This window comes from Siminovitchia fortis (assembly GCF_003605365.2).
Classification (GTDB): Bacteria; Bacillota; Bacilli; order Bacillales; family Bacillaceae_C; genus Siminovitchia; species Siminovitchia fortis.
The window spans coordinates 1-57,671 of the sequence record NZ_QYTU02000010.1 but is presented as its reverse complement, the minus strand read 5'-3'; the positions used below and the strand labels follow the sequence as shown (position 1 = coordinate 57,671).

Sequence of the window (57,671 nt, the reverse complement as noted above, 5' to 3'; positions counted from 1 at the left end):
TTCTCGATGAGAGCAACAGCCTCGCCAATCTTTAATTACAGAGAATCTTCATCAACAATAATCGCTTACACCTATTTCATCTCCTTCCATATGATTCGTTTTTTATGTAAAATGAGTGAGTTACTGTTATCGTAATGAAATGGACTATTTTTTTCCGTTTTACCGAAATTTTTATAGATGAGGAAGATATGCAATGGATTTTCATGCTCTGGCTAAAAGACGAACAATGGCACAGAAGATTTTTCTTGTCACCGGGATCGTTTTCATAGCCTTTAATTTGCGGCCTGCCATCACTTCCGTCGGGCCGCTCGTCAGCTTTATACGAAGTGACCTGGGCCTTTCAAACGGAATGGCGGGATTTTTGACGACTCTGCCGTTGATTGCTTTTGCGGTATTGTCACCTTTTGCCCCGAAAATCGGGCAAAAGATTGGGAATGAGTTGACGATACTGTTGGGAGTCGCGCTGATAGGCGCAGGTATCGTTATTCGATCGATGGGAAGCATCTCACTTTTATTTATCGGGACGGCCGTAGCTGGAATCGGAATAGCCGTGGGGAATGTGCTGCTTCCGGGAATCGTTAAGATGAAGTTTCCCAACAAAGCTACATTAATGACAGGGGTATATTCGGCATCTCTGGGCATTTCAGCAGCCATCGCATCAGGAATCAGCATCCCTTTGGTGGAGAAATTCGGTTGGGGGTGGGAAGCATCCCTTATGACATGGGCTTATTTGGCCCTTGCCGCATTTCTTATTTGGATCCCTCAAATTAGGAAGCAAAAAGTCTTTGAGGGAAGAGTAAAGATTATTAAATACGGGAATTCCATGCTAAAGTCCAAGCTTGCCTGGCAAGTCGCATTCTTCATGGGATTGCAGTCCCTGATCTTCTATTGTCTCATTACCTGGGTTCCGGAAATCCTGTACAGCCATGGTTTCTCACGGTCTTTATCCGGCTGGATGCTTTCGGTCATACAGTTTGCCGGCCTTCCAGCTTCCTTCATCATTCCGGTTGTGGCAGGAAAATTGAACAACCAAAGGGGACTTGTTCTAGGTTTGGGAACTGTCTATCTGATTTCTTTTACAGGGCTGATGTTTGGGGGAGGCCCCCTCATCTTTTTATGGGTAGTCATGATCGGAGTAGCGCAAGGCTCCGGCTTCAGCTTGGCTCTTACTTTCCTTGTATTACGTGCCAAGGGTGTCATGGATGCTTCCCGCTTGTCGGGGATGGCTCAATCGCTGGGGTATTTTCTTGCAGCTGCTGGCCCCACTTTGATCGGTTACGAATATGATCATACCCATTCTTGGTTTCTGCCTATCATGACACTTATTATTGTCTCAGTCTTAATGACCGCGGCAGGCTTAGGGGCCGGAAGGAACAAATTTGTACTGGAAGATTAATATCTTTTTAAAAGGAGCTTTTTAAATGAATAAATCGGAGATCGAATATAAAATTGCAGATTTAAAAGCGGACTATGTCAGGCTTCAGCACGATTTAGAGAAACTCGAATATGTGAAGGGCATATTGCATCCACTTGAAAAACAGCTGATGGAAATTGAAGAAGAATTAAAAACTTTAAACAAAATGCTTGATGAAATAAGCGAATAACCGCGTATTTAGTGAGGCTGCCCAGTTTTTTTACCGAAACTACGTACCTTCCATTCACTCAAAGCATAGGCTGAAGAAAAAGAACAAAGATAACAGTATTGAGGGTGACAATGTGAGCGGAAATGTCTTGCATTATTTTGGCGGCGGCAATACTGCCAAGGGATTCAGCAATTTGTACGATTCAAATCTGCGCGGGCTGGACCGTGTCTTTATTCTATCAGGTAAATCCAGCTTGGAGAAAAAGGGTTTAATTCACAGGCTGATGGATGAATGGACCGGAAAAAATGTAAATCTTGAGGCGCTTCATTCCCCGAATGATCCGGATTCGTTGGAGGGACTGATTATACGGGAGCTGGGGTTTGGAATTGTCGACGGTGATTTTCCGCGTGAAATCGGAAAGGAATTTGTTGGTGACAGATGGGAGACAGTCGATTTGGACGTAATGGATTTCTCCTCCCTGGAAGCCGCCGTAAAGAAGGACATCACACAATTGGAAGCAAAGAGGGAAGATGCACTGGATAAGGCATATCAATCATATACAGCGGGATTGCGGGTCCACGACAGATGGGAGAAGCTCTACGTTGACCGGATGGACTTTTTAAAGGCGGATCAAGTGACAGACCGCTTGATTAAAAAGCTGATTTTTAAAAATTCCAGCCGAAAAGAGCGAACAACAAGGCGCCGGTTTCTCGGTGCCGCAACTCCAAAGGGCCCGGTAGATTTCGTAGATAATATCACATCCGGCCTAAACAAGAGAATTTTTTTAAAAGGCCGGGCCGGAACAGGGAAGTCCACTGTATTGAAAAAGATCGTGATGGAAGCCGAAAAAAAGGATATGATTTGGAAATCTATCATTGCGGATTTGACCCTGCCAGCCTCGATATGGTTGTTGTCAGGGAGCTTGGCTGGGCTGTGTTCGACAGCACCCAGCCGCATGAGTATTTCCCTTCCCGAAAAGGTGATGAAGTGATTGATATGTATGAATTGACGGTAGCCCCTGGGACAGACGAATTATATGCAAATGAAATTGCGGAGATTGAAAAGGAATACCGGGAACAAATGAAGGCCGGAAAAGACTATCTTGCAGAAGCAAAACGGGTTAATGATCAATTGGAATCCATTTACCAGGACAATATGGACCATTCCCGGATTGACGAAATATTTTCCGACATTCAAAAAGAAATCAAGCTGCTTGCAAAAGATTAGCGCCTCTTCGAAAGACTGAAGAGGTTTTTTCTAATCTAAAGAAAGTATAAAATTTTACCGAATTTTCTCTTCAAACAAGATTAACGTAATGTCCAGCTCCAGCGCCCAGCGACTAGCTTCACACTCCTTTCCTCGAAAAAGCTTCGCTTTTTCTGCGTGGATGTTTATTCGAGGAAGTAGGCTCAGAGCACTACGATAAGTCAACATCGGCTCGTACCTCGCCGTGTTTCCTTTATCTCATTGCGGAGTGCTCCAGTTTGTACGTCGCTAAACGGGCGCCTTGCGCTTTTCTTAATATTTTCAAAATGAATAAATACTGTCCTCTCACAATAAACATAATATATGAAATATGTTATATTTAAATTGAATTCCGATAATTTTGGTTTGTGTGTGTATTTCTAGTGAGTACAAATGTATTCGCAAATTTCCATAATGGAGGGATCGATATGTCGAAAGTGCTGGAGCAATTTTTAACGGAAAATTTGTCTGAACTTCGCAGTCAGGGCCTCTACAATGAAATAGACACGGTTGAAACTCCAAATGGTCCCATCATCAGAATTAATGGGAAAGAACAGATCAATCTCTCGTCCAATAATTATCTCGGCTTGGCAACGGATGAGAGATTGAAAGACGCGGCTGTTGATGCAATCGGAAAATGGGGGGTTGGAGCAGGAGCAGTACGCACAATCAATGGAACGCTTGAAGTCCATGAAAAGCTGGAAGAAACGCTTGCCGCTTTTAAAGGGACGGAAGCCGCCATCTCCTATCAGTCAGGTTTTAACTGTAATATGGCCGCCATTTCGGCGGTCATGGACAAAGATGACGCTATTTTGTCAGATGAGCTGAATCATGCATCCATCATTGACGGCTGCCGCCTTTCGAAGGCAAAGATCATCCGATTCGGCCATTCGGACATGGATGATCTGCGAAAGCAGGCAAAGGCTGCAAAGGAATCCGGAAGCTACAATAAAATCATGGTGATAACCGACGGTGTTTTTTCGATGGATGGTGACATTGCCAAACTGCCGGAAATCGCCGAAATCGCTGAAGAATACGATTTAATCACTTATGTTGATGATGCACATGGTTCGGGAGTGCTCGGAAAAGGAGCTGGCACGGTAAAGAATTTCGGGCTTCAGGAAAAGATAGATTTTCAAATTGGCACTCTTTCAAAAGCGATTGGCGTTGTGGGCGGTTATGTAGCGGGGAAAAAAGAGCTGATTGACTGGCTTAAAGTCAGGTCGCGTCCATTTTTGTTCTCCACTGCAGTCACACCTGCAGATGCTGCGGCCGCAACGAAGGCAATTGAGCTCATGATGGAAAGTACGGAGCTTTATGAACGTTTATGGAAAAACGCGGATTACTTGAAAAAGGCTCTGTCAAAGCTGGGATTTGATATCGGTCACAGTGAAACCCCGATAACGCCTTGCATCATTGGGGAGGAAAAAACAACGCAGACGTTCAGCAAGCGTCTTTTTGAAGAGGGAGTTTACGCAAAGGCCATTGTTTTTCCTACTGTTCCAAAAGGGACGGGGCGAGTACGGAACATGCCGACAGCAGCACACACGAGGGAGATGCTGGACCGGGCAGTTGCGGCCTATGAGAAAGTGGGAAAGGAAATGGGTGTCATCTAGCAGTTCAATGAAGTTCATGACAGTACATCGCATATACCGGGAGGTCATTCGATGAAAAAAATTTTGGTGACCGGATCCTTGGGACAAATCGGTTCAGAGCTTGCCATGAAGCTTCGTCAAGAGTATGGGAGTATGAATGTCATTGCATCAGATATCCGCCGCTTGGACAACGAGACCGTTGAATCGGGGCCTTTTATAGAGCTGGATGTCATGGATGGCAGCAAGTTGGTGGAAGTCGCGAAAAAATATGGGGTGGATACTATCATCCATCTGGCGGCCCTGCTTTCGGCTTCGGCGGAAACAAAGCCGCTTCAGGCCTGGAACCTTAACATGGGAAGTCTTATCAATGTATTGGAGGCGGCCCGGGAGCTCCGCCTGAAAGTTTTTGTACCGAGCTCCATCGGCGCTTTCGGTTCTGATACACCGAAGCAGCAAACGCCACAGGTCACGATCCAGCGGCCTTCCACGATGTATGGGATCAATAAAGTGGCAGGCGAGCTTCTTTGTGATTACTATTTTCATAAATATGGCGTGGATACACGCGGCGTCCGTTTTCCCGGGCTTGTTTCATACGTTGCCCCTCCGGGAGGGGGGACTACAGATTACGCTGTGGAAATCTATTTTGAAGCGACTCGGAAAAAACGTTATACCTGTTTTGTCAGCGAAAATACCTGCTTGGACTTGATGTATATGCCGGATGCGTTAAAGGCTGTCGTACAGCTCATGGAGGCTGATCCGGGAAAGCTTAGATTCCGGAACTCCTATAATATTACGGCAATGAGTGCCACACCCGAAGATATCGCAAATGAAATTAAAAAGCATATTCCTTCGTTTGAAATCGATTATAAAATTGACCCGGTCCGGCAGGCGATTGCTGACAGCTGGCCAGACTCTTTGGATGACTCAGCCGCCCGGAAGGACTGGGGGTTTAAAGCGGAATTTGGGCTGGAGGAAATGACGGAAGATATGCTGGAAAAAGTAAAAAAGAAACGATCATGAGCCGCCTGTGTCTGTAGCAGGAAGGCTCTTTATTTTGATATACTTGGACTATCAAAACATCTGGAGGTCTGTAGCATTGTTGACGAAAGCAAAGGGCTTTCTGCAGTCTTACTTTGGATTTGACGAATTCCGCCGGGGACAGGATACGATTATCCGAAAAGTGCTGGAAGGTGAGGATACTCTGGGAGTCATGCCGACCGGAGGCGGCAAGTCCATCTGTTACCAGATTCCCGCCTTATCGCTCCGTGGAATAACAATCGTTGTCTCTCCACTGATATCACTGATGAAGGATCAGGTGGATGCATTGGAAAAGGCCGGTATCCCTTCTACTTTTATTAACAGTACCATTAAGGGTGCAGAAATGCGGGAGCGGATGTCCGGGCTATATAGCGGTAAATATAAACTCGTTTACATTGCACCGGAAAGATTGGAGACCGATTATTTTTTAAGGCTCCTCGAAGAGGTGCATGTTTCTCTCGTCGCAATAGATGAGGCGCATTGTATTTCCCAGTGGGGCCACGATTTTCGGCCGAGTTATTTATTGATCCGCAAATTGATTAATAAAATCAAACCAAAGCCGACAGTGTTGGCTTTGACTGCCACGGCGACTCCGCAGGTGCGTGAGGATATCCGCCAGCTTCTGGATATTAGTGCGGACAATACAATTGTGACCGGATTTGAAAGGGAAAATCTTCGCTTCCATGTTGTAAAGGGGCAGAACCGCGATCTGTTTCTGACCGACTATGTTCAGAAAAATTCCGGACAGGCGGGTATAGTTTATGCGGCGACAAGGAAAGAAGTGGAGCGGTTATATCAGCTGTTGAAAGCAAAGGGGATCGGGGTTGGAAAATACCACGCGGGAATGTCCGAGAAGCAGCGTGATCGTTATCAGGAGCAATTTTTATATGATGATATTGATGTGATGGTTGCTACTAATGCCTTTGGAATGGGTATCAACAAATCGAACGTAAGGTTTGTAATCCACTATCATATTCCGCGGAACATGGAGTCGTATTATCAAGAGGCAGGCAGGGCAGGAAGAGACGGGGAAGAAAGTGACTGCATCTTGCTTTTTGCCCCTCAGGACAGCCATATCCAATCATTTCTCATTGACCAGTCCGAAATGGACGAGCATCGTAAGGAAAACGAGTTTGGCAAGCTGAGGAAAATGATGGCCTATGGCCATACAGAGTCTTGTTTGCAGCAATATATCCTGCACTATTTTGGCGAGGAAGATCCTCCTGTTTGCGGAAAATGCGGCAACTGCACGGATGACCGGGAGCAGGTCGATGTGACGGTGGAGGCCCAAATGGTTCTGTCATGCATCAGGCGCATGAATGAGAGATTCGGTAAAACGATGATTGCCAAGGTGCTGACTGGTTCCGCAGATCACAAAATACGAAGTTTCGGATTTGATCGGCTGTCTACCTATGGAATCATGAAGGACAAGACACAAAAGGAGACAACGGAGTTCATCGATTTTTTAACGGCGGAAGGGTATTTGCGTCCAACTGACGGATCATATCCCATTTTGATGTTGACCGAAATGGCCGGGGATGTTTTGCGGGGAAAAGAAAAAGTGATGAGGAAAGAAAAGGTGCGCATCGCACAAATTGTGGAGGACAATATGCTGTTTGAGGTGCTGCGCCAACTTAGAAAAGAAATTGCCGATGAGGAGAATGTGCCGCCCTATATCATTTTTTCTGATGTGACATTAAAAGAAATGAGTGCATTGCTTCCGAGAAATGAAGCTGAGCTGATGCAAGTCAAGGGTGTAGGTGAGCGGAAGTTGGAGGCGTACGGACAGGCGTTCCTGAAAGAAATAAATAAGTATTGCGAAGAGCAGGGAATTGAAAGGCCGGAAGTGGGCCTGCCGATTGGGCATACGGCCAAACAGCGGACGGGGAGAGTCTCAAGCAAGGAACCAAGCCATCATATAACCTATCGAATGTTAAAGGACGGCCTTTCCATTGCAGAAATTGCTGCTGAGCGCGGCGTGGCGGAAAGGACAATAGAGGGGCACCTGTTGAAATGTCCTGCAGACGGATTGGAGGTGGATTGGTCGGAATTCGTCCCCAAGGAATATGAACCATTGATACAGGAAGCCGTTGAACAGGCAGGGGCGGAACGACTAACGCCAATTAAAGAGCTTCTTCCGGAGGAAATCAGCTTCTTTATGATTCGAGCCTATTTGGAAAAACAAAAAGCATGAAAGAACCTGCCAAAATCTGCATGGTGCGGAAATGGCGGGTTTTTCTTGTTGTTTAGCGTACTATAAAATGCTCAGGTTGTGAGTAACTTATTTGTCACTTAGTGTTGCGTCTGGCTCCAGCGCCTATCGACTAGCAGACTTCACGCTTCTTCCTACGATAAGTCAACATCGCTCCGCTGCGCTGCGCGTGTTGTCCGGCTGCGAGTGCCATCGGCTCGAGGTCATAAGCCAATCGCTGCTGAAGGCAAACTACGCCTTCTTCAGCGCTCGTCTTATGCTTGTCGCCGATAAGCAGGCACTCTCCGCCTTTCCTTATCCTTTATCTCGTCAGAAGCGCTCCAGTCTGTACGTCGATAAACAGGCGCTTGAGCCTTTGTTCTGGAACAAGGGAGGAAGTTCATAATCAAACGTTTGATTAACATATGTGGCAGGGGGCATTACTTTTATCAAACGTTTGAATAATAATTGGGACAGGGGTGCAGTTTTCTTAATCAACCGCTTGATTAGCATTTGTGACGGGAGTTGTGTATTCTTAATCAACCGTTTGATTAATCGTTGGTGTAAGGGGCGTGCATTCTTAATCAACCGTTTGAATAGTATTGGAGAAAGGGTCCTGTTTTCTTAATCAACCGTTTGATTAGTGGTCGGTTTGGGGTATCGGATTCCTAATCAACCGTTTGATTGGCTTTCCCCCGAGGACCTTTTTCGATAAAATTCGAGGAACCTCCCAAAGTGGGTTTCGTTGCATTTTTGCGGTTTTTTCGCTAGAATACATGCCAATAACAGAGGACGGAAAAGCCTAAAGCGAAGGGGATATGACATTGATAAAATGTATCGCCACCGATATGGATGGAACTCTGCTCAATGCCAGTCAGGAGGTAAGCGAGGAGAATAAGCTTGCAATTGAAGCGGCCCGGAAACAGGGAATTGACTTTCTTGTTGCGACAGGGCGCTCCTATCATGACCTGCGTTATGTTTTGGACAAAGTTGGCATTCGGTGTCCTGCAATCTGCCTAAACGGAGCGGAAATCCGGGATGCAGAAGGGAATGTTGAATTTGGCATCGGATTAGAAGCAGTGATCGCGGAGAAAGTAGCTTATGTACTCGACAATGCGGATATGTACTATGAGCTTTATACGAGCAATGGGACATATACTACCAATTACGAAAAGGGAATTCAGGCCGTCATGGATATTTACCGGACTGCAAACCCATCCATTGAAGTTTCAAAGTTGAGGCAAAGGGTTGAAAAGCGCTTTAAGAAACGTCTGATCAAAATCGTGGATGATTTTGATGATGTTTTTGGATCGGAAGACATTACCACCTATAAATTTTTCGGATTTTCAAAAGATCAATCACTGCTTGTTGAGGTAAGCAAGCGGCTTGAACAAATAAATGGGATCACAGTGACAACTTCCGGACGCCAGAACATTGAAATTACGCACAAGAATGCCAAAAAAGGGAATGCATTAAAGCGTTATACGGAAAAAAGGGGAATCTCCCTTGAAGAGACCATGGCGCTTGGCGATAATTACAATGATTTATCCATGCTGGAGATGGTCGGGCACTCAGTTGCAATGGGAAACGCCGAAAAAGAAATAAAGGATACCTGTCGCTATGTAACGGGATTGAATACGGAAGACGGGGTAGCCGAAGCGATTTATAAAGCACTCGAGGAAATGGCTATCTCTTGAATTGGAAATTCCTATAAGACTCTTACCATAACCGACTACGACAATATTGAGCTGCATCGCAATTGTTAGATGATGTCTACATCTACAGTTGGGAGCAGTTTTTTACTTTTCCCTTAAAAGTTATGACACCTGTCATATATAACATCTGATAGGTGTGAATTCTCCCTCGCTTTTTTTCCAGATACAATCGGATTAACCGATTTTTCAAAAAGCGAGGAGGTTGACTATGAAAAAAGAACGGATTCGTCTACTGGATATTTTACGGGGATTTGCAATTGCAGGAACATTGGGTACCAACATTTGGATTTTTGCCCATTTAGGGGATTTGTCATATATCACTACATATGAATATTCATCTTGGTGGTCGCTTGAAGACTTTTGGAGAATGTTCATCTTATTTTTAGTAAACGGGAAACTGCTGGGCTTGCTGACGATTATGTTTGGAGTAGGGCTGGAGTTAAAGTATAGACAGTCACTCAGAAAGAACCAGCCTTGGCCAGGCCTGTATATATGGACGTCATGTATATTGATCATGGAAGGGTTCATTCATTTTTTATTCGTCATGGAGTATGATATTTTGATGAGCTATGGGATTACAGCTATCATTGTGTCACTCATCATTAAAGGCGGCGACCGTACTATTTCCAGAACGATGAAGGTGATCGGTGGTATTCACGCCGCATTTGTACTTTTTCTGTTACTGGTCGGCATCCTGGGGGCGAATATGTCTTTGGGGAGTTTTTACGAAGTCACTTTACTGTACAAAGATGGTACATGGCTTGAACAGGTAAAGTATAGATTAGATCATTTTCTGCTCCTTAGAAGTGAAGCCATTCTTGTGATTCCAATGAATATCTTTCTTTTTTTGCTCGGTGTACGATTGATGCGTTCAGGAGTTTTTTCGCCAAATGAGAGCGGGAAGCGCAAACGAAAAAAACTGTTCAATATAGGGATTTATATCGGTGTCCCATTAAACCTCCTGGTTTTTATTCCAGGTGGAGCTTTTGACCTTCCTGTCCGCTATCTATTTGCCCCGATTTTATCACTGGGGTATTTGGCCTTGATTGCGAGAATGGTAGAAAGAAATGAAAGATTGTGGATTTGGCGGCGATTGGAACAAATGGGAAAAATGTCTTTAAGCTGCTATGTGATGCAAAACCTAATTGCTTCCTTTATTTTTTACGGATGGGGATTGGGACTTGGGGGAAAGGTGAACTCCCTGACCGTCATATTATTATGGATTCTTATTTGCTGCTGTCTCATGATCATTTCTTCATTTTGGCTGAAATATTTTACGTTGGGCCCAATGGAATCCATGCGCAAACATGCTACTGGTGTTATGCAAAGATGAATTTTTAGCCGGGGGCTGCCTATGATTCATAAAATATATCCGCGGGAACAAATATCGAACTACTTATTAATAGATACATTTGCTGTTGTTCTACTGACATTCATGGTTTTGACTTCGGAGTCGACGACGTTGATGATGAAGCTGTTGCTCCTTCTCTTTTTCTTCTTTTCATTTTATATAGCATTATGGTTTAGGGATTGGCGGCTTTTAACAGCAACGATCTTAGGTTGTGTCTCCCTTTCTTTGCTATGTATCTTCACTGAACAGCCCATTTTCCTTTTTGGCTTTATATTTGCCGATCTACTGGGGCGAGCAAATGAAAAGCTTCATATAGGAATCGGAATGCTGGCAATCGCAACAATGTTTGTAATTGTCCAATGGCATGAAACAGGATCATTGATTTCCATGAAGTCTTCTATATTCTTGCCAGTGGTGATTCTTCAGCTTCTGCTTCCAGTCATTATTTATATAAGGGAAAAAGCAAAAACATTGGAGGGAGAGCTGGATACAGCAAATCAGCAAATTGAAAGGTATATTCAGGAGGAGGAGAGACATCGAATCGCAAGAGATTTGCATGATACCCTGGGGCAAACATTAACAATGATCAAACTCAAAAGTGAGTTGGCAATTCTACTGGTTGATCAGGACGAGCAGCAAGCAAAGGCAGAACTGAATGATATTTTGGAATCATCAAGGGTTGCACTCAAACAAGTGCGAGAGCTTGTAACGGGTATGAAGTTTATCTCATTAGAAGAGGAAATTGCCCGCTCAAGAGAGCTTTTGAAAGAAGCAAATATTGAATCGAATGTAGAAGAAAAAGGGCAAAGGTTGTTAATGCCCAGTGTCGACGAAACGATGTTGGCCCTCTCTTTGCGTGAAGCAGTTACAAATATCATCAGACATAGTGGGGCTAGGAAATGTAATATCCGTTTAAAAACAGATGAAAGCCAATTTAAAATTATTATTAGAGATGATGGCGTTGGTTTAATGGGTCAATCGAGTGGAAATGGCATTCAATCGATGAAGGAACGGCTGCAAGCATTGAAAGGAACTGCCGAAATCGCCAATGCTTCAGATGGAGGTACGGTTGTTACGTTAGCTTTGCCTATCAATTCATACGGAAAGGAGAAATCAGTATTGTGATACGGGTTGTGGTTGCTGAAGACCAAAGAATGCTCAGGGGCGCACTTACCTCCTTAATAAAATTTGAGAAAGACATCGAGGTTGTGGCTGAAGTTTCCGATGGACAGCAAGCTTGGGAAGCAATACAACAATACAAGCCTGATGTTTGCCTTGCGGATATCGAAATGCCCAATATGACAGGGCTGGAGCTTGCTGAGAATCTTCGCAGTGAAGGAAATGGCTGTAAAATCATTATTGTGACAACTTACGGGCGGCCCGGTTACTTACAGAAGGCTGTGGATGCGAAGGTGGAAGGTTATTTACTTAAGGACGAACCGATTGACTATCTCATTACATCCATTCGTAAAGTGATGAATGGGGAGAGAGTGATTAGTACTGACTTGGCTGCCGCCCTTCTATTAAAAGAAGAGAGCCCCCTGACTGAACGTGAAACCGAAGTTCTTCGGTTGACAAAATCAGGACTGACAACAAGTGATATCACTAGAGAGTTATTCTTGACGAAAGGAACGGTACGCAATTATTTATCATCTGCTATTCAAAAGCTGGGAGCCGATTCAAGGCAGCAAGCGGTAAACATTGCCGTTGAAAAAGGGTGGATTTGAACATTTACAAATAAAAAAGCAGGTCCGGCAGTGGATTTGCACTGAGGGCCTGCTCTTTCATTCTATCTAGTTAACCCGGAATAGATCAGAGCACGTTATCATTCTCCCAATCATAGGTCCAAAACCGTTCCCTGAGAAAGCGTTCGGTCCAGGCGGGATCCTCCGCTGTTACATTTTCCAGCATTTCATCCATCATCCAGGCCGTCTGGGAAATGTGGGCTTTTAAAATTTCTACCTTTTTCTCCCATACATCACTTATGTCATGAACAATATCAGCTTTTCCGAGTTCGGCTTCATGATTGTTTGAAAATGCCACGAGATGAAGCTTCGGGCGTTTGTCTTTCGGCAGCCTGCGGACCGCTCTTATAACCGCCCTCGCTGTCGCTTCGTGATCAGGATGCACGGAATAATTTGGATAAAAGGAAATGATAAGCGAGGGGTTCAATTCCTCGATCAGCTTAAACACCATATTTGCCAGCTCTTCATCATTTTCAAACTCGAGGGTTTTATCACGGTAGCCCATCAGCCGTAAATCTGTAATCCCCATGATTTCAGCCGCTTTTTCAAGCTCGGCTTTCCTGATTTGGGGCAAGGTCTCCCTTGTTGCAAACGGCGGGTTTCCAAGATTCCGCGCCATTTCTCCCAGCGTCAGACACGCATAGGTAACAGGCGTTCCATTATTTATATGTTTCATGATTGTTCCCGAAACTCCAAAAGCCTCGTCATCCGGATGAGGGAAAATCACTAAAACCTGTCGTTCTTTTTCCATTGGCTTTTCGCTCCTTTTAAAAGTCTCGATCAACCTGTTATTTGAACGGTGTATCACTTATTTGCAAGGCAACTGCCAGCTTTCCTTCGAAATCGTGCCCCGCCAGCAAAAGCCTTCCCTGATCGTCAACTTCAAAGTGTGTCAGTCCTTCCGCATAAACCCAGCCGATGGGCAGCTTCAATCCGACTCTATACGGACCTTCACCTTTGATTTTTCCATGCTCGTAACAGATTTCCGCGTTGCGGATATAAGCACCAGAGGAAAAAAATGATTCGTCTTTATGTGAGGCATATGCGCCATTTGTAGTTTCCAGATGAATAAAGACATTTTTGCCCGCAAACTGATTGATCATATGCTGAACCTGCTGAACATTAATATCTTTCAAACCCATTGGCCTCCTTCGCCTTTTGAACATAGAATCATTTTACTAAAAAACATGCAGAATTACGAAAGATAGGATTTTATCGGGGATATTGCGGTTCTGCCATTATAATATGTTAAAATGGATGTACTGTATAGGAAAGGAGGTTGAAAAAATGGAGAAAAAGCTGGATCTTATTCTGGAGAAACTGGGTACGGTTGTGAATCGTTTGGATCGCCAAGATGAAACTCTGGACAGCCACACTAAAATCTTAAACAGCCATAGTAAAATTCTAAATAACCAGAGTGAAATACTGGACAGCCACAGTAAAATACTAAACAAACACAGTGAAATATTGAAAGGTCATGACGAACAGTTAAAAAGTCACGGGGATCTGTTGCATCAGTTGATTAAAAATCTTGGAGCAACCAACGCCAAATTAAGTGAGATTGAAGAGAAGGTTGAAAAAAACAGCAAAGATATTGAGGAAATAAAAAACTCCATGGTGACACAAGCCGATTTAAAGTACTATGATCAAAAGATTTCCGAACACGACAGAGAAATCATGAAGATCAAACTTGGCTAAAAACTCCTTAGATAGCTTCAAACAAATTCCCCATAGTTTTCCAGTCAAAAACCCGGCAGAACATTCCGCCGGGTTCCCTTATTATTTTTTAAGATTTGCTGCATATTTCGTATAGGCACCATGCATGACCGGGCCGACGTATTGGTTCAGCTTCCAGCCGTGTTCAATGGCAGCTGTAACGAATTCTTTTGCTGCGGCAACAGAATCTTTGACGGATTTTCCTTTTGCCAAGTTTGCTGTAACGGCAGCGGCAAATGTACAGCCTGCGCCGTGATTGTATGTTGTATCTAATTTTTCTTTTTCCAGAAGGGTGAACTCTTGCCCATCATAGAAAAGGTCCACTGCTTTGTCGGTGTTTAAGCCTGTTCCACCTTTGATGATGACATTCTTTGCACCCAGGTCGCGGATTTTTGCCGCTGTTTCTTTCATGTCCTCGATTGTTTTAATCGGGCCCGTTTTGGCAAGCTGCCATGCTTCGAACAAATTGGGCGTCACAACAGTAGCGCGCGGCAATAACAGTTCACGCATCGCATCTGTATTTTCCGGCTGAAGAACCTCATCTTCTCCTTTGCACACCATAATCGGGTCGATGACGACGTTTGTCAAACCGTGCTCGTCTATCTTCTTGGCGCCAAGCTCGATAATGTCCACCGATCCCAGCATCCCTGTTTTCATTGCGTCAATGCCCACGGATAGGATGGTATTCAACTGTTTTTCTACGATGTTGACGTCTATAGGAAATACTTCGTGATTCCAATGATTGTCGGGATTCATCGCAACAATGGAAGTCAGCGCAGTCATACCATACACATCATTTTCTTGGAATGTTTTTAAATCTGCCTGGATGCCGGCTCCGCCGCTTGAATCAGATCCGGCAAGTGTCAATGCTTTTTTCATGTACGTGTAACTCCCTTCTGGTTTATTAAGGCTATATCAATGAAATAATTATAAACCTTCTGGTATCACTTTTACTTTTCCCGAAGCAAAGCAGGACAAACAATGCCCGGACGCAACTCCCCAAGAGCAATCAAATTTCTGTTATAATAATTTTAATCTCACTTTTGTGAAAAAGCTGTTTTTAAAAGGGCCAAGCGCTCTCTTGTTGTTAATTTCAGCCTGACAACCATAGGTGTTTCCGCTTCAACTGCATCCGTATCAAGCCCAAGTCTCCCGGCAATTTTGCGGGCTCTTGCCAGGTGATAGCCGCTCGTAATGATTGTAATGCCTTTTGTTGAGGGCGGAAGCAGCTTTTTAGAGTAAAGAATATTCTCATATGTAGATGAAGAATTTTTTTCTAAAATGAATCTGTTTTCCGGTATACCATGAGCAACGAGATAACGTTTCATTGCTTCTGCTTCTGAGATGAACTCATCAGGGCCCTGCCCGCCGGATAAAACAAGTTTTACATGGGGATGCTGCTCCGCATACTGAAGTGCAGCTTCAAGGCGGTATTGCAAGGAAAGCGATGGAGTCTCTCCATTTACTTTTGCCCCCAAAACAAGGGCGTATTCATAAGTTCCGTCAGCTTTCGGTTTTTTGCCGTCAGCCATCCACTTTCCGGTAAGAATCCAGATAAACAGGCAGACACCAAAGAAAACAGCGAGAACGCAGGCAGCTATTTTTTTCAACCTCATAAAATCACTCGATTCTTTGTAAAGTATGTTTAGATTACAAGATTCAGTTCATTTCGTAAATAGAATTTCGGGAGGCACCTGTGTTGAACACGATTATTTTAGCCGGAGGAAAATCAAGCCGGATGGGACAGAACAAAGCGCTGATGAGAATAGGCGGAATCCGTGTCATCGACCGGATTGCGGCTGAGTTGGGGCCCGAATCCGATAGAATGATTGTTATTGCCGACGACCCTGCTCTATATGAACATATGGATGCTGTTCTCCTTGAAGATGCACCTGATTTTAAAGGGCAGGGACCGCTCGCGGGAATTTATACCGGCTTGAAGGAAGCGGGAGATGGGCCTTGCCTGATTGTAGCCTGCGATATGCCGTTTGTTTCCGCCAGGCTGGGGTGTGAGCTCGTTTCAATTTTAAAAAGGAATGACAGGGATGCAGTTGTTCCCATCCACGAAGATCGCCTGCATCCGCTGTTTGCTGCGTATGATGCCCGCGCCGCCGAAACGGCAAAGGAGACGTTAATGGATGGAAAAAGATCGGTGAAGGCCTTGCTTGACCGCATAGATGTGGAATATTTTACAATACAAGGAGAGTCTGATGCCGTTTGGAACATGAATACGATGGAGGAGTACATACAGGCGGCAAAGCTGGCAGGAAGGGGAGATGGGAATGACTTGTGAAATTACGAGGGAACCGATAAAAATCGAAGATATTTATCAAAAGGTCGTCAGAAGGGAAGCGGGAGCAGTCACCACATTTGTCGGCACTGTCCGTGAATTGACACATGGCAGGAAAACGCTTCATCTTGAATATGAAGCGTATGAATCGATGGCTCTGAAAAAAATGGAGCAGATTGTGGAGGAAATAAAGGAAAAGTGGCCAGTCCTTGAAGTGGCGATGGTGCATCGGATCGGGCGTCTTGAAATTACCGACATCGCCATTGCGATTGCAGTGTCTTCTCCGCATAGGCCGGAAGCGTATGAAGCGAATCGCTATGCGCTTGAAAGAGTGAAGGAAATGGTCCCAATTTGGAAGAAAGAGCATTGGGAAGACGGGGAAAAATGGGTAGGAAACCAGCAGGGAACAAAGGCATACACAACAGGAAAACCGGAGGAAGGTGACTTTCTTGAATAAGATCATGTTATTTGCCCAATTGAAAGAGGATGCGGGGAAAAGCGCGATCGAAACAAAAGCTGCTGGAAAAACAGTTGGTGAATTGCGCGATTTTCTTGAAAAAGAAACGCCATTGGGAAACTTGGACGGCATTATGATCGCTGTCAATGAAGAATTTGTAAAAGATGATTGGATCATTGAGGAGAAAGATGTTATTGCTTTGATTCCTCCGGTCAGTGGAGGTTGATGCAAAGATGGATTCACAAACCGAGCGTTATTCCAGGCAAATGCTCTTTAAGCCGATCGGACCTGAAGGACAGACAGAAATTGGTAAGAAACATGTGCTTATCGTTGGAGTAGGAGCTCTTGGAACTCACACATCCGAACTGCTTGCCAGAGCAGGAGTAAGAAAGCTGACGCTCATTGACAGGGACTATGTTGATAAGAGCAATTTGCAGCGTCAGCATCTTTTTACAGAAAAAGATGCCGAAGAACAATGGCCAAAAGCGGAAGCGGCAAAAGAGAGGCTGAAAAGCATCAACAGCCGAGTTGAAGTGGAGGCGATCGTCGGGCAGGCAGATGCTGCACTTTTGGATGGCCTGATGGAAGACGTTGATCTTTTAGTGGACGGGACAGATAATTTCGAAACGCGGTTTCTGATGAATGACCTGGCGCAGAAATACAAAGTCCCATATTTGTTCGGCTCCTGCGTGGGAAGCTTCGGAATGGCTTTTACGATCATACCAGGCGTGACCCCCTGCCTTCAATGCCTAATCAAGAGGCTGCCCATTCAGGGGCAGACGTGCGATACAGTTGGAATCATCGCTCCGGCTGTCCAAATGGTCACCGCCCATCAAGGTGCGGAAGCACTGAAAATTCTTTCGGGAAATATGAAAGCTGTCAGAAAAACCTATGTATCTTTTGATCTTTGGGAAAACGAATATTTATCTTTGAAAGCCGGTGCATTAAAAGATAGCGGCTGCCTGTCATGCGGAGATAGTCCGGAATATCCGTTCCTGCAATCCGGCCGGGAAATGAAGGTTGCTGTATTGTGCGGCCGGGACACAGTCCAGGTAAGGCCTGCTGAGAGCGGCATCCTCCCACTGGAACAATTGGTCAGCCAATGGCGTTCGGCAGGTCTTGAAGTCGGCGGGAATCCATTTTTGATTTCTGTCGTAAAGGATGGAACAAAGGCCGTGTTTTTTAAGGACGGCCGTGCACTGATCCACGGTACGAAAGATATGAATGAAGCCCGCAAAATCTATCATTCTCTTGTGGGATAATGAATGAAAGGAGGGGTATGTTGGTTCCTTCATTTACAATCGCATCTATCATTATCTCTCTGGCCGTTGTAGTCGGGGCACCGATCGTTTTACTTATTATCTTTAAAAAGAAATTTGATATATCCATCAAGGCAGTTTTATTTGGTGTGCTCACATTTTTCGCGTTTGCCTATATATTGGAAGGTCTTGTTCATGCCATTTTTCTGGAATGGAATAAAACCACCAAGGCACTTTTGGAAAATACATGGCTATTTATGCTGTACGGCGGATTAATGGCAGGAATTTTTGAAGAGACCGGCAGATTCATCATGATGAGATATGCATTGAAAAAGTACAGGGAATGGAAGGACGGATTGGCTTTCGGATTGGGTCACGGAGGCATCGAAGCCATTCTTATTGTGGGGATGAACAGTGTTGTCATGATCGTTCTTGCCTTTATGATCAATAACGGGACATACGATGCTTTTATCACAGGGAAAGGTGCTGAAGCATTGGCGCCCCTTCATGACCAATTGACCGGTTCGGCATCCTTCATCCAGCTCTTTGCCGGGGTTGAAAGGCTTGGCGCTTTAGCCATCCACATGGGGCTTTCCATCCTTGTCCTGTACGGAATAAAGGAAGGCAAGAAGGTTTATCTGTTGTATGCCATTCTCATCCATGCAGTCATTGATTTCCCGGCAGCGCTATATCAAAAGGGCATAATCAATATTTTTGTTGTGGAAGCTTATCTCATTCTTCTCGCTGTCGGTTTTATTGTTTGGATTGTTAAATCAAGATCATTGTTTTCTTCCGATAGAATATGAAAATCCCCCGCAGCTGCGGGGGATTCATTATGAATATTATTTTTTCGCAACCAGAACAAGCTCTCCGCCATCAAGTACCCTTTCATACTTTTCGGCTTCCTCCTTGCTCAATCCAACCGCTTCAAATTCTGAGCGGAGTTCGTCTCCTCTTTTATTGAAAATATTTTTTACAGAGTCGACCAATCCTTGTTCCGCGATGCCGACTTTGCCTGTATCCAGTGCGTCTGTCAAATCTTCCGAACGTTCCTCACCATGTGCAAACAAATAAATGTTATCCCGATCATAACCTTCGGCAGTCAATTGGTTGACGACTTCTTGGGCCTGAACGCCATTTTCGCATACTTTTACAGTGTTCATGAATACTTCCTCCTTTAAAAGTCGTTTCATTGCACCTTTTAAGGATGCGCTAGTTTATGTATATCCTGTCCATTTACAATTAAACATGAAATGGCGGCAGTTGTTTGTGAAAAATAAAGGGCAACTGGCATGATATAATGCAGAAGAAGGAGTGATGCACGTGGCCAAAAAAATATTGGAAAATGATTGGGCGCCTCTTTTGGAGGAAGAGTTTCAGAAACCATATTATTTAAGGTTAAGGGAGTTTTTAAAAAGAGAGTACACCGAAAAAGCAGTTTATCCCCCGATGCATGACATTTTCAATGCGTTAAAATTCACACCCTATCGCAATGTCAAGGTAGTTTTGCTTGGACAGGATCCATACCACGGTCCGGGGCAGGCGCACGGTCTCAGCTTTTCAGTAAAACCCGGAGTAAAAATCCCGCCGTCCCTTAAAAATATTTTCAAAGAATTGCACGATGATTTAGGTTGCCGCATTCCGAACAATGGCTGTCTCGTGAAATGGGCCAACGAAGGGGTCCTGCTTTTGAACACGGTTTTGACAGTGAGAGCCGGAGAAGCACATTCGCATAGAGGCAAAGGATGGGAGATCTTCACAGATAAAGTGATTTCCTTGATCAATGAACGGGAAACGCCTGTCATTTTTATTTTGTGGGGGAAACCTGCGCAGGAAAAAATTCGTTTAATAAATACTGCGAAACATACGATTATCAAATCTCCTCATCCAAGTCCATTTTCGGCGAACAGGGGATTTTTCGGAAGCCGTCCATTTTCCAAAACAAATGAGCAGCTTTTGGAATGGGGTGAAAAGCCGATCGATTGGCAGATTCCGGATCTTTGATTAAGTCGGTGTCTACTAAAATCATTTTTTTGCAACCGTTGAACCAATATAGTTAAGTAGAAATTGAGTTAGGTAAGGAATATTAAGATATTTGAAACCTCGACTAATTAAACCGCAAGAAAAACGATGAATCCCCCTCTGCATCGTTGATAAGGTTGTTATGAAAGAGGGGGGGAGTTATGGAAAAAAGAGCAATTGGATTATATGAATGGCGTTGCTTTGTATATTTCCGCCATTCTGGGTTCGGGTGTTCTATTTTTATCTGGCGTGACCGCTTCTATAGCGGGCCCCGCATCTTTACTATCTTGGTTGATCGTAATATTAATTAGTTTTCCGCTGGCATACTCATTTGCTTGTTTGGCGCGTGAGTACCCGGACGCCGGGGGTGCTGCAACATTTGTACGGCTTTCCTTTGGGTATCATTTTGGGAATATTATAGGGTGGTTCTACTTCGTGACTGCCGCTATTGGGCAAACCATTGTATCTTTGACGGGCGCTTTTTATGTAAGCCAGGCCTTTGGCTTTTCAGATTCGGAGAGAACCTTTATAGCAGTAATTATTTTAATCATTGCAGGGCTGGCAAATTATAATGGTGTTGAAGTAAGCGGTAAAGTAGCCCTCATTATTAGCGCATGCTTACTTCTTTTATTAATAATGGCAGTATTAGTGTCAATTCCCGCTATAAGATGGGGACATTTCACTCCATTTATGCCGGAAGGATGGTACTCAATCGGTAAAGCTGCAACAGTCATATTTTGGGCTTTTTTCGGATGGGAGGCTATTTGTAATTTGGCCAACCATTTCAAGGATCGGGAAAAAAATATTGTAAGAAGCACGATGATCAGTGCTTTTACTATAAGCATACTGTTTTTGTCATTAAGCTTTGTTACGATAGGAACCGCAATGTACGGCGGTATTGAGAGTAACCTTTCTCCTATTGGCGTCATCATGGGAAAATCAATAGGAGTGGGTGCGCAGATTGTTACAGCAATCCTGGCATTTATTGTTTGTATTGGAACATCCAATGCATTTGTAGCCAGTTTGACCCACCTTGGATATTCATTAAGTAGGGATGGTGCTTTTCCAAAAAAACTTTCGGTCTTGCAATCAACTAAACAAATTCCCAGGCGCATGGTGATTTTTGTCATTAGTTTTGCAACAGCGGGAGTTATAGTTACAGCATCCTTGTCCGTGAATTTTGATGATATTTTATTTATACCGACCTCACTAGGGATATTTGTATATATTTTTTCAATGGCAGCAGGGGTCAAACTTTTTACAAAAAGAACATTGCCCTGGTGGTGCTCATTAATATCACTGATCCTCTGCTTACTCGTTTTGCCGTTTTTCCAATTATATATTTTTGTTCCGGTAATAGTTGTCGCCTTGTATGCTATTTACATGATCTCTGATAAAAGATTTTTCCGGGGCAGGTGTTAAAAAATGAAAACGTCGAATGTTCTTTCCGAAGCAGCCATGTGGGAAGCGACAGTCACATGTAACCCCGAATATGATGGGAAGTTTTTTTATGCAATAAAGACAACAGGAATTTATTGCCGGCCATCTTGTAGGTCCAAAACCCCAAGGTATAAAAATGTATCATTTTTTAAAAATGCCGTCGAAGCCCAAAAAGCAGGATATCGTCCTTGTAAGAGGTGCCGGCCCGATCTGAAATTACAAAGTTATGATCCATTAGAATCGATAATAGAAGATACTAAAGAAATCATTGAAAATAAGTATTGGAAAAACATACATTTAAATACTTTGGCAGAAGAGGTGGGGGTTAGCCGCTTCCATTTAAATCGGATATTTAAAAACAGGACCGGATATACGCCCCGTATGTATTTAGAGAAAATAAGAATCCAAAAGGCCAAAGAATTGCTTAATACAACAAAATTGAGCAGTACGGATATTGGCTTTCAAATAGGATATCAAAGTATTTCAAGTTTTTATAACGCGTTTAAACGTTGTACTGGACTTTCACCTAGAGAATTTCAGGCTGCTTGCACAAAAACAAAAGGTGATGTTTGAAGTGAAACCAGAGAATATAGAAAGGCAGCTTTATACTATTTGCTCTCCTTTCAGTATGATGTATCTGATTTGAGTGTTTTTATTAAAATCGAAAAACATGTGATTTTTTGTCCATTAGCTTTTCATGATAGCGTAAAAAAATCTGAGGGTACGTCAATGGAATAGGTACCAAGACGAGCGTGTCAACCTTGAAAAAGGTTCACTCCAAAGAAAATGGAAAGGATGTCCGAATATGATTTATGAAGAATGCGATACTAAAATCGGTCGCCTGAGATTCATTTTTAAAGAAAACGATGGTGTGCTTCAACGAATCCTATTAACTGATGACCTTTGGCACTCCATCTATGCTGGTCGCATTATGAAAAGAAGTAATGGGTTGGGAAAGCCCGTGTGCCGGCAAATACAGGAATATTTGAATGGAGATCGACGTCAATTCAACTTGCCGTTCGAATTAGTGGGCACTCCTTTTCAAAAGCAGATATGGCAGGCGCTGCAAACAATTCCCTATGGACAAACAAAATCCTATTCCGAAATTGCGGATTCCATCGGAAGGCCAAAAGCTGCACGGGCGGTAGGGTATGCCAATGCGCTCAATCCCTTACCATTGCTTTTCCCTTGTCACCGCGTTATCGGCAAAAATAAAACCCTGACCGGATATGCGGGCGGGATCGAAATGAAAAAACAATTGCTGCAGATTGAAGGCGCTATTATCTAATTTTAATGGATATCGTAAAATTTGACTCTGAGAGATGACAATGTGTTGAATTGTTCCAATGTATGTCCATCTTTTAAACTGAAGCTATCGATACTGAGAGAATAATCTTACCTGCTGAAAGAGCAGGAATGTAATTTCAGCCTAACGATGGTATGATGTTTATTGAACTATGCTAATTTTGCGTTTAGAAGTAAACGAAAAAGAAAGGCTGGAGCTTGCGTCATGCATATTACATATGAAGATCTTATCGCAAAGATGGAATCCGAACTCAAAAAGGCAAAAGAATCCAAGGATCATGAACAGAGACGCGGCCATTTATTTGCAGTCAAAGCGCTTGCAGAATTAACATTGGACACAGGGAAAGAAATTCAGGAGGAGCAGCCGCAATTATTAAAGAAGCATGAGGAGGGACCGGAAAAATTGTCTCCCTCAATCGGGAAACATTATGAAAGCCACGATGGCGGCGATTCGATTTTTGATTTTTAACAGAAAAAAGAGGGTGTTGAGATGAAACTGTTTATCATCATTGGGGCAATGAACGCATTCCTTGCAGTCGGACTTGGAGCATTTGGCGCTCACGGGCTGGAAGGGAAGGTTGAACCGAAATACCTGGAAACATGGGAAACAGGGGTCAAATACCAGATGTACCACGCTCTCGGGTTGATTGCAATCGGAATTATTTCCGGAAATGTATCTCCCGGGCCCTTGCTGAGCTGGTCCGGATGGCTGATGCTTATTGGAATTATTTTGTTCTCCGGAAGTCTCTATGTGCTGACATTGTCGGGGATCAAAGTGCTTGGGGCAATCACGCCGTTTGGGGGCGTCGCATTCCTCGTATCTTGGGTGTTGTTGATTGTATTTGCAGCAAAACATTTATAAACGGGAAAAACCTCATCCGAACAGGAATGAGGTTTTTTGGGGGTGAATGTTCTGCCGCCGTCCTTACTTAACGAGGAGCATACCTCGCAACAGTACCCGGAAAATGATACTCATAATCTATTGGCTCGCTGAAAATTACATAATCCACATAAACCATCGGAATCAAATATCTGTTTCCTGTTTGTGGATCACTTAGAATCAAGTGGTCACGCCCTGCTGCTTCGATTACCCCTTTGAAGGTCTTCGCGTTCCATTCTCTGTTGTTTTCAAATGTTGTAAAGACTTCAACAAGCTTTCCTTTGTTTAACCGAAGAATATTTTCGATATATGATTCTTCGATTGGCAGCATGCCAGGTACGTTAATTCCGCCTTTTGCCCCAGCTACCCCAGCAGGAGGCTGCATTGGTGGAGCGGGATATGCGGGCTGCATTCCATAATAAGGATTTTGCTGCCCATATGGCATTTGGCCTTGCGGATAAAAGCCGGCTGGCTGCTGCGGATTATTTGTTTTAGCCAAAACATTTCCTCCTTCGCAGATAATGAACTTGACCAAAATAGGTTCACTCTACTTTTCATGTTTATGCGAAAGGAGAATGGGTCATGCTCATGCAGGCAAAATAAAAAATCCTCCTGATCTTGAGGAGGATTCGAAATTTTATCGGGATTAAGAAACGAGCACTTTCACTTTTCTTACACATGTAAAAACCGGTCAATACCGCTGTTTTCCAACAGATGGCCTACGAAAAATTCGCCGAATTCGCCGTAACGGGCGCTGACTTCATCAAAACGCATTTCGTAGACAAGCTTTTTGAATTGGAGTACGTCATCGGCAAAGAGGGTCACACCCCACTCGTAATCATCGAATCCGACGGAACCGGTGATGATCTGTTTGACTTTGCCCGCATATTGCCGCCCGATCATTCCGTGGCTGTACATGAGGTCTTTCCGTTCTTCCATTGAGAGCATGTACCAGTTATCGTTGCCTTCACGACGCTTATCCATCGGGTAAAAGCATACATACTCCGTTTTGGGAAGAATCGGATATAGACGGGAACGGACATATTGATTTTCATATGGGTCTTCATCGGAGTCGCCGGCAAGATAGCTGCTCAACTCCACCACGGATACATATGAATAGGCTGGAAGTGTATAATCTGCAATTGCCAGCTTGTTGAATTCATTTTCGAGTTCATTCAGTTCCCGCATTGTCGGACGAAGAATCATCAGCATAAAGTCAGCTTTTTGGCCGACAACCGTATAAAGGGCATGGCTTCCCTCTTTTCTGTCTTGGGTTTCGTCAAGCTTTGCCAGATACTGCTTGAATTCATGAATGGCTGCCTGCCGCTCATCAGCAGTCAACATTTTCCATGCCGTCCAATTGATTGTCCGGAAATCATGAAGTGCATACCAACCATCCAGTGTTTGTGCCGGTTCACTCACAACAATCACTCCTATACAATTTCATTCTTTTATTACTATAGCACAGTTTATCCATAACCTCCTTTTTCAACCCAATTGTTAAAAAATATGACACGAAAGGTAAACGTTGGGCTCGGACAATAAAATATGAGATAATTTCAATAAGAATATTTGTGTCTTGGAAAAACGGGGGTGGCTGTATGGATAACTTGTTTGATGAGCTGAAAAGGAAAGTATCGGGGTGGGACCGGAAAATTGTTTTTCCTGAATCGGCAGATTCCCGCGTTCTTTCTGCAGCAGGAAGGCTTGCGGATGAAGATGTGCTGACGCCTGTTTTAATCGGCAATATGGAAGTCGTTCAGGACCGGGCCCGTGACTTAAAGGTTTCTTTGGATAAAATGGAAATATATGATCCTGGTGTCTATATCGGAATGGATGAAATGATCCAGGCGTTTGTTGAACGCAGAAAAGGAAAGGTGACAGAGGGAGAAGCAGCTGAAATTCTATTGGATCCGAATTATTTTGGAACCATGCTTGTCTACCTCAACAAAGCACACGGTCTTGTAAGCGGAGCGGCACATTCAACTGCGGACACTGTCCGGCCCGCACTTCAAATTATTAAAATGAAAGAGGGAATCGGCAAAACATCCGGTGCATTCTTGATGGTAAAAGGAGAAGAGAAGTATGTTTTTGCCGACTGTGCCATTAATATTGCCCCGGACAGCCAGGATTTGGCGGAAATAGCCATTGAAAGTGCCAAAACTGCCCGAATGTTTGATATTGAACCGAGGGTGGCCATGCTCAGCTTCTCTACAAAAGGATCGGCAGTTTCAGAAGAAACCGAAAAGGTATCGGATGCTGTAAAAATGGCAAAGGAAATCGCCCCTGACCTTATACTTGACGGTGAATTTCAATTTGACGCAGCTTTCGTTCCATCTGTCGCCCGAAAGAAGGCGCCGGAATCGGACATACAGGGGGATGCGAATGTTTTTGTTTTTCCCAGCCTGGAGGCAGGGAATATCGGCTATAAAATTGCACAGCGATTAGGGGAGTATGAAGCGGTCGGGCCCATCCTGCAAGGATTGAATTCGCCTGTGAACGATCTTTCACGGGGATGCAGCGAAGAAGACGTGTATCATTTATCTCTCATAACTGCCATGCAATCCATATAGATGAAATAATTGTAGAAAAAGAGGAACAGCCAATGGACGAAAATCAATCACTTTTACACCAGGAGAAATGGCGGATCATTGATCAGTCAAATCCCAATCCGCAATTTCATGCGATTCAATCCTTTGCGATTGATGATACGCTCTGTCAATCGGTCGGAAGCGGCTGCTCCCCTGCTGTAGCGAGAACATGGGTTCATTTGCGGACAGTCGTCCTGGGCATCCAAGATACAAAATTGCCTGCCCTTCAGTCCGGACTGGACTTTTTGGGAAAAAATAAAGTGGACTGGATTGTCCGAAATTCGGGCGGCCTTGCGGTCCTGCTCGATGAAGGGGTGCTCAATATATCCTTGATTTTTCCTGATACGGAAAAGGGGATCGACATTAATCGGGGCTATGATACGATGTTTGAACTTGTCCGGCTCATGTTCGAGGATTTCAATTGCCATATAGAAGCACGCGAAATTGCCGGGTCCTATTGCCCCGGAAGCTACGATTTGAGCATCAACGGTAAAAAGTTTGCAGGGATTTCTCAGCGGAGGATACGAAAAGGCGTGGCAGTCCAGGTATATCTCTGTGTGAACGGAAGCGGGCAGGAGCGGGCTGAAATGGTCCGGGGGTTTTATGAGCGTGCCAGGTTCCATGATTCTCATAGAATCGTTTTCCCGGAAGTGCATCCCGAAGTGATGGCTTCGCTGTCCGAATTGCTTGGAGTACAATTAACCATCCAGGAAACCGTGCTTCGATTTTTAAAAGTGCTGAAGGGTGTCAGCGGTGAAATATATACAAGCCAGCTTCAGGGAAATGAGCTGGAACTATATCCGGTCCACTATGAGCGGATGATTGAACGAAATAAAAGGGTATTTGCATAGTGAGGCCCGGCATTCAAATGAAATGCCGGGCCTCTATATTTGAAGCGCTTTGAGGGCGCTTGTAACATCGGGCGAATTGCTTTTGGGAGAGCGCCACTGATCAGCCGCCCTTCGCTTTTCTTATGTCCAGCTACGGACGGCAGGGGCTCGAGGTCGCTTCGGCCAAACCAATGAAGTCAAACTGCGACTTCACTGGTTTGCCCTCCGACGGACAGGACGTCCTAGTGCCACCGACGCCACAGGATGTGGCGTTTGTCGGCGGCCAGCGCTTGTCCCCCCTAAGCAGCCGCCATCCGCATTTCTTATGTCCAGCTACAGGCGCCAGCGACTAGCAGACTTCCTCCTTCTTCCTACGATAAGTCAACATCGGCTCCTTCGTCGCCGTGTTTCCTTTATCTCGTCAGAAGTCGTCCAGTCTGTACGTCGCTAAACGGCGCCATCCGCATTTCTTATCACTCCGCCAATTTTTCCAAGTTACCATTCCGGTCCATTTTAAATGTCGAGGCCGGGCGCTCTTCTTCGTCAAACAATACAAGCTTTCTTGCACGGTTCAAGATTTTCATTAGTGTCTCGTAGTCTTCCTGCATCGTTTCAGAGCTGTCCTCAAGTTCTTCGATTTTTGCTTTCAGTTGTTTATTTTCTTCTAATAAATCATTTACTTCTTTTTTCAATCTCTCATTCTCACTTCTTAAGATGTCCGTATTAAATTGTGAATTGTGAAGCTGCTGCAAATAGGCGATGACTTGCCCCAGGTTTAGTTCAGTCGAATTCTGACTCTCTGCGAAAGAAGGTAATAGTGTACCAGCTTCAGATGCGAATTCGGCCATAAGGTTGTCATTGCTGTTTTCCGCAGGCATTTCCAGCTCTGCGTTGTCATTGCCGCTCTCTAGCATAGGAGCCTGTATATCCTGTATTGACGGAACAGGCGGTTGATAAAGCAGCTTTTTCTTTCCGCCTTGGTCCTTTCCAAGCAGACGCTGTCTTTGTTTACGTTGCTTCTTGGCTAAATCGAGTGCCTTCTCATATTGCTGGCGAACAACTGCATTCCATCTGAACCCGCACGCTGCAGAGGTCCGATTCAATCTGTCACCTACTTCTTCAAATGCATTCAGTTGTGTGCTGCCTTCGCGGACATGCCGCAGTACTGTTTCAGCTAACAGCAGATCATTTTCTTCCGTCCAGGCATCCTGGCGTGTTTTCATATGAATCAACTCCCTTTTTTTAAAAGTATTAATTAAAGGATGTACAAACCAATCATTTTTTATACCAATATGGCAAAAATTGATAGTTTTTCATGTGATCATGGATTCTTCAGGTGTAAAAAACGGCCGGACCTTTTCTTTCTTTCACTGTGGAAAGCCGGTATAATATAAAGATGATAGATAGGAAGAGGGAAGCTGATGATTGATTCCAGCATCAAATTAAGTGAGGAAAAAGTATTTAAAGACCCTGTCCATGGATATGTCCACGTCAGAGACAAGCTCATCTGGGATCTCATCGGTACGAGGGAATTTCAGCGGCTTCGTCGGATTAAACAGCTGGGAACAACATATTTGACTTTTCATGGAGCGGAGCACAGCCGATTCAGCCATTCGCTCGGGGTATATGAGATTGTCAGGCAGATCATCGACGAAGTGTTTGAAGGGCAGCCCGATTGGAATGATAATGAGAGGATGCTCTCCCTTTGTGCTGCGCTATTACATGATTTGGGACATGGTCCGTTTTCCCATTCCTTTGAAAAAGTATTTGATCTTGACCATGAGCAGTTTACAAAAAAAATTATCCTCCAAGATACGGAAGTGAATAGGGTTCTTCGATCGGTCAGCCCTGATTTTCCGCAAAGGGTGGCTGAAGTGATCAGCAAGACTTATCATGACAAGCTGGTGGTCAGCCTGATTTCCAGCCAGATTGATGCGGATCGGATGGATTATCTGCAGAGGGACGCCTATTTTACCGGTGTCAGCTACGGCCACTTCGATATGCAGCGGATCATGCGTGTCATGAGGCCAAAAGAGGATCATGTCGTTTTTAAATCGAGCGGCATGCATGCGGTGGAAGATTATATCATGAGCCGTTACCAAATGTACTGGCAAGTATATTTCCATCCCGTCACCCGCAGCGCGGAAGTGATTTTGACGAAAATCCTACAGCGTGTAAAAGCTTTATTTCGTGCTGATTATCCTTTTAAAAAAGAGCCTGACCATTTCAGGTCATTATTTGAAGGCAACGTGACTCTTCAAGATTATTTAAAGCTGGATGAACCGGTGATTTTATTTTATTTCCATATGTGGGAAGAGGAAGAGGACCTCATTCTGCGTGATTTGTGCAGGAGATTTATGGACCGCAACCTGTTTAAATATGTGGAATTTGATCCTGCCGGGCAATACAGGACATTGAGGGAGCTTGAGGAATTATTCCGGGATGCAGGGATCGATCCCGAGTATTATCTGGCTGTTGATTCTTCGTCTGATTTGCCTTATGATTTTTATCGACCGGGAGAGGAAGAAGAGAGGCTTCCGATCCATTTATTGATGCCAAACGGGGAGCTTTCCGAACTTTCAAGGGAATCGGCGATCGTTCAGGCCATTTCCGGAAAAAGAAGGACGGATCATAAACTGTATTATCCGGAAGATATTCTGCTGGATGATTCGGGCAACCGGGAACTGAAGCAACAAATTCTTTCCATTCTGAAAAAATTTTAACCTATCCATTGAAAAAATAGATAGCGGGGGTTGAGCAACAGTTATGCTGCATGATCATCAAAAACTAATGAGTGTCTTTGCTCTGGCAGGGGAAATCACTGGAAGAAAAAAGCTGCAAAAAATGGTCTTTATCGCAAAAAAAATGAAATTTCCCTTTCAAGAAAAGTTTGAATTTCATTTTTACGGCCCGTACTCGGAAGAGTTGACATTACGGGTTGAAGAATTATGCAATTTTGGATTTATTGAAGAGGTGAAAGAAGATAAGGGTGGATACAGCCAATACCGCTACACCATCACTTCTGCTGGGTGCGAATTCTTTGAATCGGAACCTATTGATATCCCCCAACTAAAAGAATGCCTGATCAATATGAATGAGCAGAGTTCCCGCTTTCTTGAACTTGTATCAACAGTCCTGTATTTTGAGGATCTTCCCAAAGAAGAAGTCATAGAAAAAGTGGCGGAACTGAAAAGAAAGCAAAATTATTCCGCAGAAGAAATCGACGAAGCGTATCAATACATTGAAACATTAAAAAAGACAGCTTTTTCGCATTAACTGCGGACAGGCTGTCTTTTCCGGATTTTTTATTGTCTAGCTCCAGCGCCCAGCGACTAGCAAACTTCGCCCTCCTCCAATCGATAAGTCAACATCGGCTCGTACCTCGCCGTGTTTCCTTTATCTTATTGCGGAGTGCTCCAGTTTGTACGTCGCTGAACGGGCGCTTCCGCTTTTCTTTATTCGTCGCAGGCCCTTTTGCCGGCAACGGCATAATGATTTTTCGTCATTTCTTCAATGACAATGGTTACAGCTTCTTTTGAGGCGCCTGTTGTTTCAACAACAGCATCCGTCACCTTTTCTACAAGCGCTTTCTTCTGGCCGTCCGTACGCCCTTCAAACATTTTTACTGTTACAATTGGCATGTATGGTTCCTCCTTCGTCTATTTCGTACATGAAAATTGTATTCCTTTTTTAAAAGAGGGGCAAGATGCAGATTCATAAAATGAGGAGCGGGCAATAATTTTGTATAATGGATCAAAAGACAAGAATATAAAGGGGCTGGATATGTGGAGAGGTTTCTCGCGTTCCCTTTGGAACAAATTCCGCTTGTAGCGGCAGTACTGCTAATTGCATTCACGGTGCATGAATTTGCGCATGCTTTTACGGCATATAAATTCGGTGATCCGACGGCAAAGGATCAGGGCAGGCTTACTTTGAATCCGATGCATCATTTGGATCCGATCGGAACGCTGTTGATTTTTATCGCAGGATTCGGCTGGGCAAGGCCGGTCCCTGTGAACCGTTATCATTTCAAAAATCCCCGGCTTGCGGGGATCTTCGTTTCGTTGATGGGGCCAATCAGCAATTTCGCTTTGGCAGTTTTAGGCACGGCCATTTTGTTTATATTGATGGTTACAGGTGTTGCGGGGCAGCTGCCGATCTTTGTCACCCAGTTTTTCAGTTTATTCGTGTGGATTAATGTCATGCTTTTTGTACTCAACCTACTGCCTGTACCGCCTCTTGACGGCTACCGGATCATAGAGGATTTGGTTTCACCATCACTTAGGGCAAAAATGACGCAGTATGAGCAGTACGGGTCGCTCATATTTTTAATACTGGTGATCACGCCGTTATCGCATTATACAATCAGGCCGATATTGAATACAGTCGTCCCATTTTTTGTAGATAGCATACAAAGTGTATTTGTCATGTTTTTAGGTTGATAAAAAGGGAGGAAAATTGTATGGAACAAAAAAAGAGAAAGCTGGAATTTAACATTATAAAAGATGATCCGACCATGGGGCATAAGGGATACGGAGTCGGGTCCCTTAGTTTGGAAAATATCACGCCCATCATGCTTGATGTGGAAGAAAGAGAGGCATGGATCGAAGAACAGGCGATGCATGCAAGGAGCAAAACTGAACGTGGGGTCAAATATGTAAAAGACCGCAGCGAATTCCCGGAAGAAGGGGCAAAAAAATATTGGGTCATATGGGTTGCGGTGGATATCAAGGAAGACGGGCCCTATTATGCAGGCGTAACTGCATGTGAATTATTGATTAACCGTCCTGCCCGCCGCGGCTATAAATCAATGCCGGAGCATGTCAACCATATGGACAAGGCGATGAAAGGAAAAGTGATCGTTCATAATATGGACGCCGAGTCCCGAAAAGTACTTGCGGAATTCCTGAAAAGCCATGATGAAGGCATGTGGGACCGCTCCAGTATTGAATTGAAAGAGGAATTTGAGAAGTGACTCTATGGGGAAAAATGTCAAATCCTGATGAAATTTTGAACAATCTATGACAGTTGCCAAATTGGAAGGTTGTCATCTTGCCCATTAATGGGAAAGTAAGTAAACTTAATATAGTTTGCACGGCAAACTGGGACAAAGAAAAGCGTAGGGCGGCGTTTAGGGGCGACAAGCGCTGGCAGGCTCAGAACGCGACATCCTGTCGCTTCGCTTGCACTAGCACATCCTGTGCGTCGGAGGAAAAAACAGTGAAGGTGTTCTTTACCTTCATTGATTTTTCCGAAGCGACCTCGGGCCCCTGCCGCCCGGAGCTGGACACAAAGAGAAGCGAAAGCGCCTGTTTAGCACTTTCGCCAACCATCAAAAAACTTGAGGCCGCACACCTCAAGTTTTTTGCTTTTTGACGAAGAAATGCCTTTGAAAAAAGTAGTTTTTCGGTGTGATAAAAGTTATCATTAAGTACAAACAAATACGGGAAGTGACCGTTGAATGATTAAGCATATAAAACCTTATTCTTTACATATTGCTGCAGTTGTATTGTTGACCCTAGGCGGGATCATGCTTGAGCTGCTCCTCCCGACGCTAATGGCCAATGTTGTTGATATCGGAATTGTCAACGGTGATATGCCTTACATATTGAAAACCGGCGGTCTGATGTTGGTTTTCGCCTTGGCAGCCATCATTCTTATGACCGGGGTTTCCTTTTTTGCATCAAAAACCGCCCTCGGTTTCGGAAGGGATATTAGGCGCAGTCTGTTTATCAACGTAGAGAACTTCTCGCTGCAGGCTTTTGATAAAATTGGCACCGCATCTTTGATCACAAGGTCAACAAATGATGTAAAGCAGGTGCAGGATGTTTTGAATATGATTTTGCGGATGATGACTAGGGCGCCATTGATGCTGGTCGGCGGCATCATTATGGCTGTTACAAGAGAGCCTGGTTTGTCAGTGGTCTTTCTAGGTGCCCTCCCGCTTTTGGCACTGCTGATTTTCATCATTACGAGGAAGGCGATTCCGCTTTTTGTTTCATTACAGAAAAAGACAGACAAATTAAATCTGATTGTCCGTGAAAATTTGACAGGAGTGCGGGTCATCCGCGCTTTTAACAACGAAAATCATGAGAAAGAGCGCTTTGAAGCTGCAAACCTTGATTTCCGCAATACCGGAATCAAAGTGAATAAAATGATGGCTGTGCTTTTTCCTGTCATGATGATTGTCATGAACTTTACAAGCATAGCGATTGTGTGGTTCGGGGCTGTCCGCATTGATCAGGGAGTCATGCAAGTCGGAAATCTGATGGCCTTTCTGCAGTACTCCATGATGATACTAATGTCGCTCATCATGCTGTCGTTCGGATTCATTATGATCCCGCGTGCGAAAGCTTCCATGGACCGGATCAATGAGGTGCTGAAAATGGAAAATGATATAGCGGACCCGGAGTATCCGAAGAATGAGCAAGGCGAACAAGGAACTGTGGAATTCAGGGACGTCACATTCAGATATGCCGGTGCGGAAAAACCGGTCCTTCAGCAGATCTCTTTTACAGCGAAAAAGGGAAAAACAACAGCGATCATTGGAAGTACGGGATCAGGAAAATCAACCCTTATTAAATTGATTCCGAGATTCTATGACGTGGAAAGAGGCTCTGTTCTGGTAGACGGCATTGATGTAAGAGATATTCCGCAGGAGGAATTGAGGGCGAAGATCGGCTATGTACCGCAAAAAGCCTCTTTATTCAGCGGAACAGTTGCGGAAAACCTGCGGTACGGAAATGAAGAAGCCAGTGAGGAAGAGATGTGGGAAGCCCTCGGCATCTCGCAGGCGTCCGAATTTGTAAGAGAGAAAGAAGAGGGAATCAACTTAATGATCGAGCAGGCAGGGGCGAATCTGTCAGGCGGCCAAAAACAGCGGCTGTCGATTGCTCGCGCATTGATCAGAAAACCGGAAATCTACCTCTTTGATGACAGTTTCTCTGCTCTGGACTATAAAACAGATGCAAAATTGAGAGCGGAGCTGGCAAAGGTAACTAAGGATGCAACTATCCTTTTAGTTGCTCAGAGAGTGAGCACTGTTACAGATGCCGATCAAATTATCGTTTTGGAAGAAGGGGAAATAGCCGGCATCGGTACACATCAAGAACTGCTGGCGGAAAACCGCATTTACCAGGAAATTGTATCCTCACAGCGGGCAGAGGAGGAAGGGGCATGAGCAAACAACGTGTTCATCCAAGACCCGGCGGGGGCCCCAGACACGGGGTCGCTCCCGGTGAAAAACCAAAGGAGTTCAAAAAGACGCTTAAAAGATTGTCGGGCTATTTGAAACCACGCAAATACCAGCTGCTGTTTGTTGCCATTGCAGCCATTTTTTCCACATTGTTCAATGTCATCACGCCAAAGCTGCTGGGGGATGCAACTTCTTCCATTTTTTCAAGTATCACTAAAGGGACAGGAATCGATTTCACTTTTTTGCAAAAATTGCTGCTTACATTGCTTGTCCTTTACGTCATATCAGCCGCATTCACTTATTTGCAGCAATATTTGATGGCGGGGGTTTCCCAGAAAACAACGGCCGAATTGAGAAAAGAGGTTTATGAAAAATTGGCCCGGATGCCTTTAAGTTATTACGACCGGCATCCGCACGGTGATATTTTAAGCAGGGCCATCAATGATATAGACAATATTAACAACTCGATTCAGCAGGCACTGTCACAAATCATCACTTCCTTGATTGCGATTATCGGAACGATCATCATGATGATTGTAATCAGCCCGGTGCTGACGCTTGTCGTTGTAATCACTTTTCCATTGAGTGCGCTGGTCATCCGTTTTGTCGCATCCTTTTCCCAGAAGCATTTTGTCAATCAGCAAAAGGAACTGGGGAATGTAAACGGGCATATTGAAGAAATGTTTTCGGGGCATCAGGTCGTCAAAGCTTTCGGCCATGAAAAAGCTGCCATCAAGGAGTTTGACGAAATCAATGAGCGGCTCTACCAATCCGGCTGGCGGGCGCAATTTATAAGCGGGATCATGATGCCGCTCATGACCTTTGTCGGAAATCTCGGCTATGTATTCGTCAGCATCGGAGGCGGGCTGCTCGTATTAAACGGAAGTATCCGGATCGGCGATGTTCAGGCATTCATCCAGTATTCACAACAGTTGACACATCCGATGACGCAGGCTGCAGGAATTGCAAACATGATCCAGACGGCGCTTGCCTCAGCCGAACGTGTATTTCGTCTGCTTGATGAAGAAGAAGAGCGGAAAGAATCTCCTGCTGATGTCAATACGGATGAATTGAAAGGAAACATTACGTTTGACCATGTCCGCTTCGGCTATGAAAAAGACAAACCGGTCATCAAAGATTTAAATCTGGACGTTGATCCGGGCCAGACCATTGCCATCGTCGGTCCGACAGGAGCAGGGAAGACAACCATTATCAATCTATTGATGAGGTTCTATGAATTGGACAGCGGAAGGATTATGATAGACGGGATCGATATCGGCAGTCTTTCCCGGGATCAGGCGCGTTCCATGTTTGCAATGGTTCTTCAGGATACGTGGCTTTTCAACGGCACAATCAGGGACAATATTGCATACGGGCGTGAAGGGGCGAGCGATAAGGAAATTATTCAAGCTGCCAAAAGCGCCTATGCCGATGATTTTATCCGGACGCTTCCAGATGGTTATGAGACCGTTTTGGGAGAGGACGCTTCAAACATTTCGCAGGGGCAGCGCCAGCTGATTACGATTGCGAGGGCAATTTTATCCGACCCGAAAATATTGATTCTTGATGAAGCGACGAGCAGCGTCGATACAAGGACGGAAATGAATATCCAGCGGGCTATGAACAAACTGATGGCAGGCCGCACAAGCTTCGTCATAGCCCACAGGCTTTCCACAATCCGGGATGCGGATATCATCTTAGTGATGAAAGACGGCGATATTATAGAAAAAGGGTCACACGAAGAATTGATGAAGATCAATGGGTTCTATGCCGATTTGTATAAAAGTCAGTTTAGCGGAAAAGTAAGCTGAATGGATCCCCCTCATAAATGAGGGGGATCCAACTGTTCAATAGGAGAAGTATAAATTTTTTCATGGTTATTCATATAAAAGTATTGTTGCTTTGTCCAGCTCCAGTGCCCAGCGACTAGCAAACTTCGCACTTCTCCACTACGATAAGTCAACATCGGCTCCTTCGTCGCCGTGTTTCCTTTATCTCATTGCGAAGTGCTCCAGTTTGTACGTCGCTAAACGGGCGCCTGCGCTTTTCTCATCAAAATATCCGTTGCCACCAGTGTTTTTTCTTTTCTTTTTTATGCGGTACCCGCTCCTTATTAAGCTCATGCAGATGGTCGGTGCAAAACTCCGTTGGCTCTGTCCCCTTTACAAAATAGGTGAGCCTGAAGACCGGGCAGGAATTCGTCGCTTTTTTGCCATTGACAGGATCGACAGGGACCGCAGTTACCTTTGCTGGAGGCAAAAAGGCATGTTCCTTTTCATCCTGGCCTTCCAATGAACGCTCCATGAAGCGGATCCAAATATTTTTTGCGTATAATTTGTCTTCCGTCAAAGTGATTTCTTTTCCTTTGTCATATCCAGTCCATACGACGGAAGCCAATTTCGGGGTAAAACCCGCCATCCAGCTGTCGGAGTTGGTAGAACCGGACTTTCCTGCATACTCCCGGCTCATCTGGTTCATGACGGACTCCCCGGTGACCGTCGCATATCCGTTTAATTTTTTATCAAACATGCCTGTCATCATATGGCTTAAAACAAAGGCAAACTCCGGCTCCAGTACCTGCTCTTTGATTTTCGGCTCCTCATAGATCACTTTTCCGCGAAAATCCTCCACACGGACGATGAAAACAGGCTCCACTTTCTTCCCCCCGTTTGCTATGATGCTGTAGGCATTGAGAAGTTCAATCGGCTTTACTCCGGAAGTTCCCAAGGCGAGGGAAGGCACGTTCTTCATCTTTGTGGAAATGCCAAGCCTGCGGATTGTATTGACCAGTGCATCCTGTCCAAGGAACAAGTGGGTTTTAACGGCATACACATTATCGGACAAAGCGAGCGCTTGGGCCATCGTGATTTCTCCATTTGCATATTGGTTGTTAAAGTTATGCGGCGTATAATCGGACTGCCCGTTGCTGAATCTGAATGTAGTCGGTTCACTCCTTAATACGGTCGATGGAGTGAAACCATGTTCCAATGCAGCGTAGTACAGGAGAGGCTTTATCGTTGAGCCGGGCTGCCTTACAGCCTGGGTCGCCCTGTTGAAAGAACTGTCCTTATAGTTCCTTCCGCCAACCAAAGCTGTGACATGGCCGGTTTCCGGATCCATCGCCGCAAAACCGGCCTGGATATCAGATGTTTCCGATATCGTTTCACTTATCACTTTTTCAGCAATATCTTGTTGCTTCACATCAAGTGCAGTATAGACTTTCAATCCTCCAAGAGCTATGCTTCTATCATCCAGGCCTGCTTTTTCCTTCAATTCTTTTTTTACAGTATCATAGAAATATGGTGCTTTTTCCGCCTGGTGATGGGGGTGTTTCCCAATGAAGAAAAGCTTTTCCTGTGAGGCGGCTTTCGCTTCTTCCGGTGAAATCGCCCCTGTTTTTACCATAGCGCCTAATACGAGTGCCTGCCTGGATTTTGCCTTTTCTTCCGAGATGATCGGAGAGTAGATTCCGGGACCTTTGGGGATGCCGGCAAGAATGGATGCTTCCGCAATTGTAAGTTCCTTTGCGCTTTTTCCGTAATAAAATTGGCTGGCAGCCTCAATTCCGTAAGCCCCATGTCCGAAGGAGATCGTGTTGATGTAGCCTTCAAGAATTTCATCCTTGTCGTAATTCACCTCTAGGCGGATTGTATAAAAAGCCTCCAGCAATTTGCGCGACCAGGTTTTATCAAGTGTCAAAAACAAGTTTCTGGCATATTGCTGTGTAATTGTGCTCGCTCCCTGGACTTTCCCCATTGCTTTGACATTAGCCGCGATGGCGCCCGCAATTCTTTTCAAATCAAAGCCGTGGTGACTGTAAAAAGTACGGTCCTCAATCGCTATGACGGCATCCGAAACATGGGAAGGCACTTCATCCAGCGAAATCCAATATCTTTTTTCCCCGCTGTTGCTTTCTCCAATGATCGAGCCGTCGGATGCATAATATAATGTGGATTGTGGAATGGACAGTGGCGGCGGGCCGAGAATTTTGATCCACAGCCAAAAAGATAATAGTATGATGGTTACGGCTGTCGCAGCCAAAAGCGACAACACCGCAAACACCCGAAATGTCCTCCATTTTTTCTTTGCCCCCGTGGCCGTTTCCAATTCCTCACCCCCTGAATTCTAGCAATCTCATTCAACAGTATGAAAGAAAATGCATGAATTTATTCATGCGGCAAGGATATATTTCTCACCAAGGAAGCAATCTATGATGACAGGAGGTTATTTTGATCGCCGATTTTGAGTGCTGAGACATGGACTTTGTTTTGAAATTTTCCTATAATGAATAGGTTACATTACATAAAAAGGGTGTGGCGGCGTTGACAGCGGATGTCCAAACTCCGGTTAAAATTCATCTTACGACAAATATTTGTCTCGACGGAGAAGAAGAAACATTTGAAATGATCCTGTTTGGCCAATATTATCGGAAAAACAATGCGGTTTTTCTGAAATATGATGAAGTTCAAGAGGAAGGGACTGTCCATACGCTTGTGAAAGTGGATGACGAGGAAGCGACCATTTTCAGAAAAGGGATCATCAATATGCGTATGAAATTCCGGCTGAACGAACAAAAAGACGGATCTCATGCAAGTGAATACGGCAGCCTTTTACTGTCCACGGATACAAACAAACTAGCTCACCATGAATATGATGATAAATGTGAAGGCAAAATCAATCTTGGATATGATTTATACATGCAAGGCACACATGCCGGAAAATATGATATGGAAATACAATACAGGGAGGAAACAGGGAATTTATGAACGTAGTGGAGCAGAAGCAGGAAACATTGAAGCTGGAGATAAAGAATGCCATATTAAAGGCTGGACTGGCCGGCGAAGATGAAATGCCGGCGGTCGTTCTGGAAACGCCCAAAGAAAAGTCTCATGGCGACTATTCAACCAATATGGCCATGCAGTTGGCCCGTATAGCGAAAAAATCTCCGAGGACAATTGCTGAAGAGATCAAAGCACACCTTGATGTATCGGAAGCATCCATTGAAAAAGTTGATATTGCAGGGCCTGGATTTATTAATTTTTATATGGACAACAGCTATTTGACCGGACTTGTTCCGGCGATTTTGGAAGCAGGCGATGAATACGGCCGCTCCGATGCGGGGAAAGGTGAAAAGATTCAAGTGGAATTCGTCTCCGCCAATCCGACAGGGGACCTTCATCTTGGACATGCGCGCGGGGCCGCGGTAGGCGATTCACTTTGCAATATTCTCGATAAAGCGGGCTATGCGGTTTCCAGGGAATATTATATCAATGATGCCGGAAACCAAATCAACAATCTTGCCCTGTCTGTTGAAGCTCGGTACTTCCAAGCGCTCGGCATCGACAAGCCGATGCCCGAAGACGGATATCACGGCGAGGATATCATTGGGATCGGAAAAAAACTTGCCGAGGAACAAGGCGATAAATTTGTCCATGAAAATGAGAAAGACCGTATCGCTTTCTTCCGCCGCTACGGGCTGGATTTTGAATTGGATAAGTTGAAAAATGTCCTTAAGCAGTTCCGTGTAGCTTTTGATGTTTGGTATTCGGAAACATCCCTTTATGAAAGCGGAAAGATTGATGAAACACTTGAATTGCTTCAGGAAAAAGGCCACCTTTACGAAAAGGAAGGGGCAACATGGTTCCGTTCGACCGATTTTGGCGACGACAAAGATCGTGTGTTGATTAAGAATGATGGCAGCTACACATATATTACACCGGACATTGCTTACCACCTCGACAAAATCAACCGGGGTTTTGATAAACTCATCAATATTTGGGGCGCTGACCACCATGGTTATATCCCAAGAATGAAGGCGGCAATCGAGGCGCTCGGCTTTGATCCTGACATGCTTGAAGTGGAGATCATTCAGCTGGTTAACCTGTATAAAGACGGGGAAAGGGTCAAGATGAGCAAAAGGTCGGGAAAAGCGGTGACAATGACAGACTTGATTGAAATGGTCGGACTTGATGCGGTGCGCTACTTCTTTGCCATGAGAAGCGGTGATACACATATGGATTTTGACCTTGATCTGGCTGTTGCCGAATCAAATGACAATCCCGTCTACTACGCCCAGTATGCCCATGCGCGGATTTGCAGTATTTTGCGTTCCGCAGAGGAAAAGGGAATTTCCTTTGATGCAGGCACCGACTTTTCATCCCTGTCCAGCGAAAAAGCGATTGATCTCTTGAAGAAACTCGGTGAATTCCCTCAAGTTATTGCGGAGGCGGCTGATAAACGGATTCCCCATCGGATCACCAATTACATTTTTGAGTTGGCGTCCGTTTTCCACAGCTATTATAATGCTGAAAAAGTGTTGAATGAAGAACAGCTTGACGAAACGAAAGCCCGCCTCGCCCTCGTAAATGCGGCCCAAATCACATTGAAGAACGCATTGACATTGGTGGGCGTGTCTGCACCGGAAAAAATGTAATATTTCACATGAAAGGAGCGCCGAATGGCGCTCCTGTTCATTTTATAAAAAGTATTTAAAGAGCATGCCTGTCCATTCTTTAGAGCGTACGGATAAGGGGGGATCAGCCAGGTCTTCAGGGGATAACCGGCTGGAACGGCTTATATCTTCCTGAACGATTCTTTCAGTTTCATCAATAAATTTTTGGTCGTAGATAAAACAATTGATTTCGTAGTTAAGCCTGAAGCTTCTGCAATCGAAGTTGGCTGTTCCGATGTCACAGAACGTTCCATCTATCAAGATGACTTTTGCATGGAAAAAGCCGGCTTCATATTGATAGACATCCCCTCCGGCTGCCAGGATCTTCCGCAAATAGTGGAGAGAAGCCTCCTTTACAATCGGATGGTCCGATTTATCAGGGACTAGAACTGTAACGGCAACGCCTCTTTGGATCGCCTGCACAAGCCCGTAAATCAATTTTTCGGGAGGGACGAAGTAAGGTGTACCGACAAAAATATTTTCCTCCGCTTGATCAATCAACTGCAGGATTTCCTCTTCTGCATCCACTCCCTGTGTCGGAAAAAAACGGTAGGGCATTGGCCCTTTCTCCAAATGAGGATAAAGGGAACTGTCTTTCAAATGGCTGGTACCTGCTGCCCTCTCCCAGTCCAGCAGGAACTCTGTCTGCAGATCGGCAATGCCCTCGCCTTCGATCCGGAGATGATAATCCCGCCAAGGTGAAAGGACGGGATCCAGATCAATATATTCCTTTCCCACATTAAACCCGCCGACGTAACCGATTTTTCCATCAATGATCGTGACTTTTCGGTGATTTCTTTGTTGAAGGGAAAAAAAGGCAAAGGGAAAACGGGGACGGTGGCAAAAAACGACTTCAACTCCGGCAGAGCGAGCCTTTTTAAGAAGGCTTTTTGAAACCGTTCTGCTTCCGAACCAGTCAAGCAGCAGGCGCACCTTGATCCCTTTGCGGGCCTGGTCGATCAATATTTCAAAAAACAGTTTGCCGAATCGGTCGTTTTTAACAATATAAAAGAGCACATGGATACTTGTTTCAGCCTTATAGAGATCATCAAAGTAATTGGAAAAAAGTTCCGGACCGCTCGTTATCAATTGAATCCGGCCATTTCTGACAGGGTAGCTGCAAGGCCTCATTTTTTTTCCGTGAACATATCTACCGAGAAAAAAATCCGCGGAAGCGGCAAAAAGTAATGCGGTGATTAAAATGATGGACCCAGTCAGCCACTTCAATTGGAATTCCCTCCTCGAAACAGAAATGAATCCTGATTAGTATTCCCAAATTCTTTTTGAAAAAGCTGTGAAAACCGAATAAATCGTGTATAATTACAATTGATGTAAAAAAATAGTATATTTTTGGATTCGGTTGCTTTTCATGCCCGCTTTTAAAAAACGGCATGAAAGCTGAAAAGGGAAGTTGGTGAAATTCCAACGCGGTCCCGCCACTGTAAATGGGAGCGTCCTGCCATAAACCACTGTGCGCAATGCATGGGAAGGGGCAGAATGCGATGAACATGAGCCAGGAGACCTGCCGGATTCAAACACCAAAAACCTGCGCGGATGGGAGAGGTGACAAACAGGCGGCGATGCCTGTTTGCATATTCATGCCTTTATACATACTCATCTCCTGCGCACTGGGGATGTTTTTTTATTTTTATATAGGAGGATTTACAGGATGAAAAAGATTTATTCATGGTTAATGGCATTAATGCTGGCAGGGTTTCTGGCAGCCTGCGGCAATCAGGGAGATGCAGGAGAAGGGAAGCAAAATACGGAACCTAAAACTGAACAGGCTTCAGAAGACAGCTTTCCGGTAACGCTGAAGGATGCGGCGGATAAAGAAGTAACGATTGAAGAGAAGCCGGAAAAAATTGTTTCGCTCATTCCGAGCAATACAGAAATTCTTTATGCCGTCGGTGCAGGGAACGAAGTAGTGGCTGTCAACGAAAATGATAATTATCCTGAGGAAGTAAAGGATAAGGAGCAAGTGGCAGGCATGGAATTAAACATAGAAAAGATCATTGCTTTGGAACCTGATCTTGTACTTTCCCACGGATCGGCGGGCGACAGGTGGGACTCAGGGTTAAAACAGCTGGAAGACAGCGGTATACCGGTTCTTGTCGTCAAAGATGCCCAAAGCTTCGATGAGGTGTACGAAACCATTGAATTTATCGGAAAAGCGACAGGACATACGGACGAAGCGTCTGATGTGAACGAAGACCTGAAAGCAAAGCTTGACGAAATCGAAAAGAAAGCGGCCGATATCAAGGAAGAAGACCAGAAATCTGTATTCGTAGAAATATCGCCGGCCCCCGAAATTTATGCTGTGGGGAAAAACACATTTATGGATCAAATGCTTGGGACAATCAACGCAAAAAATGCGGTTCAAGAGGAAGGCTGGCCTATGATGAACGAGGAAGCCATCATTGAAATGAATCCTGAGGTCATCATTGTCAACTATAACTATGTGGAAAATCCGGTGGATCAAGTGCTTGACCGTAAAGGCTGGCAGGACATCGCAGCTGTCAAAGACAAGCAGGTTCACTTGATAGACGAGGCTCTTACAAGCCGTCCAGGCCCGCGGATCGCTGAAGGAGTAGAGGCGCTTGCAAAAGCTGTTTACCCGGAAGTTTTCGGGGAGTAATCCACTCGTAGCATACTCAGCGGCAATCATTTTTATGGTTGTCGCCATTCTTGCGGCAATATCAATAGGTTCTGTAAGAGTTCCGGTAGAAGATATCGTCAGCATCATCGCCGGCAAGGCCCTGCCTTTTTTAAACGAAAAGCAGGTAGATCCGATGTTTGCCAATATAGTCATGAAAGTCCGCCTGCCCCGCGTTGTGCTTGCAGGTCTTGTCGGTGCCTCGCTCGCGATTGCGGGGGCGGCCTTTCAGGGCCTGCTCCGTAACCCGCTTGCCGACCCTTATACGCTGGGTGTTTCATCCGGTGCGTCTGTCGGTGCGGTTGTCACTTTGTTTTACCAAATCTCCTTACCGTTGGCGGGAATATATACACTGCCGCTTCTCAGTATCGTTTTTGCATTTATCACGATCATTATTGTCCTTTTTTTTGCCAGAAGCATCGACAGATCCATGAAAGTGGAGACAATCATCTTAACAGGAATCATTTTCAGTTCATTTCTGGGAGCGCTCATTTCCTTGATGATTGCCCTCTCGGGAGAGGAACTTCGCCAAATCATCGGCTGGCTGCTGGGAAGTGTCTCCATGAGAGGATGGAGCTATGTGCAGATTATTTTGCCGTTCCTGGTTATAGGGAGCCTTGTTCTATTACTGAATTCGCGAGAGCTGAATGCGATTGCCTTTGGTGAAGAGAGGGCACAGTATCTTGGTGTCAATGTGCCCGCCAGGAAATTTGCTGTATTGGCATCGAGTTCCATGATCACCGGAGCAGCTGTCGCTGTTTCGGGAACGATCGGATTTGTAGGCCTTGTCATCCCGCATTTGACAAGAATATTATGGGGACCGGACCATAAGCATCTTTTGCCGCTCTCTATGTTGATCGGTGCAGGTTTCCTTATTTTAGCCGATTTGGCCGCAAGGATTGTCATTGAACCGGCAGAGCTGCCTATCGGTGTCATCACTGCACTGATAGGGGCCCCGGTATTTGCTTTTATTTTGTTGAGAAGACGAATGGAAAGAAGTGGATGACATGCTTCAAGTGAAAAATCTCTCCGGCGGTTATTCCGATGCAAACATATTGAAAAATATAACCTTTGCTGTCAGCCGGGGGGAAATGTTCGGAATCCTTGGGCCGAATGGAAGCGGAAAGTCGACGCTGCTTAAAGTGATGAGCAGACTCCTTTCATATAAAGATGGAGAAATAACGCTCGATGGCCGCCCCCTCCAACAATATTCTTCCAAAAATCTTGCAAAGCTGATGGCTGTATTGCCGCAGGTCACAAGCGAAATGTTTCCGTTCACTGTAAAGGAAACGGTTGAACTGGGAAGGTATGCCCACCAGAGGGGACTGTTTCATACATGGAGCCCAAAAGATGAGGCGGTTGTCCAGGAAGTGATGGCATTGACAAAAATGAAGGAATTTCAGGATGTGTCATTGCAAGAGCTGTCCGGGGGTGAGCGGCAAAGGGCTTTCCTGGCCCAGGCGCTTGCCCAGGAGCCGGACATTCTTCTCCTTGATGAACCGACAAATCACTTGGACCTTTCCCACCAAAAAGGATTGCTTGATCGGTTAAGGCGCTGGACCAGGCAGAGAGGACTTACAGTTGTAACGGTTTTTCATGATCTTAACCTGGCCGGTCTTTATTGCGACCGCCTGCTTCTTTTAAATGAAGGTGAAGTCGTGTGCATTGGTTCACCTGAAGAAGTTCTAAATGAAACGTTGATACAGCGGATTTACAGGACAGCACTGGAAAATCATCCGCATCCGGAGGTCCCGAAGCCGAATATGGTGCTTATTCCTGAGTCAGGGAAAGATGACAAGACAATCTTGGACGAAAAATATTTATCTAGGAATGATGAAAGTGTTTTGTTTGATTCGCCCACTCCTTTAAAAACAATAGCGTCTGCTTCAGGCGGCTCCGGTCTGGGCTGGAAGGAAAAGTTCATTATCAGCACAGGCAGGCCATCAATAGACAAAGGCGAAAAAACTGTTGCAATGCAGATTGATGATGATCAACTTTACACAAATTACAGTGTAAACCACGAAGGTGGATTTTCCATATTATTTGTATTGACTGCAGACCGGCGTCTGGGTTTTTTCCATACTTGGCTTTTTATCAATGGGCATGTTAGCGAAAATGCGTTGATTGAAGCGTTGGCTGCTGCTTTGGAAGGAAAGCAAACCGCTTTAAAAAATAAGGTCCGTCCAAAGGAAACGGATGATGGCATCGTGGTGGCTGCAACGCAAAAAGGAGCAATTTTACCATCGGCAAGGCCTTCTTCCGAGCTTGGGCAAGCTATCCGAAGAGGACTGCTCGATTGCTCGGAAAAATTGTTCAGCAGCATGAAATCGGGTTTGTCGAATTAATGTCGTTTGTTTATCGATTGTCTATGGTAGAATAAAGTGAAGAAAGGAGGGGGGGAAGCGTTGGAAATTAATGCGAAGCTGGATGAACACAGCAAGAAGCTTGGTGAACACAGTGAATTGCTGGGGGCATTAATCCATGGTCAGCAGGAAATAAAGGCTGATTTGGATGGATTCAAGCTTGAAACATTCAAAAGGTTTGACGGCGTGAATAAAAGATTGGATTCATTCGAGTCAAAACAGGACGAGTTGGCGGCAAAGGTTGAGCTTTTGGAAAAACGGACATGGACAAATGAATCGGATATTCACCGCCTCAAAAACTTAATCGGAATTAAGTAAAAAATGCCAATAGCCCCGTATTATTCTTTCATCAATGCAAACTCCAAAAATACAATCCATATGTATCATTTCTTTTGGGCTGCCCCCGATTGTCAATTCAACCGGGGGCAGCTTTTTCATTTTTCTTCTTGACTGAATGCTCATTCATTATATAATGGAGTTAATAACTTTCAGAAAAGTCATTTGCAGTCTTAACAATTTGGAAGGGAGCGGTCATTTCATATGCATGCTTTACTGTGGTTGAATTGGATTGCGTTTTTGCTTGTAACGGCATACGGCGTCTCTTTGTTTGTCTATGTCGTCAAAACACGCATCAAGTTTATTAAACTGGGGAAAAAAATAGAGTTTGATAATGATGTGAAAGCGCGCCTGAAAAATATTTGGACATATGTTTTTGGCCAGAAAAAGCTGCTCAAGGATAAAAAGAGCGGAATCATTCATGTCATGTTTTTCTATGGATTTATTCTTGTGCAATTTGGTGCAATCGATTTCATTTGGAAAGGGCTCGCACCGGGGTCACATCTGCCGCTCGGTCCGCTCTATCCCGGATTTAAGTTTTTCCAGGAAATCGTAACGCTCATCATATTGGTTGCGGTTGTATGGGCATTTTACAGACGGTATATTGAAAAGCTTGTCAGATTGAAGAGGGGGTTTTATGCAGGTCTTGTCCTTCTTTTTATCGGCGGACTCATGCTGTCTGTGCTGCTTGGAAACGGGATGTCGCTCATTTGGCAAGGGGAGGAGCTGGCGTGGACTGAGCCTGTGGCTTCCGCAATTGCAGCTGCATTCAGCTGGATGAGCCCGCTTGCTGCAGGGATCGTATTTTATATTGCATGGTGGATCCATTTGCTGATTTTGTTGGCTTTCCTTGTGTACGTGCCTCAATCGAAGCATGCACATTTGATTGCAGGTCCTGCAAACGTTTACCTGGAGCCGCTTGATGGCGGCAGGAAGCTTTCACCGATTGATTTTGAGGATGAAACAGCTGAAAGCTTCGGTGTAGGAAAAATCGATGAGTTCACAGACCTTCAGCTTGTGGATCTGTATGCGTGCGTGGAGTGCGGTCGCTGTACCAATATGTGCCCGGCGACCGGTACGGGAAAAATGCTGTCCCCGATGGACATCATGATCAAACTCAGGGATCATTTGACGAATTATGGGGCTGCCGTAACGAGAAAACAGCCATGGGTCCCGACTTACGCATTCGCCAACACGCTTGGCAATCAAATTGCAAAAGCCGGTACCAGAGAAGGCGCATCAGAGGCGGCAGCGGCATTGGATTACCAGCCGAGCATGATCGGAGATGTCATCACGGAAGAGGAATTATGGGCCTGTACAACGTGCCGGAATTGTGAAGACCAGTGTCCGGTGATGAACAAGCATGTGAGCCATATTATCGATATGCGCCGCTATCTTGTCCTGACAGAAGGCAAAATGAACCCTGATGCCCAGCGGGCGATGCAAAATATTGAAAGGCAGGGAAACCCTTGGGGGTTGAACCGGAAGGAAAAAGAGAACTGGCGTGAGCTTCGGGAAGACGTACAGGTTCCGACAGTCAAAGAACTGAAGAAAGCAGGGGAAGAATTCGAATATCTGCTCTGGGTCGGCTCGATGGGTGCGTTCGACAACCGCAGCCAGAAAATCGCTTTGTCGTTTGCGAAACTCCTTAATGAAGCCGGTGTAAAATTTGCGATTCTCGGAAACAAGGAGAAAAACTCGGGCGACACCCCCCGGCGTCTTGGCAATGAGTTCTTATTTCAGGAGCTGGCTGCTGCCAACATTAAAGAATTTGAGAAAAATGACGTTAAAAAAATTGTGACGATTGACCCGCACGCATATAATATATTTAAAAATGAATATCCTGACTTTGGCTTGGAAGCAGAAGTCCATCATCACACCGAACTGCTTGATCAACTGGTGAAAGAAGGACGACTGAAGCCGAAATATGAAGTGAATGAAAAAATCACCTTCCACGATTCTTGCTATCTCGGGCGCTATAATGATGTTTATGACCCTCCGAGAGAAATTCTCAAATCGATTCCGGGTGTCACTTTGGTTGAAATCGAAAGAAACCGGGAAAACGGAATGTGCTGCGGAGCCGGCGGAGGATTGATGTGGATGGAGGAAGATACAGGACAGCGCATCAACGTTGCAAGGACTGAGCAGGCCCTTGCTGTCAATCCTTCCATCATCAGTTCCGGATGCCCGTACTGCCTGACGATGCTGTCAGACGGCACTAAGGCAAAAGAAGTGGAAGATACAGTGAAAACATATGATGTAGCAGAGCTTTTGGAAAAGGCTGTTTTCGGAGAGCCGGGAACCGATAAAGCTTCGTAATATGAATATGGGGTGCTTCTTTTAAAAGAAGCGCCTCCTTCTAAAAACTTTATCGAGCGAGCGTTCAGTCAAATTTGAAAGCGTTTTAGTTTTAAAGGGCAAAGAGAATAAGTTTTTAGGGTACTGTCCAGCTACAGCGCCCAGCGACTAGCAAACTTCGCACTCCTCCACTACGATAAGTCAACATCGGCTCCTTCGTCGCCGTGTTTCCTTTATCTCATTTCGGAGTGCTCCAGTTTGTACGTCGCTAAACGGGCGCTTATGCATTTCTATATCAAAAGGAGATGAAAGAATGGCTAGATCAGCAATTCTTGAAGGCGCAAGGACCCCGTTTGGAAAATTTGGCGGCAGCCTGAGTTCATTGGCTGCTTCCGATCTTGGAGGAATCGCTGTAAAAGAAGCGTTGGCAAGGTCGAATGTGAAGCCGGAAGAAGTCCAGGAAGTCATCCTCGGGACAGTTTTGCAGGGAGGACAAGGGCAAATCCCATCAAGGCAGGCGGCACAAAAAGCCGGCATTCCATGGGAAGTGAAGACGGAAACCGTGAATAAAGTGTGTGCTTCAGGAATGAGAGCCGTGACATTGGCAGACCAGATTATTCGGGCTGGCGATGAAGAGGTCATCGTGGCGGGCGGCATGGAATCGATGTCCAATGCCCCTTATATATTGCCGAAAGCCAGATGGGGATACAAGATGGGAGACGCATCGATCATCGACCTGATGATCCATGATGGACTGACGTGCGCTTTTTCCGGCGTCCACATGGGAACCTACGGCAATCAAAGTGCAATAGAATATGAGATTACGAGGGAAGCACAGGATAAGTGGGCGCTCAGAAGCCATGAACGGTCAATCGCGGCAAGAAATAAAGGTTTTTTGGCTGAGGAGATTGTTCCGGTGGAAGTTCCGCAGCGAAAAGGAGATCCGCTTGCCGTCGACCAGGATGAGGGACCCAGAATTGATACATCGATAGAGAAATTGTCTAAGCTTAGGCCTGCTTTCGGTTCTGATGGAACGATTACTGCCGGAAATGCTCCGGGGGTGAACGACGGTTCTGCAGCTCTCGTGCTGATGAGCGAAGAGCGGGCTAATCGTGAAGGAAGGAACCCGCTTGGATTTATTGTCGGCCATGCAGAGGTTGCTGTTGAGGCAAAGGATTTTCCAAAAACACCGGGTCTTGTCATCAATGAACTGTTAAAAAAATGCGGAAAAACCGCAGATGAAATTGACCTTTTTGAAATTAACGAAGCTTTTGCGGCCGTAACGTTGGTAAGCAGTAAAATTGCCGGCCTGGATCCGCAAAAGGTGAATGTAAACGGAGGAGCTGTAGCGCTTGGGCATCCGATTGGCGCAAGCGGCGCCAGGATCATTCTGTCTCTGGCATATGAGCTGAGGCGGCGCGGGGGAGGAATTGGAATTGCCTCTATATGTTCGGGCGGAGGCCAGGGAGATGCAGTGATGGTTGAAGTTCCGAAAAATGACTGATGTGGAGGGGAAGAATATGCAAATCGAAAAAGTGATGGTCGTCGGTGCCGGGCAAATGGGCTCGGGAATTGCACAGGTTTGCGCACAAGCAGGCTACCAGGTCTATTTAAATGACCTGAAAGAAGACATTGTTGAAAAAGGGCTTGAAGTCATTCGCAAAAACTTAAATAGACAGGTCCAAAAAGAAAGAATGAATGAAGATGAAAAAGAGGGCATTCTTGCAAGATTCATTAAGTCGACTGATTTAAAAGATGCCGGGAATGCGGATATTGTGATCGAAGCAGCTGTTGAAAATTTAAAAATAAAAATGAAGATTTTCGAGGAGCTGGATCAATATGCGCCGGAGCATGCGATTTTGGCGACCAATACGTCTTCTCTGCCCATCACAGAAATGGCTGCAGCTACAAAGCGTCCGGAAAAGGTGATAGGCATGCATTTCATGAACCCGGTCCCGGTTATGAAACTAGTGGAAATTATCAGGGGCCTGGCAACGGAGGATGAAGTGTACCAAGCCGTGGAGGAAATGACTGAACGCTTGAAAAAGGTACCTGTTGAAGTGAACGATTTTCCGGGATTTGTTTCAAACAGGGTTCTCATGCCCATGATCAATGAGGCGGTTTACACATTATACGAAGGAGTTGCAACGAAAGAAGCGATTGATGAAGTGATGAAGCTTGGCATGAATCACCCGATGGGACCATTGACCCTCGCTGATTTTATCGGGCTGGACACGTGCCTATATATTATGGAGACACTTCATGAAGGCTTTGGAGACGATAAATACCGGCCTTGCCCCCTATTGCGAAAATATGTAAAAGCAGGCTGGCTCGGAAAAAAATCGGGCCGCGGTTTTTATGAATATGTGTAGAAAAGCGGAGGGCGAAGCCAGTAGCTGGAAATCGAGAAAAACCAACTAAAATGTCGAAGAAAGCAGGAGACAGCGATGAACCTTCAATTTACCGATGAACAGTTAATGATGAGAAAAATGGTACGTGATTTTGCTGAAACCGACATTAAGCCAAATATTGAAAGAATGTCAGCCGGGGAGTTCCCAAAGGGTATCATCAAGAAAATGGGAGAGCTGGGGTTGATGGGAATCACAACTCCGGAACAATACGGCGGAGTGGGTATGGACTTTATCTCTTATATTATTGCGATCCATGAGCTTTCGAAAGTAAGTGCGACCGTGGGAGTCATTCTGTCCGTGCATACTTCTGTCGGGACGAACCCGATTCTCCAGTTCGGGACAGAAGAACAGAAACAGAAATTTATTCCGAAGCTTGCGAAAGGAAAATCATTGGCTGCGTTTTGTCTTACGGAGCCCGGAGCGGGTTCGGATGCAGGAGCGATCAAATCCAGAGCGGTCAAACAAGGGGACCACTATGTCGTCAATGGCTCCAAGATGTTCATCACAAACGGCGGTGAAGCGGATATATATATTATTTTTGCCGTAACGGATCCAACCAAAGGAAGCCGTGGAATTTCTGCCTTTATTGTTGAAAAGAATACCCCGGGACTTCTCATTGGAAAAGACGAAAAAAAGATGGGGCTGGATGGCTCCAGAACGGTTCCGCTCACCTTTGAAGACATGAAGGTGCCTGCAGAAAATCGGCTTGGCGAAGAGGGAAATGGTTTTAGAATTGCAATGGCCAATCTGAATATCGGCCGGATCGGGATTGCTGCACAGGCGCTTGGTATTGCTGAAGCAGCTTTTGAAGCTGCAGTCGGTTATGCGAAGGAGCGCAGGCAGTTCGGCAAACCGATTGCCGAACAGCAGGCGGTGGCCTTTAAACTTGCCGATATGGGAACGGCTGTGGAAAGCGCCAGATTACTGCTCTACCGTGCCGCGGATCTTTGTGCATCGGGCGTGCCATGTGTGAAAGAAGTATCGATGGCGAAGCTGTTCGCTTCAAGGGCCGCGATGGAGAATGCCACGGAAGCAATCCAGATATTCGGCGGTTACGGCTACACGAAAGATTACCCCGTTGAACGATTTTTCAGGGATGCCAAGGTCACGGAAATATATGAAGGAACAAGTGAAATCCAAAGGATCGTCATAAGTAAGCAATTGTTGAAATAGAGAGCGTGTTGAGGAGGAGACTTGATGAACTTTAAATTAAGTGAAGAACATGAAATGATCAGAAAAATGGTGCGTGACTTTGCGAAAAAGGAAGTGGAGCCGACAGCGGCAGAGCGCGATGAAGAAGAGCGCTTTGACATGGATATTTTTGAAAAAATGGCTGGGCTGGGATTGACGGGAATTCCATGGCCGGAAAAATACGGCGGTATCGGCAGTGATTTTTTGGCGTACTGCATTGCCGTCGAAGAATTGTCCCGCGTCTGTGCATCGACAGGAGTAACGCTTTCCGCCCATACATCGCTTGCAGGCTGGCCCGTTTATACATTCGGCACGGAGGAGCAGAAACAAAAATATTTAAAGCCGATGGCGGAAGGCACAAAGATTGGGGCATACGGGCTGACGGAGCCCGGCTCAGGCTCGGATGCAAGCAGCATGAAAACAACGGCCAAGCGGGACGGGGACCATTATGTTTTGAACGGCTCCAAGATTTTTATTACAAATGGAGGCATCGCTGATATTTATATTGTTTTTGCCTTGTTGAATCCGGAGGACAAACGGAGCTCCACGGCTTTTATCATTGAAAAAGACTTCGAAGGGTTTTCCGTAGGAAAAAAAGAGAAGAAACTGGGAATCCGGTCGTCTCCGACAACCGAAATTATTTTTGAAGACTGCAAAGTCCCGGCGGAAAATGTGCTGGGAGAGGAAGGGCAAGGCTTTAAAATTGCCATGATGACTCTTGATGGCGGCCGAAATGGAATTGCGGCGCAGGCTGTCGGAATCGCACAGGGTGCTTTGGACGCCGCCGTCGAGTATGCAAAGGAACGAAAGCAATTTGGAAGGCCGATCGTCGACAATCAGGCCATCGCTTTTAAATTGGCTGATATGGCGACAGGCATCGAAGCTTCGAGACTATTAACTTATCAGGCGGCGTGGCTTGAATCAGAAGGTCTTCCATATGGGAAAGAGTCGGCCATGTCCAAGCTGATGGCCGGGGATACAGCCATGAAAGTGACAACTGAAGCAGTGCAAATATTTGGCGGCTATGGATACACGAAGGATTATCCGGTCGAACGGTATATGCGCGACGCCAAAATCACCCAAATTTATGAAGGAACGCAGGAAATCCAAAGACTGGTCATTTCCAGAATGTTAACGAAATAGAAAAGCGGCGGGCTACGGAGCCCGAAATTAGTAACTGTATACTTGAAAGAGGTGAATTTTTTGGCAGTGAAAAGGGAGATTCAGGCATCGGTGAAAGACGAGCAGCTTGTGGAAAAACGCAGGAATCAAATGATCCGCGGAGCCGTATCCCTTTTTAAGGAAAAAGGTTTCCATCGGACGACAACTAGGGAAATTGCTCGGGCTGCCGGTTTCAGCATCGGTACTTTATATGAATATATCAGGACGAAAGAGGATGTACTTTTTCTTGTGTGCGACAGCATTTACGAGCAGGTAAGGAAAAGACTGAGCAGCATGGACCTGGAGAAAGGGACTCTGGAAAGCCTGAAACTTGGAATCGGCCATTATTTCAGAATCATTGATGAGATGCAGGATGAAGTGCTTGTCATGTATCAGGAAGCGAAGGTCCTGTCCAATGAGGCCCTGCCTTATGTGTTAAAAAAAGAATTGGAAATGGTCGGTATGTTTGAGAAGCTGATCAGCCGCTGTGTGGAAAACGGAGAACTCGACATCAGCCATGAGCACCAGCAGCTGTTGGCGCATAACATTTTTGTCCAGGGACAGATGTGGGGATTCCGGCGCTGGGCTTTGAAAAAAACATGTTCCATTGATGATTATATTCGCCTCCAGACCGATTTGCTTTTTTCAGGGATTAAAGGTTTTAAGACACAAGTGGAAGTAGGAGGATGAAAAAAGTGAGTGAAATCTACACGCCAAAAAACCATGTCCGGTTCATAACGGCTTCCAGTTTGTTTGACGGGCATGATGCTTCCATCAATATTATGCGGAGAATATTGCAGGCCAGCGGTGCGGAAGTGATTCATCTTGGACATAACCGGTCGGTGGAGGAGGTGGTCAATGCGGCCATTCAAGAAGATGTCCAGGGAATTGCCGTCTCCTCTTATCAAGGCGGACACGTAGAATATTTTAAATACATGCATGATCTGTTAAAGGAAAAGGGAGCGCCGCATATACGCATTTATGGAGGAGGGGGAGGGGTTATCATTCCCCGTGAGATCAAAGAGCTCCATGATTACGGGATTTCGCGGATATTTTCGCCGGAGGATGGCCGGACTCTTGGCCTGCAGGGCATGATCAACCTGATGCTGGAGGAATGCGATTTTTCAACCATTGGCGATTCCATCGAGGAAGAAGTCGAGCGGCTAAAAGAGGGGAGCATGGCGGCTGCTGCCAAATTGATTTCATTGGCCGAAAACCGGGCAGGGGAAAAGGAAGGAAACAAATTTTCGAGGGTTTTCGCCGAAATGAAGGAAATGAGCCAAGAGGCACCGGTTCTGGGAATCACAGGAACTGGCGGTGCAGGTAAAAGTTCGTTGACAGATGAACTGATCCGCCGGTTTATCCATGAAATTCCGGAAAAGAAAGTGGCTGTATTGTCTGTGGATCCGACCAAGCAAAAGACAGGCGGGGCGTTATTGGGAGACAGGATCCGGATGAATGCCATTTTTTCACCGCGTGTGTATATGAGAAGCCTGGCAACCCGTGGTTCAAAGAACGAGCTGTCGGGCGCCATCCGCGACGCCATCCGCATCGTCAAAGCCCTGGGGGTTGACCTTGTGATTGTCGAAACGAGCGGAATCGGACAGGGAGACGCGGAAATAAGGGAAATCAGCGATGTTTCCATGTATGTGATGACAAGCGAATTCGGCGCCCCTACCCAATTGGAAAAAATCGATATGATTGATTTTGCCGATATCATTGCAATCAACAAGTTTGAGAAAAAAGGGTCTGAAGATGCCAGGGATCAAGTAAGAAAGCAATATCAGAGAAGCCATTTGCTTTTTGATGAGGAATTGGAAAAAATGCCGGTGTATGGAACGATCGCCAGCCAGTTCAACGATCCCGGAACGAATGCCCTGTTTGCCGCCCTGATCGATCTGTTAAACGAAAAATGCGGTACGGACTGGAATGTATCTTTTTCCAAAGAGGAGGAAGTGGAGAAGCAAAATGTGATCATCCCGGCTTCCCGCCAGCATTATTTGCGGGAGATTGCCGAAACGGTCCGAAGATATCATGGGCACGCGGAAGAGCAGGTCCGGGTCGCAAGACAGCTGTTTCAAATTGAAGGCACAATCAAAGCTGTGAAAGAAAGAGGGGAAAACGAGCCAGTTTTGGCGGCCCTTCAGGAATTGAAAAAAGAAACGGAAGAAAAGCTCACGCCCTATTCGAAGAAAGTCTTGGAGAATTGGGAAGAGACGAAGGAAGCCTATGCAAAAGACCAGTTTGTCGTAAAAATAAGGGACAAAGAGATTGTAACAGAATTGAAGACAAAAAGTTTATCAGGACTTTCCATTCCGAAAGTGGCACTTCCTTCGTTCAAGGATTATGGGGAAATTTTGAATTGGGTATATAAGGAAAATGTACCGGGTTCCTATCCTTATACGGCAGGCGTTTTTCCTTTTAAACGGCAGGGGGAAGATCCGAAAAGGCAATTTGCCGGTGAGGGTACGCCTGAGCGTACGAACCGCCGGTTCCATTATTTATCGAAGGACGATGAGGCCAAGCGGCTGAGCACCGCCTTTGACTCGGTCACATTGTATGGGGAAGATCCGGATTACCGTCCCGATATTTATGGGAAAGTCGGTGAAAGCGGCGTCAGCATCTGTACGCTTGATGATATGAAAAAATTGTATGACGGCTTCGACCTTTGTGCCCCGTCCACTTCCGTTTCGATGACGATCAATGGCCCGGCGCCGATCATCCTGGCGATGTTTATGAACACTGCCATTGAGCAGCAAGTAAGGAAAAAGCAGGAAGAGATTGGGCGGGAATTGACCGAAGAGGAGCTTGAAACGGTGAAAAGTCAGACATTGAAAACGGTCAGAGGGACGGTTCAAGCTGATATTTTAAAAGAAGACCAGGGTCAGAATACATGTATTTTTTCAACGGAATTTGCTTTAAGGATGATGGGAGATATCCAGCAGTATTTCATTGATCATCAGGTAAGAAACTATTACTCGGTATCGATTTCCGGATATCATATTGCGGAGGCAGGAGCCAATCCGATTTCACAGCTGGCTTTTACTCTTGCCAACGGGTTCACATATGTCGAATATTATTTGAGCCGGGGAATGGATATCGATGATTTCGCACCGAACCTGTCGTTCTTTTTTTCCAATGGGCTCGATCCGGAATATACAGTCATCGGCCGGGTGGCGAGGAGGATTTGGGCGGTTGTCATGCGGGAGAAATACGGTGCGAATGAGCGGAGCCAGAAATTGAAATATCACATCCAAACATCCGGCAGGTCGCTTCACGCCCAGGAAATTGATTTCAATGATATCCGGACGACGCTCCAGGCGTTGATGGCTTTGCAGGATAATTGCAATTCGCTCCATACGAATGCGTACGATGAGGCCATCACGACACCGACGGAACAATCGGTCAGAAGGGCGATGGCCATCCAAATGATTATTACAAAAGAACACGGTCTTTCCAAAAATGAAAACCCGCTCCAAGGATCTTTTATTGTGGAAGAACTGACAGATCTCGTTGAAGAAGCGGTGCTTCAGGAATTCGAACGGCTGAACGACCGCGGGGGAGTGCTCGGCGCCATGGAGACGCAGTACCAGCGTGGAAAAATCCAGGAAGAGTCAATGTATTATGAAACGCTGAAGCATTCCGGGAAACTGCCGATTATCGGCGTGAATACGTATCTGAACCCCAATCCTCCGTCAGAAGCAGACCTGGATAACATTGAATTGGCACGGTCAACCAAGGAGGAAAAGGAAACACAGATCCGGAATCTCCGCAATTTCCAGAAACAGCACCAGAATGAAGCCGAAGAAGCGTTAACCCGTTTGAAAAAGGTTGCTGTCAGCGGTGGAAACATATTTGCCGAATTGATGGAGACGACCAAAACAGCAAGTCTTGGGCAAATTACCCATGCTTTATATGAAGTGGGCGGCCAGTACAGGAGAAATATGTAAGAAAAGCGGAAGCACCCGTTTAGCGACGTACAAACTGGAGCACTCCGCAATGAGATAAAGGATAAGGAAAGGCGGAGAGTGCCTGCTTATCGGCGACAAGCATAAGACGAGCGCTGAAGAAGGCGTAGTTTGCCTTCAGCAGCGATTGGCTTATGACCTCGAGCCGATGGCACTCGGAGCCGGACAACACGGCGAGGTACGAGCCGATGTTGACTTATCGTAGTGCTCTGAGCCTACTTCCTCGAATAAACATCCACGCAGAAAAAGCGAAGCTTTTTCGAGGAAAGGAGGGCGAAGTTTGCTAGTCGCTGGGTGCTGTAGCTGGACAAAGAAAAGCGTAAACGCATCCATGGATTTTTATTTTCCATCGGGATAAAATCACTAGCATTGCATTAATTGAAATTAG

Annotated in this window: 53 protein-coding genes, 2 pseudogenes and 1 riboswitch; of the genes and pseudogenes, 44 read left to right on the top strand and 11 right to left on the bottom strand. The window is 45.3% G+C overall.

The window, feature by feature from the left end; genetic code table 11:
* Positions 1-193 precede the first annotated feature (193 nt).
* The 10 genes and pseudogenes from D4N35_RS06595 to D4N35_RS06550 all read left to right on the top strand — a co-directional run bounded on the left by D4N35_RS06595 (position 194) and on the right by D4N35_RS06550 (position 12,445).
* Entirely contained in the window at positions 194-1,396 is a 1,203-nt protein-coding gene (locus tag D4N35_RS06595) for a CynX/NimT family MFS transporter (protein ID WP_120071691.1), read from the top strand.
* Positions 1,397-1,421: 25 nt separating this feature from the next.
* The gene (locus tag D4N35_RS06590; RefSeq protein WP_120071689.1) at positions 1,422-1,604 is read left to right on the top strand and encodes an SE1832 family protein; all 183 of its coding nucleotides are present in this window, start codon (positions 1,422-1,424) and stop codon (positions 1,602-1,604) included.
* Positions 1,605-1,716: 112 nt separating this feature from the next.
* Positions 1,717-2,810: pseudogene (locus D4N35_RS06585) on the top strand (PRK06851 family protein).
* Positions 2,811-3,256: 446 nt separating this feature from the next.
* Entirely contained in the window at positions 3,257-4,444 is a 1,188-nt protein-coding gene (locus D4N35_RS06580) for a glycine C-acetyltransferase (RefSeq protein WP_120071687.1), read from the top strand.
* 51 nt (positions 4,445-4,495) lie between these two features.
* Positions 4,496-5,443 carry an L-threonine 3-dehydrogenase gene (locus D4N35_RS06575; protein WP_120071685.1) on the top strand — a complete coding sequence of 316 codons (948 nt, stop codon included), beginning with the start codon at positions 4,496-4,498 and terminating at the stop codon, positions 5,441-5,443.
* Between the two features lie 76 nt (positions 5,444-5,519).
* Entirely contained in the window at positions 5,520-7,655 is a 2,136-nt protein-coding gene (recQ, locus tag D4N35_RS06570) for a DNA helicase RecQ (protein ID WP_120071683.1), read from the top strand.
* 815 nt (positions 7,656-8,470) lie between these two features.
* Positions 8,471-9,349: a Cof-type HAD-IIB family hydrolase gene (locus D4N35_RS06565; RefSeq protein WP_390615515.1), complete on the top strand. Its 879-nt coding sequence runs from the start codon at positions 8,471-8,473 to the stop codon at positions 9,347-9,349.
* A gap of 220 nt (positions 9,350-9,569) precedes the next feature.
* Positions 9,570-10,700 (top strand): DUF418 domain-containing protein, encoded by a 1,131-nt coding sequence (locus tag D4N35_RS06560; RefSeq protein ID WP_390615513.1) that lies wholly within the window; start codon positions 9,570-9,572, stop codon positions 10,698-10,700.
* Between the two features lie 21 nt (positions 10,701-10,721).
* Complete coding sequence (locus tag D4N35_RS06555; RefSeq protein WP_120071676.1) at positions 10,722-11,843, top strand: sensor histidine kinase; 1,122 nt, start codon at positions 10,722-10,724, stop codon at positions 11,841-11,843.
* Complete coding sequence (locus D4N35_RS06550; RefSeq protein ID WP_120071674.1) at positions 11,840-12,445, top strand: response regulator transcription factor; 606 nt, start codon at positions 11,840-11,842, stop codon at positions 12,443-12,445. The genes D4N35_RS06555 and D4N35_RS06550 overlap by 4 nt, the downstream gene beginning before the upstream one ends.
* A gap of 85 nt (positions 12,446-12,530) precedes the next feature.
* Here D4N35_RS06550 and bshB2 read toward each other — a convergent pair whose 3' ends face one another.
* The gene (gene bshB2 / locus D4N35_RS06545) at positions 12,531-13,214 is read right to left on the bottom strand and encodes a bacillithiol biosynthesis deacetylase BshB2 (RefSeq protein ID WP_120071672.1); all 684 of its coding nucleotides are present in this window, start codon (positions 13,212-13,214) and stop codon (positions 12,531-12,533) included.
* Between the two features lie 37 nt (positions 13,215-13,251).
* Positions 13,252-13,605, bottom strand: coding sequence for a YojF family protein (locus D4N35_RS06540; protein ID WP_186306597.1), 354 nt, complete (start codon positions 13,603-13,605; stop codon positions 13,252-13,254).
* Positions 13,606-13,750: 145 nt separating this feature from the next.
* Here D4N35_RS06540 and D4N35_RS06535 point away from each other — a divergent pair, with 145 nt between their 5' ends.
* On the top strand, positions 13,751-14,161 hold the full coding sequence (locus tag D4N35_RS06535) for a hypothetical protein (RefSeq protein WP_120071668.1): 411 nt from the start codon (positions 13,751-13,753) through the stop codon (positions 14,159-14,161).
* A gap of 81 nt (positions 14,162-14,242) precedes the next feature.
* Here D4N35_RS06535 and pdxK read toward each other — a convergent pair whose 3' ends face one another.
* Together pdxK and D4N35_RS06525 are read right to left on the bottom strand one after the other, a co-directional pair.
* The gene (pdxK, locus tag D4N35_RS06530) at positions 14,243-15,058 is read right to left on the bottom strand and encodes a pyridoxine/pyridoxal/pyridoxamine kinase (RefSeq protein WP_120071666.1); all 816 of its coding nucleotides are present in this window, start codon (positions 15,056-15,058) and stop codon (positions 14,243-14,245) included.
* A 158-nt stretch (positions 15,059-15,216) separates the two neighbouring features.
* Complete coding sequence (locus D4N35_RS06525; protein WP_120071665.1) at positions 15,217-15,795, bottom strand: YdcF family protein; 579 nt, start codon at positions 15,793-15,795, stop codon at positions 15,217-15,219.
* Between the two features lie 83 nt (positions 15,796-15,878).
* Between D4N35_RS06525 and mobA the strand changes: the two genes are divergently transcribed.
* The 5 genes from mobA to D4N35_RS06500 are packed head-to-tail and all read left to right on the top strand — an operon-like array spanning position 15,879 to position 18,991.
* Positions 15,879-16,472: a molybdenum cofactor guanylyltransferase gene (gene mobA / locus D4N35_RS06520; RefSeq protein WP_120071663.1), complete on the top strand. Its 594-nt coding sequence runs from the start codon at positions 15,879-15,881 to the stop codon at positions 16,470-16,472.
* On the top strand, positions 16,462-16,926 hold the full coding sequence (locus tag D4N35_RS06515) for a molybdenum cofactor biosynthesis protein MoaE (RefSeq protein WP_120071661.1): 465 nt from the start codon (positions 16,462-16,464) through the stop codon (positions 16,924-16,926). The genes mobA and D4N35_RS06515 overlap by 11 nt, the downstream gene beginning before the upstream one ends.
* The gene (gene moaD, locus D4N35_RS06510) at positions 16,919-17,152 is read left to right on the top strand and encodes a molybdopterin converting factor subunit 1 (protein WP_120071659.1); all 234 of its coding nucleotides are present in this window, start codon (positions 16,919-16,921) and stop codon (positions 17,150-17,152) included. Before D4N35_RS06515 ends, moaD begins: the two co-directional genes overlap by 8 nt.
* A gap of 7 nt (positions 17,153-17,159) precedes the next feature.
* The gene (locus D4N35_RS06505; RefSeq protein ID WP_120071657.1) at positions 17,160-18,188 is read left to right on the top strand and encodes a ThiF family adenylyltransferase; all 1,029 of its coding nucleotides are present in this window, start codon (positions 17,160-17,162) and stop codon (positions 18,186-18,188) included.
* A 17-nt stretch (positions 18,189-18,205) separates the two neighbouring features.
* The gene (locus D4N35_RS06500) at positions 18,206-18,991 is read left to right on the top strand and encodes a YhfC family intramembrane metalloprotease (protein WP_235870311.1); all 786 of its coding nucleotides are present in this window, start codon (positions 18,206-18,208) and stop codon (positions 18,989-18,991) included.
* A 36-nt stretch (positions 18,992-19,027) separates the two neighbouring features.
* Here the strand turns inward: D4N35_RS06500 and D4N35_RS06495 are convergent, their stop codons facing one another.
* The gene (locus D4N35_RS06495) at positions 19,028-19,348 is read right to left on the bottom strand and encodes a YflT domain-containing protein (RefSeq protein ID WP_120071653.1); all 321 of its coding nucleotides are present in this window, start codon (positions 19,346-19,348) and stop codon (positions 19,028-19,030) included.
* A gap of 154 nt (positions 19,349-19,502) precedes the next feature.
* Between D4N35_RS06495 and D4N35_RS06490 the strand changes: the two genes are divergently transcribed.
* The 6 genes and pseudogenes from D4N35_RS06490 (at position 19,503) to D4N35_RS06465 (ending at position 23,814) form a co-directional block, all read left to right on the top strand.
* The gene (locus D4N35_RS06490; protein WP_120071651.1) at positions 19,503-20,189 is read left to right on the top strand and encodes a uracil-DNA glycosylase; all 687 of its coding nucleotides are present in this window, start codon (positions 19,503-19,505) and stop codon (positions 20,187-20,189) included.
* A gap of 179 nt (positions 20,190-20,368) precedes the next feature.
* Positions 20,369-21,629 (top strand): annotated as a pseudogene (locus tag D4N35_RS06485) (APC family permease).
* A 3-nt stretch (positions 21,630-21,632) separates the two neighbouring features.
* A complete protein-coding gene (locus tag D4N35_RS06480) occupies positions 21,633-22,220 on the top strand; it encodes a bifunctional transcriptional activator/DNA repair enzyme AdaA (RefSeq protein WP_235870310.1) in 588 nt (195 codons plus the stop codon).
* Positions 22,221-22,452: 232 nt separating this feature from the next.
* A complete protein-coding gene (locus D4N35_RS06475) occupies positions 22,453-22,935 on the top strand; it encodes a methylated-DNA--[protein]-cysteine S-methyltransferase (RefSeq protein ID WP_120071647.1) in 483 nt (160 codons plus the stop codon).
* A 222-nt stretch (positions 22,936-23,157) separates the two neighbouring features.
* Entirely contained in the window at positions 23,158-23,421 is a 264-nt protein-coding gene (locus tag D4N35_RS06470; RefSeq protein WP_120071645.1) for a DUF5327 family protein, read from the top strand.
* 21 nt (positions 23,422-23,442) lie between these two features.
* Positions 23,443-23,814: a DUF423 domain-containing protein gene (locus D4N35_RS06465; protein WP_120071643.1), complete on the top strand. Its 372-nt coding sequence runs from the start codon at positions 23,443-23,445 to the stop codon at positions 23,812-23,814.
* Positions 23,815-23,881: 67 nt separating this feature from the next.
* Here the strand turns inward: D4N35_RS06465 and gerQ are convergent, their stop codons facing one another.
* Positions 23,882-24,277, bottom strand: a complete 396-nt coding sequence (gene gerQ, locus D4N35_RS06460) for a spore coat protein GerQ (protein WP_430722774.1) — start codon at positions 24,275-24,277, stop codon at positions 23,882-23,884.
* A gap of 227 nt (positions 24,278-24,504) precedes the next feature.
* Positions 24,505-25,254 (bottom strand): hydrogen peroxide-dependent heme synthase, encoded by a 750-nt coding sequence (gene hemQ, locus D4N35_RS06455; protein ID WP_120071639.1) that lies wholly within the window; start codon positions 25,252-25,254, stop codon positions 24,505-24,507.
* A 179-nt stretch (positions 25,255-25,433) separates the two neighbouring features.
* Between hemQ and pta the strand changes: the two genes are divergently transcribed.
* Together pta and lipL are read left to right on the top strand one after the other, a co-directional pair.
* Complete coding sequence (pta, locus tag D4N35_RS06450) at positions 25,434-26,405, top strand: phosphate acetyltransferase (protein WP_120071637.1); 972 nt, start codon at positions 25,434-25,436, stop codon at positions 26,403-26,405.
* 32 nt (positions 26,406-26,437) lie between these two features.
* Entirely contained in the window at positions 26,438-27,274 is an 837-nt protein-coding gene (gene lipL / locus D4N35_RS06445; protein ID WP_120071635.1) for an octanoyl-[GcvH]:protein N-octanoyltransferase, read from the top strand.
* A 452-nt stretch (positions 27,275-27,726) separates the two neighbouring features.
* Here lipL and D4N35_RS06440 read toward each other — a convergent pair whose 3' ends face one another.
* Entirely contained in the window at positions 27,727-28,476 is a 750-nt protein-coding gene (locus D4N35_RS06440; protein WP_120071633.1) for an RsfA family transcriptional regulator, read from the bottom strand.
* Between the two features lie 198 nt (positions 28,477-28,674).
* Between D4N35_RS06440 and D4N35_RS06435 the strand changes: the two genes are divergently transcribed.
* Both D4N35_RS06435 and D4N35_RS06430 read left to right on the top strand, forming a co-directional pair.
* Positions 28,675-29,976 (top strand): HD domain-containing protein, encoded by a 1,302-nt coding sequence (locus D4N35_RS06435; protein WP_120071631.1) that lies wholly within the window; start codon positions 28,675-28,677, stop codon positions 29,974-29,976.
* 43 nt (positions 29,977-30,019) lie between these two features.
* Positions 30,020-30,529: a YwgA family protein gene (locus D4N35_RS06430; RefSeq protein ID WP_120071629.1), complete on the top strand. Its 510-nt coding sequence runs from the start codon at positions 30,020-30,022 to the stop codon at positions 30,527-30,529.
* Positions 30,530-30,708: 179 nt separating this feature from the next.
* Here D4N35_RS06430 and thmT read toward each other — a convergent pair whose 3' ends face one another.
* The gene (gene thmT, locus D4N35_RS06425) at positions 30,709-30,894 is read right to left on the bottom strand and encodes a 2-hydroxymuconate tautomerase (RefSeq protein ID WP_120071627.1); all 186 of its coding nucleotides are present in this window, start codon (positions 30,892-30,894) and stop codon (positions 30,709-30,711) included.
* Positions 30,895-31,038: 144 nt separating this feature from the next.
* Between thmT and D4N35_RS06420 the strand changes: the two genes are divergently transcribed.
* From D4N35_RS06420 to D4N35_RS06405, 5 genes are all read left to right on the top strand, one after another.
* Positions 31,039-31,695, top strand: coding sequence for a site-2 protease family protein (locus D4N35_RS06420; RefSeq protein WP_120071625.1), 657 nt, complete (start codon positions 31,039-31,041; stop codon positions 31,693-31,695).
* A gap of 20 nt (positions 31,696-31,715) precedes the next feature.
* Positions 31,716-32,228, top strand: coding sequence for a YwhD family protein (locus D4N35_RS06415; RefSeq protein ID WP_120071623.1), 513 nt, complete (start codon positions 31,716-31,718; stop codon positions 32,226-32,228).
* A gap of 245 nt (positions 32,229-32,473) precedes the next feature.
* Positions 32,474-32,629, top strand: coding sequence for a hypothetical protein (locus D4N35_RS18065; RefSeq protein ID WP_164876302.1), 156 nt, complete (start codon positions 32,474-32,476; stop codon positions 32,627-32,629).
* A gap of 85 nt (positions 32,630-32,714) precedes the next feature.
* On the top strand, positions 32,715-34,433 hold the full coding sequence (locus tag D4N35_RS06410; protein ID WP_120071620.1) for an ABC transporter ATP-binding protein: 1,719 nt from the start codon (positions 32,715-32,717) through the stop codon (positions 34,431-34,433).
* Positions 34,430-36,259, top strand: coding sequence for an ABC transporter ATP-binding protein (locus D4N35_RS06405; protein WP_120071618.1), 1,830 nt, complete (start codon positions 34,430-34,432; stop codon positions 36,257-36,259). The genes D4N35_RS06410 and D4N35_RS06405 overlap by 4 nt, the downstream gene beginning before the upstream one ends.
* 241 nt (positions 36,260-36,500) lie before the next feature.
* Here D4N35_RS06405 and D4N35_RS06400 read toward each other — a convergent pair whose 3' ends face one another.
* A complete protein-coding gene (locus D4N35_RS06400) occupies positions 36,501-38,555 on the bottom strand; it encodes a transglycosylase domain-containing protein (protein ID WP_120071616.1) in 2,055 nt (684 codons plus the stop codon).
* A gap of 215 nt (positions 38,556-38,770) precedes the next feature.
* Here D4N35_RS06400 and D4N35_RS06395 point away from each other — a divergent pair, with 215 nt between their 5' ends.
* Together D4N35_RS06395 and argS are read left to right on the top strand one after the other, a co-directional pair.
* The gene (locus D4N35_RS06395) at positions 38,771-39,214 is read left to right on the top strand and encodes a YwiB family protein (protein WP_120071614.1); all 444 of its coding nucleotides are present in this window, start codon (positions 38,771-38,773) and stop codon (positions 39,212-39,214) included.
* On the top strand, positions 39,211-40,881 hold the full coding sequence (gene argS / locus D4N35_RS06390; protein ID WP_120071612.1) for an arginine--tRNA ligase: 1,671 nt from the start codon (positions 39,211-39,213) through the stop codon (positions 40,879-40,881). The genes D4N35_RS06395 and argS overlap by 4 nt, the downstream gene beginning before the upstream one ends.
* Positions 40,882-40,923: 42 nt before the next feature.
* Here the strand turns inward: argS and cls are convergent, their stop codons facing one another.
* The gene (gene cls / locus D4N35_RS06385; RefSeq protein ID WP_120071610.1) at positions 40,924-42,126 is read right to left on the bottom strand and encodes a cardiolipin synthase; all 1,203 of its coding nucleotides are present in this window, start codon (positions 42,124-42,126) and stop codon (positions 40,924-40,926) included.
* Positions 42,127-42,239: 113 nt separating this feature from the next.
* Positions 42,240-42,443: riboswitch (cobalamin riboswitch) on the top strand.
* A 125-nt stretch (positions 42,444-42,568) separates the two neighbouring features.
* Here cls and D4N35_RS06380 point away from each other — a divergent pair.
* From D4N35_RS06380 to icmF, 11 genes are all read left to right on the top strand, one after another.
* Positions 42,569-43,537: an ABC transporter substrate-binding protein gene (locus D4N35_RS06380; protein WP_120071607.1), complete on the top strand. Its 969-nt coding sequence runs from the start codon at positions 42,569-42,571 to the stop codon at positions 43,535-43,537.
* Positions 43,500-44,561 carry a FecCD family ABC transporter permease gene (locus D4N35_RS06375; RefSeq protein ID WP_120071605.1) on the top strand — a complete coding sequence of 354 codons (1,062 nt, stop codon included), beginning with the start codon at positions 43,500-43,502 and terminating at the stop codon, positions 44,559-44,561. Before D4N35_RS06380 ends, D4N35_RS06375 begins: the two co-directional genes overlap by 38 nt.
* Before the next feature lies 1 nt (position 44,562).
* Complete coding sequence (locus D4N35_RS06370) at positions 44,563-45,900, top strand: ABC transporter ATP-binding protein (protein WP_120071603.1); 1,338 nt, start codon at positions 44,563-44,565, stop codon at positions 45,898-45,900.
* Positions 45,901-45,960: 60 nt separating this feature from the next.
* On the top strand, positions 45,961-46,236 hold the full coding sequence (locus D4N35_RS06365; RefSeq protein ID WP_120071601.1) for a hypothetical protein: 276 nt from the start codon (positions 45,961-45,963) through the stop codon (positions 46,234-46,236).
* A 222-nt stretch (positions 46,237-46,458) separates the two neighbouring features.
* Positions 46,459-48,573, top strand: coding sequence for a 4Fe-4S dicluster domain-containing protein (locus D4N35_RS06360; RefSeq protein WP_120071599.1), 2,115 nt, complete (start codon positions 46,459-46,461; stop codon positions 48,571-48,573).
* Between the two features lie 292 nt (positions 48,574-48,865).
* The gene (locus D4N35_RS06355) at positions 48,866-50,056 is read left to right on the top strand and encodes an acetyl-CoA C-acetyltransferase (RefSeq protein ID WP_120071597.1); all 1,191 of its coding nucleotides are present in this window, start codon (positions 48,866-48,868) and stop codon (positions 50,054-50,056) included.
* Between the two features lie 16 nt (positions 50,057-50,072).
* Entirely contained in the window at positions 50,073-50,924 is an 852-nt protein-coding gene (locus tag D4N35_RS06350; RefSeq protein ID WP_120071595.1) for a 3-hydroxybutyryl-CoA dehydrogenase, read from the top strand.
* A 75-nt stretch (positions 50,925-50,999) separates the two neighbouring features.
* A complete protein-coding gene (locus D4N35_RS06345; protein ID WP_120071593.1) occupies positions 51,000-52,136 on the top strand; it encodes an acyl-CoA dehydrogenase in 1,137 nt (378 codons plus the stop codon).
* Between the two features lie 24 nt (positions 52,137-52,160).
* Positions 52,161-53,297 (top strand): acyl-CoA dehydrogenase, encoded by a 1,137-nt coding sequence (locus D4N35_RS06340; protein WP_120071591.1) that lies wholly within the window; start codon positions 52,161-52,163, stop codon positions 53,295-53,297.
* A gap of 60 nt (positions 53,298-53,357) precedes the next feature.
* Positions 53,358-54,005 carry a TetR/AcrR family transcriptional regulator gene (locus D4N35_RS06335; protein WP_120071589.1) on the top strand — a complete coding sequence of 216 codons (648 nt, stop codon included), beginning with the start codon at positions 53,358-53,360 and terminating at the stop codon, positions 54,003-54,005.
* A complete protein-coding gene (gene icmF, locus D4N35_RS06330; protein ID WP_235870309.1) occupies positions 54,002-57,265 on the top strand; it encodes a fused isobutyryl-CoA mutase/GTPase IcmF in 3,264 nt (1,087 codons plus the stop codon). The genes D4N35_RS06335 and icmF overlap by 4 nt, the downstream gene beginning before the upstream one ends.
* Positions 57,266-57,671 lie beyond the last annotated feature (406 nt).

Excerpts from the sequence above, each read along its gene's own strand:
- lipL (WP_120071635.1), top strand. The coding sequence starts at position 26,438 with ATGGACGAAAATCAATCACTTTTACACCAGGAGAAATGGCGGATCATT.
- D4N35_RS06410 (WP_120071620.1), top strand. The coding sequence starts at position 32,715 with ATGATTAAGCATATAAAACCTTATTCTTTACATATTGCTGCAGTTGTA.
- D4N35_RS06565 (WP_390615515.1), top strand. The coding sequence starts at position 8,471 with ATGACATTGATAAAATGTATCGCCACCGATATGGATGGAACTCTGCTC.
- D4N35_RS06415 (WP_120071623.1), top strand. The coding sequence starts at position 31,716 with ATGGAACAAAAAAAGAGAAAGCTGGAATTTAACATTATAAAAGATGAT.
- D4N35_RS06465 (WP_120071643.1), top strand. The coding sequence starts at position 23,443 with ATGAAACTGTTTATCATCATTGGGGCAATGAACGCATTCCTTGCAGTC.
- thmT (WP_120071627.1), bottom strand. The coding sequence starts at position 30,894 with ATGCCAATTGTAACAGTAAAAATGTTTGAAGGGCGTACGGACGGCCAG.
- D4N35_RS06555 (WP_120071676.1), top strand. The coding sequence starts at position 10,722 with ATGATTCATAAAATATATCCGCGGGAACAAATATCGAACTACTTATTA.
- D4N35_RS06350 (WP_120071595.1), top strand. The coding sequence starts at position 50,073 with ATGCAAATCGAAAAAGTGATGGTCGTCGGTGCCGGGCAAATGGGCTCG.
- D4N35_RS06355 (WP_120071597.1), top strand. The coding sequence starts at position 48,866 with ATGGCTAGATCAGCAATTCTTGAAGGCGCAAGGACCCCGTTTGGAAAA.
- D4N35_RS06575 (WP_120071685.1), top strand. The coding sequence starts at position 4,496 with ATGAAAAAAATTTTGGTGACCGGATCCTTGGGACAAATCGGTTCAGAG.
- D4N35_RS06525 (WP_120071665.1), bottom strand. The coding sequence starts at position 15,795 with ATGAGGTTGAAAAAAATAGCTGCCTGCGTTCTCGCTGTTTTCTTTGGT.
- D4N35_RS06475 (WP_120071647.1), top strand. The coding sequence starts at position 22,453 with ATGATTTATGAAGAATGCGATACTAAAATCGGTCGCCTGAGATTCATT.
- pta (WP_120071637.1), top strand. The coding sequence starts at position 25,434 with ATGGATAACTTGTTTGATGAGCTGAAAAGGAAAGTATCGGGGTGGGAC.
- D4N35_RS06430 (WP_120071629.1), top strand. The coding sequence starts at position 30,020 with ATGCTGCATGATCATCAAAAACTAATGAGTGTCTTTGCTCTGGCAGGG.
- D4N35_RS06540 (WP_186306597.1), bottom strand. The coding sequence starts at position 13,605 with ATGGGTTTGAAAGATATTAATGTTCAGCAGGTTCAGCATATGATCAAT.
- D4N35_RS06440 (WP_120071633.1), bottom strand. The coding sequence starts at position 28,476 with ATGAAAACACGCCAGGATGCCTGGACGGAAGAAAATGATCTGCTGTTA.
- D4N35_RS06470 (WP_120071645.1), top strand. The coding sequence starts at position 23,158 with ATGCATATTACATATGAAGATCTTATCGCAAAGATGGAATCCGAACTC.
- D4N35_RS06340 (WP_120071591.1), top strand. The coding sequence starts at position 52,161 with ATGAACTTTAAATTAAGTGAAGAACATGAAATGATCAGAAAAATGGTG.
- argS (WP_120071612.1), top strand. The coding sequence starts at position 39,211 with ATGAACGTAGTGGAGCAGAAGCAGGAAACATTGAAGCTGGAGATAAAG.
- icmF (WP_235870309.1), top strand. The coding sequence starts at position 54,002 with ATGAAAAAAGTGAGTGAAATCTACACGCCAAAAAACCATGTCCGGTTC.
- D4N35_RS06500 (WP_235870311.1), top strand. The coding sequence starts at position 18,206 with ATGTTGGTTCCTTCATTTACAATCGCATCTATCATTATCTCTCTGGCC.
- D4N35_RS06405 (WP_120071618.1), top strand. The coding sequence starts at position 34,430 with ATGAGCAAACAACGTGTTCATCCAAGACCCGGCGGGGGCCCCAGACAC.
- D4N35_RS06480 (WP_235870310.1), top strand. The coding sequence starts at position 21,633 with ATGAAAACGTCGAATGTTCTTTCCGAAGCAGCCATGTGGGAAGCGACA.
- D4N35_RS06435 (WP_120071631.1), top strand. The coding sequence starts at position 28,675 with ATGATTGATTCCAGCATCAAATTAAGTGAGGAAAAAGTATTTAAAGAC.
- bshB2 (WP_120071672.1), bottom strand. The coding sequence starts at position 13,214 with ATGGAAAAAGAACGACAGGTTTTAGTGATTTTCCCTCATCCGGATGAC.
- D4N35_RS06495 (WP_120071653.1), bottom strand. The coding sequence starts at position 19,348 with ATGAACACTGTAAAAGTATGCGAAAATGGCGTTCAGGCCCAAGAAGTC.
- pdxK (WP_120071666.1), bottom strand. The coding sequence starts at position 15,058 with ATGAAAAAAGCATTGACACTTGCCGGATCTGATTCAAGCGGCGGAGCC.
- D4N35_RS06345 (WP_120071593.1), top strand. The coding sequence starts at position 51,000 with ATGAACCTTCAATTTACCGATGAACAGTTAATGATGAGAAAAATGGTA.
- D4N35_RS06360 (WP_120071599.1), top strand. The coding sequence starts at position 46,459 with ATGCATGCTTTACTGTGGTTGAATTGGATTGCGTTTTTGCTTGTAACG.
- D4N35_RS06595 (WP_120071691.1), top strand. The coding sequence starts at position 194 with ATGGATTTTCATGCTCTGGCTAAAAGACGAACAATGGCACAGAAGATT.
- D4N35_RS06505 (WP_120071657.1), top strand. The coding sequence starts at position 17,160 with ATGGATTCACAAACCGAGCGTTATTCCAGGCAAATGCTCTTTAAGCCG.
- D4N35_RS06515 (WP_120071661.1), top strand. The coding sequence starts at position 16,462 with ATGACTTGTGAAATTACGAGGGAACCGATAAAAATCGAAGATATTTAT.
- D4N35_RS06370 (WP_120071603.1), top strand. The coding sequence starts at position 44,563 with ATGCTTCAAGTGAAAAATCTCTCCGGCGGTTATTCCGATGCAAACATA.
- D4N35_RS06490 (WP_120071651.1), top strand. The coding sequence starts at position 19,503 with ATGCACGTGGCCAAAAAAATATTGGAAAATGATTGGGCGCCTCTTTTG.
- D4N35_RS06380 (WP_120071607.1), top strand. The coding sequence starts at position 42,569 with ATGAAAAAGATTTATTCATGGTTAATGGCATTAATGCTGGCAGGGTTT.
- D4N35_RS06535 (WP_120071668.1), top strand. The coding sequence starts at position 13,751 with ATGGAGAAAAAGCTGGATCTTATTCTGGAGAAACTGGGTACGGTTGTG.
- D4N35_RS06590 (WP_120071689.1), top strand. The coding sequence starts at position 1,422 with ATGAATAAATCGGAGATCGAATATAAAATTGCAGATTTAAAAGCGGAC.
- D4N35_RS06580 (WP_120071687.1), top strand. The coding sequence starts at position 3,257 with ATGTCGAAAGTGCTGGAGCAATTTTTAACGGAAAATTTGTCTGAACTT.
- gerQ (WP_430722774.1), bottom strand. The coding sequence starts at position 24,277 with ATGCCATATGGGCAGCAAAATCCTTATTATGGAATGCAGCCCGCATAT.